A 57,671-nucleotide genomic window follows, 5' to 3' on the forward strand; every position below is an offset into this window, starting at 1 on the left:
TATGCGGCCTTTTTTTATGCACTGCGGCATGTTCTGGAACGTACAATGGAATCTCATCCTCGTCTTTGAAGCCTGCGCCAATGTCTGCCTCAGCTACAGCCTCAACCTCCACCTCTGCCTTGCCATCCAATTCAGCCCCGGTTCTGATCATCCACACGGGTGACCCCAACGACGATCTCAAGCAGTCCTACGGTAGCTATGCGGCGCAATTGCAGCATGCAGCGGGCTTGGCGGATCATGAAACCGAGATTGTGTCGGTGTTTCAGGGGCAGTATCTGCGGGAGCCTGACCAGTATCGCGCGGTGTTGATTACCGGGTCGCCGACCATGGTGACGGATCTGGTGGAGTGGAGCGAGCGCACCGCGGAGTGGTTGCGCCGTGCGGCACAACGGCAATTGCCCATGTTCGGCGTGTGCTATGGACATCAGCTGTTATCGCATGCCTTCGGCGGCAAGGTGGGCTTCAACCCGGCCGGACGCGTGGCGGGAACCATGACTGTCAACATGCACCCGGTTGCAGCGGATGAACATTTGCTGCATGAGGCGCCGGCGAGTTTTCCCGCGCACATGCTGCATTCCCAAGTCGTGCTGAAGCCGCCTCCGGGCGCCACGATTCTTGCCAGTTCGCCGATGGATCCGCACCATATGCTGCGTCTGGCGCCGAATATCTTTTCAGCGCAATTCCATCCTGAATTCAGTAGCGATTTCGTCAAGGCGCATCTGGCCTGGTATCGCGAGATCTACAGCAAGTGCGGCATCGACACTGATGTCATGGCCGAGCAGGTCAGCGACACGCCGCAGTCAGCGGCAATCTTGCGCCGCTTCCTGCATTTGCACGCCTGACATCGCTATTTCAGCAGCGGCTTGAGATAGGGCCAGACGTTGTCCAGCAGCGTGGCTTGGGCTTGTTCGTTAGGATGCATGCGATCCGCCTGAAACAGCGCCGGCTTGTCGGCGATATCCTTCATGAAGAACGGCACCAGCGCGGTCTTGTTCTGTTTGGCCGCAGCAGGGAACAATTGCGCGAATTTGCCCGCATAGTCCGCACCGTAATTCGGCGGAATCTGCATGCCGACCACCAATACTTTGGCCTTGGCCTGACGCGACATATCGATAATTGCCTGCAGATTGCTTTGCGTTGCGCTCAGTTGCAAGCCGCGCAGCGCATCGTTGGCGCCGAGTTCGACGATCACGATATCGGGTGTGTGTTTGCTTAGCAGAGCGGGCAGGCGGGTTTTGCCGCCGATGGTGGTTTCGCCACTGATGCTGGCGTTGACGATGGAGGCACCGATCTTTTCCTGTTGCAGGCGTTTATCCAGCAAGGCCACCCAGCCGCTTCCACGTGTGAGACCGTATTCAGCTGACAGGCTGTCGCCGAGCACAAGCAGGGTTTTTGGTGCAGAATAGGCGCTCGCCGCCAGCATCAGCAAGGGTATCGCCAGCAACGCAGTGAACAGACGACGCCATGACTTGCTTTGTATCGCCGTATTCGCCGTATTGCGGTTGCCGGTGTACTTCCTCAGCCACTGACCCATCCACTTGACGCCATCGTATTGCATGCCTGATTCCTCTGAATTTTCTGCTACCGGCGCTGCTGGTCCTACCACCACCGCCATCGAAGTTGTCCAACTATCCAAACGCGTCGCCGATGCAGCAGCTCCGGCGACTGCCGTGAGCAAAGCCGGTGAGCTGGCGATTTTGCGTGCCGTCAATTTTAACGTGCAGGCGGGAACGACGCTGGCCATTGTCGGTGCCTCCGGTTCCGGCAAGTCGACTTTGCTCGGTTTGCTGGCCGGATTGGACACGCCATCGGACGGCACCGTCAAGATCGACGGCGTCGATATCTTTGCTCTCGACGAAGACGGTCGCGCTGCGCTGCGCAAGCATAAACTCGGCTTTGTCTTCCAGTCTTTCCAGTTGCTGGGGCATCTGAATGCGGTAGAGAACGTCATGCTGCCGCTCGAATTGCGCGGTGACGCGCAGGCGCGTACGAAGGCCGAAAGCATGCTGGCGCGCGTTGGCCTTGCCAGTCGCCTCAAGCACTATCCCAAATATCTGTCCGGCGGCGAACAGCAACGCGTGGCGTTGGCGCGCGCTTTCGTCACCCAGCCACCATTGTTGCTGGCCGATGAGCCTACCGGCAGTCTCGATGCGACGACCGGTGAAGCGGTGATCCAGTTGATGTTTGAATTGAATCAGGAGCATGGTTCCACGCTGGTGCTGGTCACACATGACCCCTCCATCGCGGCGCGTTGCGCCCGTACGATCACGATCGCTGCGGGGCGTCTCGTTTAAATTCGTTTGAGGTATTTCAGGCCGGCTTCTGTATCGCCTTGCGCAGAGGATGCGTGCGGCGGTGTTCAACCCAGGCAATACCCATCCCGCTGGCACAGATGATCGCAACCCCAAGAATGGTGACAGCATCCGGAAACTGGCCGAACACCAGCCAGCCCATGGTGGTTGCCGAGATGATCTGAGTATAAGCGAAGGGCGTCAGCACGGAAGCTTCGGCATGTTTGTAGGCCGTGTTCATGAATAAATGGCCGATGGTGCTGGTGATGCCGGTAGATGCCAGAATCAGCCACTCGGTCGTGTCCGGCGTATGCGGTGACCAGAAAAACGGCACCATCAGCGTGCTCAGCACCATTCCTATCAATCCACCATAAAACAGAGTCACCATCGGATCATCCGCGCGGTTGGCTTTGCGATTGAGGATGGACACGGCGGCATAGGTCGCTGCCGACAACAGGCCCAGCACCACACCGTGCGCAGGGATGTCGCCACCGGGGCGGATCACGATCAGCATGCCTGTAAATCCGACCCCCACTGCGATCCAGCGCGAGATGTAGGTGGCTTCACCAAGAAGCCAGGGCGATACGGCGAGCACGATCAAGGGCGCGCAGAAATTCATCGCCGTCCCTTCGGCCAGCGGGACAATTTTCAATACCGAGAAAAACATCAGCGTCGACAGCAGCAGCGCCACGGCGCGGATGAACTGCAGGCGTGGATTGTTCGAGTGCAAGATGCTGCGGCCGTGACGACGTTTGTAAAGCGGCATCAGCGTCGCCGCCATGAAAATCGTATTGATGGTGTAGCGCATCCACGCAATCATCACCACGTGGTAACCGGCCATGCCGAGCAGCTTGCCCGCCGTGTCCAGCAAGGACAGTGTCCACAAACCAGAAATCAGAAAAAAAATGCCCAGCCAGAGTTGCGGATGTGTGGCGATGTTAGCGGGCATGGTCTCGGATGATTTGATTGAGAAGGGTGCGGATGGCAGGAATGACTTCGCTGGCGGTCAGACCGACCGGACCCACGCCGAGGTCCACCAGTTGATCGGCGGCCCTGCCGTGCATCCAGACTGCTGCCAGCGCTGCCTGTGTGGCAGGCCAGCCTTGCGCCAGCAATGCGCCGCACAGACCAGACAGGACGTCGCCGGTGCCGGCAGTGGAAAGCGCTGGATTACCGGTGGTGTTGATGACGATCTCTCCGTCCGGAAAAGCGATGACGGTACCCGCACCCTTCAGGATGGCGATACTTTTGAAATGTCGCGCCAGCAGTCGCGCAGCCTGCGGCCGGTCATGCTGAATCTCGGCGGTGGTGGCGTCGAGCAGCCGGGCAGCTTCCAATGGATGCGGCGTAATGATGCTGGTGTGCTGGGCACGGTCTTGCAGCTTGTGTTGCAAGCCGGGTTCAGCAGCAATCATATTAAGCGCGTCGGCATCAATCACGATGCGGCCTTGTGCATCCAAGGCGCGAGATAACACATCATGTGCGTGGCGCGAGGTGCCGAGGCCGGGGCCGACCACAATCGTGGCGGTGCTGAATTCGACGCGATCCGCCTGGCGCATCATCAGTTCGGGATGCACGCTATCGTATGCCGGGGCATCGTCGACAAAAGCGATAAACACGCGGCCGCTGCCGGCGTGGGCCGCCATACGTGCCGCCAGCACAGGCGCGCCGCCCATGCCGTGGGCACCGCCGACCACGATGACGTCGCCATAACTGCCCTTGTGGGTGTTGCCGGCCCGTGGCTTCAATGCGGAGCTGAATAGCGACAGCTCGTTGAGGCGGGCGTGCGGTGTTACAAAGCAGCTCTCTTCGATGTCGAGGGACTCCAGCAGGATGTCGCCGCTGAAGTCTTCGCCATCGCAGGTGTGCATGCCGGGCTTGTCGCCGATAAAGCTCAACGTATGCGTGGCGCGCACGGCAACGCAGCCGGCGCCGCCGATCACGCTGCCGGTATCGGCGTTCATGCCGCTGGCGATATCGATGGCCAACACCGGGCAGCGCAACGTATTGATGTAATCGACACAAGCTCGCAGTTTGCCCACGATAGGACGGGTCTGGCCGATGCCGAACAAGCCATCGACAACCAGCGTCCAGCGCTGCGAGGCCAGATGGCCGGGATCGGCGACGTCGAGAAACTCCACTTCAGACTCGCGTGCTCGTTGCAGTGCGTGGCGCGCGTCGTCAGGCTGTTTAGCTTCATCAGCGTGCAAGGCGACGGCGACATGCAGATCGAATTGGGAGAGGTAATGGGCCGCTTCCAGCGCATCGCCGCCGTTGTTGCCGGGACCGGCCAGGATCAGGACATGTATTTCGTCTTCGCCTGCTACCAGACTTAGCGCAAGCCGGGCACAGGCTTCGCCGGCACGTTGCATCAGGGTGTAGGAGGGCAGCCCAGCCTTGGCGGCATGTTCGATCTGGCGGATTTCAGCAATCGAATAAAGCGCACTCATGGTCAATGCGGCCCGGTAAGGTCAAAAGAATGGAACGAAGGGGGTGAAACGATGGTGCTGCCGTATTTATTCTAAGTCAATTGAAAAAAATCCGCAGACATGAAAAGAGACGGCTGCCAGTGTAAAAACTGAAGCCGTCTGCCGATCTTCCGATCAGGCAGCGTCTCTATTGACAATCAAGAGGCCAAGGCCGACAGCAACAAGCCATCGCTGTCGATCTCCGTTTCACGTCCCTCCATGGCATCGGCCAGCAGTTTGGCAGAACCGACCGCGGCTGCCCAGCCGTGTACGCCGTGTCCGGTGTTGACGAAGATGTTGCCGTGCGTTGTGGCGCCCGTCAGCGGCATGCCATTGGGTTGCAAGGCAAACGTGCTGCTCCAGAAACTGGCGGTATTGAAGTTGGCGGCGTTTGGATAATAATCGTTGGCGACTTTGAGCAAGCTGCTGATGGCTTTGACGTGCGGCTGGTCGGTCTTCGGCAAGAAGCCGAGCAGGCCTGACACGCGGATGCGGTTGCCCACGCGTGCAATGGCGACCTTGTAGGTTTCATCGAACAAGGCTGTGTTGGGCGCTTCGTCGAGATTCTTGACGGCAGCCATGGCGTTGTAGCTTTGAATCGGACACAGCGGCAGCGACATGCCCAGCGGTTTGAGCAATTGCATGTTCTGCATGCCGGCTGCCAGAACGACGCCATCAACCGTCAGCGTGCTATCGGCAACATCAATCGAGACACGGCCGCCGAATTCGGGACGGATTGCTTTGACGGATTGCGAAAAGTGAAACTGCACGCCAAGGGACTGGGCGATGGCGCGCAATTGCTTGACGAACAGGACACAATTGCCGGCGCCGTCTTTGGGGTAATACATCGCACCGGCGACTGGTGTCGCCGACTGGAATGCCGGTTCCACTTGCTGGATGGCTTCCAATCCTTTGATGCTGTGCCGTGTCAGTTCGAATTGTTTGAGGCTGTCCTGGATGCTGGCGCAACGATCTGCATCGGCTTGCTGGCGAAACAGATGCAGCAAGCCCTGGCTGTTTTCCTGATCCAGCCCGTATTGATCCTGAAGATGCTGGGTCAGCATCTGACCATACGCAGACAGACGCGTCAGACGTTGTTTGTTGAGCGAGAAATAGTCCTGATATTCGCGGCGCGACTTGCGCACCCAGCGCCATCGCGCAGGATTGAAGCCGGATTTGACCAGAATCGGTGGGTCGTTTTTGAACAGGTTGGACAAGGCGGTTCTCGTGATGCCCGGCAATACCAGCGGTTGCACCGCGCACGGCGCCAACAGGCCGGAATTGCCGAAAGTCGCTTCTTCGGCGACATTGGCGCGCCGCTCCAGCACGGCGACTTCAAAGCCGGCGCACGCCAGGAAATAAGCAGTGCTTACTCCCGACAGGCCGCCGCCGATAATGGCAATCTGTTTCAGTGTTTTATTTTGCGTCACTATTTATCGTCACTAATTCTATGAAACCGAAAAGGTCGCTTCCCCATGCAGACCCGTATTGGCGGCACTGTGGATGTCTGCCAGCGTTATCTCTGGCTGTTTGCCTCGGTAATGCGGCCTGAATGATACCAAATCGGCATACCCGCAGCGCGCTCAGTGGTTTTTTTTGTGAACGATGCATGGTAACGACGTTGATCGAGCCAGTGAATTGCCGAGTAGGCAATGAATCGTGTCGTAGTTTTTTGATTGTTATCAACAAAGAGGTGGATTTCAGCAAGCAGCAGGAACTTGAAAATCGCAAATTCCTCTCAAGAAGGCCTGTTATTCCACGGGGGAATTGGCTACAGTGCGGTGTGTCGCAATAACCGAACTTTTTGTTCCAGTTCGCTCCATGGCGGAACCGGCGTTCTACATCAATTCTTATAAAGGTGAACTTATGACAATGTCCAAACGTTTTGCTGCATTTTTCTTCGCTCTGTTCATGCTGGCACTGGCCGGTTGCTCATCGACTCCTCAGCAAGCCAGCACCGGGCAGATCATTGACGATTCCGTGATCACAACCAAAGTGAAGGCGGCGATTTTCGAAGAGCCGAATCTGAAGACGCTGCAAATCAGCGTGGAAACCTACAAAGGCATCGTGCAACTGAGCGGCTTCGTCAACTCCAGTGCGGTCTCGTTGAGGGCCGCCGAAGTGACGCGCAAGGTAGAAGGCGTCAAGGGTGTCAAGAACAGTCTTGTTGTGAAGTAAGTCTTCACATTGCAGCATCATCGGCCCGGATCGACCAACAGTTGATCCGGGCCGATCTTATTTCAGCCTGCCACTTTTCGACCTGACATTTTCATTTTCCAGCGCATCAAAGCGGGTGCGCAGAAAAACCAGCAAAGCACGTACCGTCGGCGATGCGCTATTGCGATGCGGATAAACAGCATTAAGCGGAATCTCTTCGCGGCAATAGTCATCCAGCACGGTCGCCAGCCGTCCGGCGCGGACATCCTCGCGCACATCAATCCACGATTTGTAGGCAATACCGGCACCGGCCACCGCCCATTGGCGCGCGATGGAGGCATCGTCGGTCATGCGATCACCTTGCACCTTGATATCGATGTGCTGTTTGCCGTTCTGAAAACGCCATTGATTGAACAGACCTTGCTTCAGGTAAAACAGCAGACAGTTGTGATCGTGCAAATCTTCCGGCTTGGAAGGTATGCCACGCCGGTCAAGGTAGTCAGGAGACGCAACAAGGACACGTCGACCGACGGCCAACTGTTGCGAGACCAATGTTGAATCGCTGAGCTTGCCCGAACGGATTGCGACATCCACTGCGTCGCGGAACAGATCCGCCACGCGATCCGAAAACTGCATCGTGAACTTGACGTCGGGATGCGCCGTCTGAAAGTCATTGAGCCAGGGAAGCAGGACATTACGCCCGATGTCTGATGGCATCGACAAGCGGATATGGCCCTGAATGGCGTCTTTGCTGCTGCTGAGCAGGGATTCGCCTTCCTGCAGCAGCGCCAGCGCATCGCGGCAATACTCCAGAAAAATCTCTCCCTCAGGCGTGAGCCGCATGCTGCGCGTGGAACGGGCGAACAGCCGGGTATTGAGCCGTTGCTCGACGCGTTTCAGGCTGGCGCTGGCAGTCGCCGGAAGGATGCCAAGAATGCGCGCCGCCTGCGACAGGCTGCCGGTATCGGCGGTGTGGATCAGCAGTTGCAGGTCGGTGATGGCGTACATGGCGGATGTGAAAAGCTTATTTTCAAATTTAATTTGTAAGTAATTCAATTTTAAGTCTATTTATCTGTTTTTGCGTGGCGGTGATAATGGCTCATCTCCCGGATAGTCCGGGTGCCGGAACTGAATCAAAGCTCATAGGAGAAAGACCATGAAAGCTGTAGCCATAAAGCGTTACCTGCCCATCGATAACCCAGAATCCCTGTTGGACGTGGAATTGCCGCGTCCAACCCCACAAGGCCGCGACTTGCTGGTGGCCGTCAAAGCGATCGCGGTGAACCCTGTCGACACCAAGGTGCGCGCGCCCAAAGATAAGGTCGAAGACACGCCGCGCGTGCTCGGCTGGGATGCTGCCGGCATCGTGGAGGCAGTCGGCTCAGAGGTGGCCGGATTCAAGGTCGGCGACAAAGTGTTCTATGCGGGGGATATCACCCGTCCGGGCAGCAACAGCGAATTTCAGTTGATCGACGAGCGCATCGTCGGCCATGCGCCGGCATCGCTGGCGATGGAAGAGGCTGCGGCCTTGCCGCTGACCGCGATCACTGCGTGGGAGGCCTTATTCGAACGCCTGCGGGTGCCGCGCAAAGCCGCTGCCGGCAAGGCGTCCAGCATTCTGATCATCGGCGGCGCCGGTGGTGTGGGTTCGATCGCAATCCAATTGGCAGCCAAGGTGGTCGGCTTGAACGTGATCGCCACTGCTTCGCGTCCGGAATCCGAAAAATGGGTGCGCGAGCTGGGGGCGCAGCAGGTCATCAACCACTTCGGCGATATGTCGGCGCAGTTGAAGGCTTTGGGCATCGAGAATGTGGAGCACGTGCTGATCCTCAATGACACCGACAAGCATTTCCCGGCGGCGGCGCAGATCGTCGCACCGCAAGGCACGATTGCCACGATTGTCGAAAACAGTGGTCCTCTCGATGTTTCCCTGCTGAAAGCCAAGAGTGCCGGTTTTGTGTGGGAATTCATGTTCACCCGTTCGATGTTCCAGACTCCTGACATGGCGGAGCAGGGCAAACTGCTTGACGAAATCGCCCATCTGATCGACCAGGGTGTTATCAAAACCACGGTCAGCAAGGTGTTGTCACCGATCAATGCAGCCAATCTGCGCCAGGCGCATGCCGATCTGGAAGGCGGGCGGGTCATTGGCAAGATCGTGTTGAAAGATTTCTAAGTTTTTGATGGCGTGATGCTGCCATTCCGGAGCGCTTTACAGCCGGAATGGCGGTTTTCATGGGCTGGATCAGGGTGGGCAAGGTATAATGCTGCTTTTCGTATTTCCCGTCGCAAACGCTGCGCGGCCGGATGTTCATGCATTCAAATACGAACCCGATTCCACCGCCAAATCCTGACTTTCTGCCATGCTGATTCTGCCGGGCTCCAATGCCCTTTCTGCCTTCCGCACTCAACGTCTCTTGTCCCAATTGCAATCTGTCGATGCCGCGATTACCGGCGTGACCGGGCGCTACATCCATTTCATCGACGCTGTCGGTGACGTGTCGCAGGACGACAAGGCGCGCCTCGATGGCTTGCTGACTTACGGCGAACCGTTCTCCGGAGCGGCTGAGGGCGATGAATTCGTCGTTATTCCACGTTTTGGCACGATCTCGCCATGGGCCAGCAAGGCCACCGATATCGCCCATAACTGCGGCATGACGCATATCCATCGCATTGAACGTGGCATCGTGTATCACGTGCAAGTCAAAACCGGTTTGCTCGGCGGCGCAAAGAAGCTGAACGAAGCCAGCCTGATGGCGGTCGCCGCGCTGTTGCACGATCGCATGACTGATATGGTTCTGCGTACCCCGCAGGAAGCGGCTGGGCTGTTCAGCGAGTTGCAAGCCAAACCACTGGAATTCATTGACCTGCTGACAGGCGGCAAAGCAGCACTGGAAAGCGCTAACACCGAACTCGGCCTGGCTCTGTCGGATGATGAGATCGACTATCTGGTCGACGCTTTCACCCGCGCGCAGCGCAATCCGACCGACGTCGAACTGATGATGTTCGCGCAGGCCAACAGCGAACACTGCCGTCACAAGATTTTCAACGCAGACTGGACTATCGACGGCGAGAAGCAAACCAAGTCGCTGTTCGGCATGATCCGCAATACGCACGAGCTGCATCCAGAAGGCACCGTGGTCGCTTACAGCGACAACTCTTCCGTCATCGAAGGCGCCAATATTTCGCGCTTCTATCAGCGCGGTGCGGCCAAGGGCAACGTCTACGAAGCATCGGACGAATTGACCCACATCCTGATGAAGGTCGAGACGCACAATCACCCGACCGCAATCTCGCCGTTTCCAGGTGCCTCGACTGGCGCCGGTGGTGAGATTCGCGATGAAGGCGCAACCGGCCGTGGCGCCAAGCCCAAGGCTGGCCTGACCGGCTTTACCGTCTCCAACCTGATGGTCACGCACGCCGTGCAACCATGGGAAAACGCCCGTGACGTAGCGCAAGCGCCAGCGCAGCGCGATGCATTGGCGCAAGCCGGCATCTACGGCAAGCCTGATCGCATCGCTTCGCCGCTGCAAATCATGATCGACGGTCCGCTCGGCGGCGCCGCGTTCAACAACGAATTCGGCCGTCCAAACCTGGGCGGTTATTTCCGCACTTACGAACAAAACGTCGGCGGCAACGTGCAGGGCTATCACAAGCCCATCATGATCGCCGGCGGTATCGGCAGTATCAACGCCAAGCACACCAAGAAAAACGATCTGCCGGTCGGCAGCCTGTTGATTCAATTGGGTGGTCCGGGCATGCGTATCGGCATGGGCGGCAGTGCTGCCTCGTCAATGGCGACCGGTGCTAATACCGCCGATCTGGACTTCGACTCCGTGCAACGCGGTAATCCGGAAATGGAACGTCGCGCGCAAGAAGTCATCAACGCCTGCTGGACCATGGGTGACGACAATCCGATTCTGTCGATCCATGACGTCGGTGCCGGCGGTCTGTCGAACGCCTTCCCGGAAATCACCAACGACGCCAAGCGTGGCGCGATTTTCGACCTGCGCAAGATCCCGCTGGAAGAGAGCGGTCTGGCGCCGAAGGAAATCTGGAGCAATGAATCACAAGAGCGCTATGTCCTGGCGATCGCGCCGGAGCAACTGCCGCTGTTCCGCTACCTGTGCGAACGTGAGCGCTGCCTGTTTGCCGTAGTTGGCACGGCAACCGAAGAGCGCCAGCTGAAGCTGGTCGATCCGGAGCAAAACAACAATCCGGTCGACATGCCGATGGACGTCTTGCTGGGCAAGCCGCCAAAGATGCATCGCGACGTCAAGCACGTTGCCGTCGAATTGCCGCCAGTTGACCTGACCGGTATGGATCTGGTCGAGGTATCGCACCGTGTGCTGCGTCTGCCTACTGTCGCCGACAAGTCTTTCCTGATCACCATCGGTGACCGTAGCGTCGGCGCGATGACCGTGCGTGACCAGATGGTCGGTCCATGGCAGGTGCCTGTCGCTGACTGCGCCGTGACCGCCATGAGCCTGGAAGGCTATCTGGGCGAGGCGATGGCCATGGGCGAGCGTACGCCGCTGGCCGTGATCAATGCCGCAGCCTCAGGTCGCATGGCGGTCGGCGAAGCAATCACCAACATCGCCGCTGCAGCGATTGAAAAAATCTCTGACATCAAGCTGTCGGCCAACTGGATGGCTGCCTGTGGTCAACCCGGTCAGGACGCAGCGCTGTTCGACACCGTCAAGGCCATCGGCATGGAACTGTGCCCGGCACTGGGTGTGTCCATCCCGGTCGGCAAGGACTCGCTGTCGATGCGTACAACGTGGAAAGACGACGGCGATGCCAAATCGGTCATGTCGCCAGTGTCGCTGATCGTTTCCTCATTTGCTCCCGTACAAGACGTGCGCCGCACATTGACTCCACAGATCCGCAAGGATCTGGGCGATACCGTGCTGATTGCCATCGACCTCGGTCGCGGCAAGAACCGCATGGGTGCATCGGCACTGACGCAAGTCATGCAGCAAATCGGCAACGAAACGCCGGACGTTGATAGCGCCGAAGATCTCAAGGGCTTCTTTGCGGCGATCCAGCAACTGAACAAGGAAGGCCAACTGCTGGCTTACCATGACCGTTCGGATGGCGGCTTGTTCGCTACGCTGACGGAAATGGCCTTTGCCGGCCGCAGCGGCTTGTCGATCAACCTCGACATCCTGACGATGGAAGGCGAGCATGCTTCCGACTGGGGTGATTCCAAGAACTGGGCATCGCAAGTCGGTGAGCGCCGCAACGAGATGACGCTGCGCGCGCTGTTCAATGAAGAACTCGGCGCAGTGATTCAAGTGCGCGCCGATCAAAAGTCCGAAGTCATGAATGTGTTGCGTACCTACAATCTGGGTGCCTGCAGCCACATCATCGGCAAGCCGAACAATCGCGACGTGATCGAATTCATGCGCGACGCCAAGAACATCTACAGCCAGCCACGCAGCGAGTTGCATCGCCTGTGGAGCGAGACCAGCTGGCGCATCGCGCGTCTGCGCGACAACCCGGCCTGCGCCGATGCCGAATACGAACGTCTGCTCGACGTCGCCGATCCCGGCATGACGCCGAAGCTGACCTTCGATCCGCAAGAAGACATCGCTGCACCGTTCATCAACACCGGTGCGCGTCCGCGTGTGGCGATCCTGCGTGAGCAGGGCGTCAATTCGCATATCGAAACCGCCTATGTCATGCACAAGTCCGGCTTCGAGTCGGTCGACGTACACATGAGCGACCTGATTGCCGGTCGCGCCAAGCTGGGTGACTTCACCGGTCTGATCGCCGTTGGTGGTTTTTCCTACGGCGACGTGCTGGGTGCTGGCGAGGGCTGGGCCAAGACGATTCTGTTCAATGCGCAACTGGCTGAGCAGTTCTCGCAGTTCTTCCAGCGTCAGGACACGTTCTCGCTGGGTATCTGCAACGGCTGCCAGATGATGAGCAACCTGAAGTCCATCATTCCGGGTGCGGAAGCCTGGCCGAAGTTCACACGCAACAAGTCGGAGCAATTCGAAGCGCGTTTCGCCATGGTCGAAGTGCAGGATTCTCCATCGATCTTCTTGCAAGGCATGGCCGGCACGCAAACACCGATCGCTGTCGCGCACGGTGAAGGCTTCGCCGACTTCTCGTTGACCGGCGACGTCAACAAGGCCTTGGTGGCAATGCGTTTCATCGACAACAAGGGCGAGGTCACAGAATCCTATCCGTACAATCCAAACGGCTCGCCGCAAGGGATCACGTCGGTGACGACGCCGGACGGCCGCTTCAATGTGCTGATGCCGCATGCCGAGCGCGTGTTCCGTACCGTGACGCAATCGTGGCATCCGGACGCTTGGGGTGAGGATTCGCCTTGGACGCGTATGTTCCGCAATGCACGTAAGTGGGTGGGATAGCCAGGCTGATTTATCTCCCGTCTGGTAACGAAAAAGGCACTCTTTGAGTGTAATGCCGTTCAGTTAAGCTCAATCAGGTTCAGTTTTTGAAGCTAAAAGAGCCGTAAAACCAAGAAAAACGCCGCTTCGAATTACTTCGCAGCGGCGTTTTTTGTCTTAACTGAACGGCATTACTCTTCTGAGTGCCTTTTTTTATTGCGCCAGTTTGATGATTGCTGATTCTGAGATTAACTGATCGGCAACGCCCGATTGCCGCGAACTCGACGCGTCAAAATCCACAGTCCATGAACCAAGGTGAATAGAATGCCCGCAATCATGAGCCAGACGCCGAGCGAAAATTCAGGAGGCATCTCAGCCGAGGTTGTATTGGTTAATTTGTCGCTGTAGAGCGCGATTGCCAGTCCTATCCAGATCAACGCTGAATACATGGCCCACAGCCATATCTTGGTTTTGCTGCGAAAGGTTTGCCAGGTGGCGAAAACACTCGAAAAGAGGAGCAGGCACAAGCAGGCGCCAATGCTGAACAGTTCGGTTGGAGGCAACTTGCTAAGAGTCATGAGGCATACCGGAAGTCATAAGGAAGAGTTGAGACTCCGGAAAGTGCATGCGGTTTCTCCGCTGTTACAAACGGAAGCAAAGCAGAAAAGGTTTCGAGATTTGTCTGAAAAACCTGAGGTTCTTCGGTTCTTTCTCCGATAGCGCTTGCTAAAAGAAAAAACGCAGACCCTTTCAGGAATCTGCGTTTTTAAGTCGCCCACCGCGATGGATTGCGATGAACGGGTTTAGCGAAATTGAGCTGAATGGCAGGTTTAGAAAATGTGACGAATACCAACCGACAGGCCGGTCACATTGCTCTTTCCGGCCAGTTCAACTTGTGCTGCGTCTTTGGCCTTGTTGTAGTCGACAGTCGTATAGACCTGTGTGCGCTTGGACAATGCGTACTCAGCAACGCCAACCAGTGCGTAGCGCTTACCGCTATCGCCGGCAACGCTGACGTTCTTGCTCTTGTCATAGTATGCGGCGCCGGTCAGTGCCCATGCAGGAGTCAACTGATAGGTCGTACCGAAGAAGTAACCGTCGTCCTTGCGTTCCAGGCCAACCACGCCACCGTTCTTGCTGGCAACGCTGTTTTCGAGAGCAAAGTAAGCGGAGGTCGTGCCTGTGCTGTCCTTGATCTTGTAATAACCGCCGTACAGCTTGGCGGCGCCAATCACATAGGAAACGCTCAGGTTGTAGGCCTTGTCCTTGTTGGCGTTGGTTGTCGCGTCAACAGTTTGTTGATAGCCACCGCCGAAAGACAGGTTGCCAGTAGTGTATTGCAGCGAAGAGCTGACCTGGCTGCCCTTGCGCACGGAGCCTGCTTGCTCACCCATGGCCCAGCTCAGACCCGCCGACAAGCCACCGAAGGTACCGTAGTACTTAATCATGTTCGAGTTACGAACCAATGTTGCACCGGCTGGCAACCAGGAGTTGGCAGCGTAGTTACCGACTGTCAACGGATCGAAATGATCGGCCATCAGATCGAACAAAGGGGTTTGCTGGCGACCCAGGCTAATCTGGCCGTAGCTATTGCTCAGGCCAACCCACGATTGACGGCTGAACAGCACGCCAGGCTGGGACATGCCACCGGTGTCCGAATTGAAGCCGTTTTCCAGACGGAAGTTGGCCTTCAGGCCGCCGCCCAGATCTTCTGTGCCCTTGAAGCCGATACGGCTGTTCGAGATCGCGCCGTTGTCCATCTTGACGTTGCTGTTGCCTGCAGCGTTATCGCTGCTGACATAGCGGATGCTGGTGTCGACGATACCGTAGACGGTGACGCTGGACTGAGCAAAGGCGCTGCTGCTGGCAAGGCCGGCGATGACGAGTGCCAAAGAAGTTTTTTTCATGCATTTCTCCAGAAACTTGCTGTTTTTTATGGTCCGTACAAAGACATGATCGCTATTGTGCAGCGCCTGTTTTTGCACCTTCATCGCCGCATGTGCTTTTGTATTTTTCGCTTGAATGCGGCGTTACCCGTATCGGGTAGGCGAGAGAATATCAGGAGATTTTTAGGGTGAAAAACGAATTAACTGACGAGTGTGCTATTTGTAGTTTTTCGGTAAAAGCGTAAATTATTTCGTCATTAATATTGACCTGGATGCGTGTTTCGCGCATGCGGGCGTAATTTTTTTATATTTTTACGCATCGATTATCTATTTTTGTACAAAACAAAAAAACAATCGTTTAAATTAAAAAAACGCCCAAAACCGAGGTCGGTGATGGGCGTTTTCTTTACTGACGAAACGCTAAAATCGCATTCCGCCGAGTAGCTTGGATAGTGCGGTTGTACTACCAGCTTGCTGAATTACTGAACCTTGGCTTTCTTGCGCAGTTCTTCCTGATACGCTTGCAGCTTCTTCTGTTGCAGCGCTTCAGCGATTTGCGGTTTCACTTCTTCCAGAGTCGGCACCTTGGCTGGACGTGTGTCTTCCAGCTTGATCACGTGGTAGCCGAATTGGGTCTTCACTGGTGTTTCAGTGATTTCACCCTTCTTCAGTGCAACCATGGCGTCGGAGAATGGCTTCACGAACGAAGCTGGTGTTGCCCAGTCCAGATCGCCACCGTTGGCTGCGGAACCAGTGTCCTTCGATTGCTTTGCCAGGTCTTCAAACTTGGTGCCGGCCTTCAGCTTGGCGATGATCGCCTTTGCGTCTTCTTCCTTGTCGACCAGGATATGGCGAGCGTGGTATTCCTTGTCGCCGGCTTGTGCCTTGAATTTGTCGTATTCAGCCTTGATGTCAGCGTCAGCAACCGGATGCTTCTTCAGGTAGTCGCCGATCAGTGCGCGGATGACGATGCCTTGACGAGCCAGTTCCAGTTGGTTCTTGACGTCAGGGTTGTTGCTCAGACCTTGCTTGTCGGCCTCTTGCATCAGGATTTCACGATTGATCAGCTCTTCCTTCACGGCGCCGCGCAGTTGCGGGCTGTCAGGCTGACCTTGTGCTGTCATTTGCTTGACCATTGCATCGGCGCGCGAGGATGGAATCGACTTGCCGTTAACCACGGCCAGATTTTGCGCCATGACTGGCAAAGCAGCAGTTGCAAACAGCAGTACCAGCAAACGAGCAGGTTTGAATGTCATTATTGAATCCTAAAAATGGAGGTAATAAATCGGGAAAATAAACAGAAATGAGAGATATAGAGGGGGGATAGTCTTGTTAGTTCGCTATTTCAGATGGTGCGATGGCGATGATCGCCAATGCGTGTATATCCTTGTGCATCATATCAGCCAGACAATCATACACCAGCCGATGGCGAATTAATCGATTTTTGCCCTCAAAAACGCTCGAAATCAGGCGCACCCGGTAGTGTCCGCCGCCTGATGCCGCGCCTGCATGGCCTGCATGCAAGGCCGACTCGTCCTCAACCAGACACTCGCTCGGGGAGAAAGTTGCGAGCAGGCGTTCGCGGATCAAGTCCTGACGTTCGCTCATTCCGCGTCTTTCATGTATTTAGACAGGAACAGGCTCTGCGCGATAATAAAGGCGAACATCAGTCCCATGGTGCCGAACATCTTGAAATTGACCCAGGTATCGATGGCGTAATTGAAAGCCACATAGAGATTGAGCAAGCCCATCACCACGAAGAAAATCGACCAGGCCAGATTCAGCTTGCCCCAGATCGGTTCAGGTAGCGAAACTTGTTTTTCCATCATTACGCGCACCAGGTTTTTCTTTACAAAAACCTGACTGATGATCAAGGCGGCGGCGAAGCACCAGTACAGAATGGTCGGCTTCCACTTGATGAAGGTATCGTCGCGGAAGTAGATCGTCGCGCCGCCAAATACCACGATGATTGCCAGCGACACCCACAGCATGCCGTCGACTTTCTTGCGGCGCGCCAGCAGATAGCCGATCTGCGCGAGCGAGGCGACGATGGCAACGGCCGTTGCTAGCAGGATAGGCGCCAGCGTCGGTGTCACGGCACCGCCGGACATGAAGCCCGACAGATACTGCGATACCAGACCCTGGGCGGCATCGGTATGACCTTCGCCCCATTTGAAAACGCCAAAAAAGAGGAGGACGGGAAAGAGGTCGAACAAAAACTTCATCGGTTAAGTCTTTTTAAAATTTTAAAAGATTGCGGACATTGTCAGGACAACTATTGTTCGGACAACATCGCGCAGACAATCAGGTTATCAGGTCGCCGGATCAAACCGCAACGAGGCGGAATTGATGCAGTATCGCAAGCCCGTCGGCGGCGGACCATCGGGGAACACGTGCCCCAGATGCGCATCGCAGACGTTGCAGACGATTTCGGTACGAATCATGCCATAACTTTTGTCCACGATCTCGCGGACATTCGCCGGATCAAGTGCTTTGAAATAGCTGGGCCAGCCGCAGCCGGAGTCAAATTTCGTGTCCGATGCAAACAGCGGGGTGTTGCAGCACACGCAGGTGTAGATGCCAGCTTCGTGATGATCCCAGAATTTACCCGTAAAGGCACGCTCGGTAGCCGCATGGCGGGTCACCTGATATTCCATCGCATCCAGTTGGGCACGCCATTCGGCGTCGGTTTTTTGGACTTTGGAAGTCATGCTGATGCTCCGTGGTAAGAGTGGAAAATAGAATGTAAAAAATCGTTTGATACAGACCGGCCGCACAGATTAGTCGTTCAGAGGCGCCCGATCTTACGTGTTGCGCTTATGAGGAGCAGCTCACCTCAAGATGGCTGGCCCAGTCTGGCGGCAGGTCGGCGTATTTATCGTGCTCCGGCTGCTCGTCAAAAGGCCTGCGCAAGATTTCTTGCAGTTTGGCGACTTCAGAGAAGTCCTTGTTCTGCGCCTTGTCGATAGCGACTTGCGCCAGATAATTCCGTAGCACGTATTTGGGGTTGCTTGCGTCCATTGCAAGTTTCCTCGGTGCATCCTGGCTGCTTTCCTGCCGCAGGCGGGCCCGGTATTGTTCGGCCCAGGCGTCGAAAGCAGGCCGTTCGATAAACAGATCGCGCAATGGCTCATCGCCGGCTTTACTGTCGGCTTGCAGATCGCTGAGACGGCGGAAGAACAGTGTGAAATCGACATGGCCGGCTTGCAGGATGGCAAACATGGATTCGAACAGTTTATCGTCGTCCGGCTGATGTGTCGTCAGTCCCAGTTTGGCATGCAGCAAGGCATCGTTTCTGGCGGCGAATTGCGCTTCGTATTGCGACAACGCGACTTCGGTATCTTCCACGCTGCCGATCAGCGGCAATAAGGCCTGTCCCAGCGCAAAGCAATTCCACTGTCCGATGCGCGGCTGCATTTGGTACGAATAGCGACCTTGCTGGTCGGTATGGTTGCAGATGTGGCGCGCGTCGAAGGCTTCCATGAAGCCGAACGGGCCGTAGTCCAGCGTTAGCCCGAGGATGGACATGTTGTCGGTATTCATCACGCCATGCATGAAGCCAACGGCTTGCCATTGCGCCATCAGGTGAGCGGTGCGGCGGGTGACTTCGGCCAGCAGTTCGCGATAAGGATTTTCGGCGCCGAGAAATTCAGGGTAAAAATTGGCGATGACCTTGTCCGCCAGCAGTTTCAGTTCATCGTGGCGCTTGTTGTAATACCAATGCTCAAAGGAACCGAAGCGGATGAAGCTGGGCGACATGCGCGTCACGACCGCTGTGGTTTCCATGGTCTCGCGGCGGACTTGCTGATCCGACCCCGTCACGGCGAGTGCGCGTGTGGTCGGGATGCCCAGAGCAGCCATCGCTTCGGAGCACAGAAATTCGCGGATCGACGAACGCAGCACGGCGCGGCCGTCACCCATGCGCGAATAAGGCGTCTGACCGGCGCCTTTGAGTTGCAATTCCATTCTGCCACCGTCACGCGCCGGCAGATCACCGAGCAGGATCGCGCGACCATCGCCAAGCTGACCCGCCCAGACACCAAACTGGTGGCCGGAATACACTGCCGCCAGCGGCTTGGAGTCGCGTGCAATGGTGTTGCCGGTAAAGACGTCAACGAAGCTGCTGCTGTTCGCCATCGCAGGATCAAGTCCGATCAACGCTGCCGCATCAGTGCTGATGCCAACCAGATAGGGCGCACGCAGAGGTGTCGGCTGCAAGTGCGTATAGAACGCCGGTGGCAGTTCTGCAAATGCATTGCCGAAGGGAAGCTGCGAAGCCGCATCACTGGTATCGACGGCAGATGGAAAGATTGGAGAGTTCATGAAGGAGGTACGCTTGACAGCTGAAAGCGCCATTTTGACAGAGAAGCGACGATCCCATAGGATCGCGCTGTTTTTGGCGCTACCATCCTTTTCTGTTCAGACAGACTTCATCACAATAAGGAATACATGAAAGCAGACAAGCAAGCGCACCGCGCGACAGGGTTAATCAGAGCAATGGCCAGCATGGCAATCGCCTTGACGGTGATTTGCGTGGCAGAGAACGCCCGCGCAACAGATGCCGTATCTGCCGCATCTGTTTCACCCGCCTATGCGCCGGTAAAGGCGCAAGTCTGCACCGACTGCAAGATCAACGTCCCAGCCGGGATGATTCCCCAGCGTGGCGTGGTTCTCTCCAATGGCAGTTTTGCTACGCCGGTCGGCTATTGGGAAATGGTCGACATCGATCAGCACAAGATGACGCGCTTCATCACTCAGCTCAATGCATCGACACACAAACTGGATGTGGTGCAAAGCCGCACTGTGCTCTTGAGCGATGGCGATGTCGCTGCGGTGATTGAACTGGCGAATGCGGTGTGGCGCTTTCCGCAGAAACTACCTGCAGAGCAGTCAACCGATGTCGTCTGGGGCGTCGATTTGTTCGATGGCGCAGTCGCCAGAAAGGAATTCGGCGTCGGGCAAGTGCAAGGAGACGGCGCTAACCTGAAAGCGGCGCTGGCTCAGATCTGGCAGCGTCTGGCGCGTTAAATCATTTCGCTGTTTTCTTTGTCTGCAGTCGAAGTTTGACCGAGCTTTTCGCTTAATACACCTCTGCCCTCGAACAGGGCAATCTTCTTCTCGTCATTGTCCGGTCATATGGTGACGTTACTTTGCTATGCAGGAAGGTTTGTAGGGCATCGCGTCGCAGGTTTCTGATCATCGGATGGTCTCGGATAGGAGATGTGTATGCAAAATGCTGTAGCGTTCGCTGACAACGACGTTGTCGTGATTGCCTGGAGTTATGGCCGCAAGCTTCCCGGTTGCATGGGTTTTGCGGTGTATCGTATCGATGCCAAAGGCAAGGAGACGGCGCTGCCATCGATGGCCGTGTTCCCCGGCACCAGGCGCCTGCCTGCGCAGACTACTGCCCAATTTCCGATTCAGAAGTTCTACTGGAAAGATCCCTACGCCCGCCTGATCGCCGGTAAAGAAAGTCGTACATTCCGCTACAAGATCGTGCCGCTGGAAGGCAAGCCGGGAAGCCTGACCCCCATGCGCGTCGGCTTTGCCATCTCCAATGAAGTCACGCTGAGTCCGCAGGTCGCACCGGATTTACAGGCCTACTTCAATCGCGGCCTGATTTCGACGCAACGCGTTTCACGCGCCATGGATGGCCATCCGGACAAGGAAAGTCTGCTCAACATGGTGGCACAGCCCGGCAACGCCATGCGCAAGAGCCTGGCGGGCGACATGATCGCCGCCTTGCTGGACTTTGTGGCGCGCGCAGGCAAGGGTAAGGGGGGCAAACTGTACGCGGCCTTGTACGAGCTGGGCGACGATGAGCTGATCAGCGCCCTGGAGAAAGCCGGTAAGAAACTGCACCTGATCCTTTCCAATCCCAAAGCCAGCGACCAGCAAAGCGCCAGCGGCATCACTGACGGCAACGACGCCTCGCGCAAGCGCTTGGGCAAGACCGCAGGCACCCTGATCGATCGCATGGTGGCGTCCAACCACATCGCGCATAACAAGTTTCTGGTCTATGCGGATGCCAAAGGCAAGCCGCAGGCTGTCTTGTTCGGCTCGACCAACTGGACGTCGACTGGTCTGTGCACGCAGACCAACAACACCATCGTCTCCGACGATACCGCGTTGGCAAAACGCTATCTCGACTATTGGAACCAGCTTGCGGCCGATACCGAAGCCGCAGGCGACAACGCCAAGGCCTTGCAGGGAGCTAAGCTGCGCGCCTGGGACGCCAAGCCGAAAGTGATCACGCAAGCCGACAGTTCTACCGTGACCAGCTGGTTTTCTCCGAATACGCCCAAAGCGCGTGGACGTTCACGAACCAACGAGGCGCGTCCGCCCGATATGGAAGAGCTTGCCGCACTGATCGCCGGCGCTCAGCATGCGGTACTGTTTCTCGCGTTTTATCCGGGTATGCCCAGCATCGTCAACTGGGTAGCTGAAGCCCAGAAGAGTAATAAGGAGCTCTTCGTACGCGGTTGCGTTACCAATCCATCCACAGCGGCAGGCTTCCTGTATGAGCTGCAGGGCGTGGAACAGCCCAAGCACAAGAAGGGCGACCCGCCGGGGAAGCAGGATCCACGAGTGATTTCCGCCAAGGCACTGACGTCTATGGTACCCAGCGGCTGGCAGAAGGAAATCCTCTCAGCCGGTTTCGCCGTTACGCATGACAAGATCGTGGTTATCGATCCGTTTTCCGACAACTGCGTCGTCGTGACGGGTAGCCACAATCTCGGCTACAAGGCTTCCTACGACAACGACGACAATCTAGCCATCTTCAAAGGACAGCAAGCGCTGGCGCAGGCTTATGCGACGCACGTTCTCGATATCTACGACCACTTCTCATGGCGCTGGATGGTCCAGGAAAAAGGACAGAAGGCCGCCGACACCATGCTGAGCGTCAAGCCCGATGAGTGGCAGAGCAAGTACTTCGGAGATAAAGGAGAAATCCGGTCGGCGCAGTTGCGGTTCTGGCTGGGAGCCGTGCCGGTGACGCGCCAGTAGGATGTGAGTGACGAGGCCATGCAGAGAAATTGCGCCCGGCTGAAGCACCGGGCGCAAGAGAACATTTTACTTATTGACCAGCTTGGCCGGTACCGCCAGCGTCAGCAACCCGCCTAGCAGCAGTGAGCCCGCCAGTACATACATGCCCATATTGGTGCTTTGGGTAGCGTCTTTCAACCAGCCAACCAGATACGGGCTGACAAAACCGGCCAGATTGCCCAGCGAGTTGATCAGCGCGATGCCGGCAGCCGCAGCCGTACCGCTCAGAAAAGCGGTAGGCAGGCTCCAGAACAGCGGCAGCGTGGTCAGAATACCCACCGCAGCCAAGGTCAGCGAGGCCATCGCCAGCAGTGTGTTGTGGTCATACACGGTGCTGAACAGCAGACCCACGCAACCCAGGAAAGCCGGGATCGCAACGTGCCAGCGACGCTCGCGTTGCTGGTCAGCGCTGCGGCCGATCATGATCATCGCAATGGCCGCGATGGCATAAGGAATCGCCGTCAGCAAACCGATATTGAGCGGATCGCTCACGCCGGTCGTCTTGATGATGGTCGGCAGCCAGAAGCTCACGCCATACAAGCCCATCACGAAGCAGAAATAGATGATCGCGCTCAGCCAGACCTTGCCGTCGGCGAACATCTGGCCCAGCGACACTTCAGTCTTGTCGGCTTGTTCTTGTGCGATTTGCGATTCCAGCAAGCGTTTTTCATCTTCGCTCAGCCAGTCCGCATCACGAACGCGATCTTTCAGATAAAAGATCACGACCACACCCAGCACCAGCGAAGGAATCGCTTCCAGGATGAACATCCATTGCCAGCCGGCCAGGCCGTGCACGCCTGGGAAGGCATGCATGATCCAACCCGACAGCGGGCCGCCGATCACACCCGAAATCGCGATGCCTGTCATGAACAAGGCCGTGATCTTGCCGCGGCGATGCGACGGATACCAGTAGGTCAGGTACAGAATCACGCCAGGGAAGAAGCCGGCTTCGGCGACACCCAGCAAGAAGCGCATGACGTAGAACATTTCAGGCGTCGTCACGAAAATCATCGCGCCGGAAATGATGCCCCACGTGATCATGATGCGGGCGATCCAGAGGCGTGCTCCGACCTTGTGCAAGATGATGTTGCTGGGAACTTCGAAAATGAAATAGCCGATAAAGAAAATACCGGCGCCGAGACCATAGATGGTTTCGCTGAACTTCAGGTCTTGCAGCATTTGCAGCTTGGCAAACCCGACGTTGACGCGGTCCAGATAGGACGCGACATAGCAAAGGAACAGCAGGGGAAGCAAACGCCATGTGACCTTGGAAAAGGTCGCTTCTTCAAACGATACATTGTTGCCGGGCGACGCGGCAATGCCTTGTGCTGGGGTATACGACATGTCTCACTCCATACGTATTAAAAATGGATCAGTCTTGTTGTTATGAAAATTCAGTCTCTTCGGACTGGATTTATTTAAGTACTGATTGCTTTACTGATAGTTCTTGTTTTTTATTGCAGCGTGATTATAAGCACAAATTTTGTGGATTTATCGTAAAGCGGCACATCACTGACAAAACGCTGACAGGGGAGCTGTCAGCGTTCTTACTTCTCGGTTCTTTGCGGGTTTTAACTTACACGCAACGACCGCCATCCACCTCCAGGCAAGTGCCGGTAATGAACGATGCCTCGTCCGAACCTAGATACAGGCAGGCGTTGGCAATGTCATCCGGCGTCGAGAAGCGGCCCAACGGAATCGTCGCGGTAAACTTTTTACGGTTTTCGGGGGTGTCCGGCACGCCCATGAACTCGGTCAGCAAGCCGGTTGCCGAGATCACCGGATTGACGCAGTTGACGCGGATGTTGTCCGGTCCGAGTTCTGCCGCCATCGATTTGCTGGTTGTGATAACCGCGCCCTTACTGCCGTTGTACCAGGTCAGGCCCGGACGCGGACGGATGCCCGCGGTCGATGCGATGTTGATGAAGGCACCGCCGCCGACCTTGCGGAAGTAGGGCACGAAGGTCTTCGCGCTCAGGAAGATACTTTTGACGTTGATTGCGTAGATGCGGTCGAACTCATCTTCTTCCACTTCCAGCATCGGGCGGTTGCGGTGTGTGGTGCCGGCGTTGTTGACGACGATATGCAAGCCGCCGAAAGCATCCAGCGTGGCCGCAAGCATGGCGGCCATGTCGGCGCTCTTGGACACGTCGGACTTGATGAAACGCGCCTGGCCACCGGCTGCAACGATCTCGTCGGCGACGCGTTTGCCGGCCGCTTCATTGATATCCGCCACCAGAACGCGGGCACCTTCGCGTGCATAGCTTTTGGCGATGCCTTCACCGAAACCTGAACCTGCACCGGTCACGATGGCTACTTTGTCTTTCAATCGCATGTCTTCTCCTTGTGGTGTTGAATGTTTTTTAATCGTGTTTGATGGCAATGGTCTTCAGGACCGTGAAGCCGTATAGCGCCTCGAAACCTTTTTCACGTCCATGGCCGCTGGCCTTGACGCCGCCGAACGGCAATTCCACACCGCCGCCCGCACCATAGTTGTTGATGAAAACCTGTCCGCTGCGGATCGCGCGCGCCAGACGCATCTGGCGTCCGCCATCGCGCGTCCATACACTGGCCACCAGACCGAAATCGGTGCCGTTGGCAAGGCGAATGGCATCGGCTTCATCTTCAAACGGCATGGCTGCCAACACGGGGCCAAACACTTCTTCCTGCGCCAGACGATGTTGAAACGGCACGTCGCGCAGCAAGGTCGGCGCCTGATAAAAACCACCGGCAGGCGCACCATCGGCGATGCGTCCTTGTGCGACCACCGGGATCTTGCTGTCGGCCGCTTCACGCAGGAAGCCGGCCACGCGCTCTTGCTGTGTCTTGCGAATTAACGGGCCGCAGTCGAGGTCCATGGCGGCAGAGCCGACACGCAGTTTGCCGAAGGCGGCGCCGACGCGTTCCAGTACTTGCTCATAGGCGCTGCGCTGCACCAGCAGGCGGCTACCGGCGGAGCAGGTTTGTCCCGAGTTCTGCACGATGGCGTTGACGATCACCGGCAGCATGGCATCGAAATCGGCGTCGGCGAACACCACCTGCGGCGACTTGCCGCCCAGTTCCAGCGTGACCGGCGTGTGATTTTCTGCGGCGGCGCGCACCACGATCTTGCCGACGTTGGGCGAGCCGGTGAACGACACATGATCGACGTCGCGATGTTTGACCAGCAGGTCGCCGGCTTCATGGCCGTAGCCGGTGACGATATTGAGCACGCCCTCGGGGAAGCCGACTTCCGCCGCCAGTTCCGCCACGCGCAACAACGACAGGCAGGCATCTTCCGCCGGCTTGACCACGCAGGTATTGCCTGCTGCCAGCGCACCGCCTACGCAGCGGCCGAAGATCTGCATCGGATAATTCCACGGCACGATGTGGGCGGTGACGCCGTGCGGCTCGCGCAGGGTCAGTACGGTATAACCGGTCTGATACGGAATGGTTTCGCCATGCAGCTTGTCGGCAGCACCGGCATAGAACTCGAAGTAGCGCACGATCGCGGCTGCATCGGCGCGCGCCTGCTTGAAGGGTTTGCCGCAGTCACGGGCTTCCAGTTGTGCCAGTTCTTCCTGATGCTCCGCCAGTTTTTGCGACAGCTTCATCATCAGGCGGCTGCGGTCAGCGGCGCTGGTGCGGCTCCAGACGTTGTCGTAAGCCTTGCGCGCGGCTTGCACGGCGGCGTCGATATCGGCGGCATTGCCGCGCGCCAGCGATTCAAACACCTGGCCATCGGACGGATCGGTGACGGGAATGCTGTCGCCGGACGATGGCGCGGTCCAACGGTTGTTGATGAAGTGCTGTTTCATGATTTCGGAGTCCCTTTATCTACATAGCAATCGACATGCCGCCATCTACGTACAGAACGTGACCATTGACGTAGGAGGCGGCGTTGGAAGCGAGAAAAACGGCAGCACCGGCAATTTCAGCGGGCTGCGCCCAGCGACCCAGCGGCGTGCGCGTGGCGAAGTGGGCGTTGATTTTGGGATCGGCGATCGAGGCGGCATTGGCTTGCGTCGCCACGCCGCCCGGTGCAATCGCGTTACTGGTGATGCCCAGCGGCCCGTACTCTGCTGCGAGGGCGCGCATCATGCCGGTCAGGCCTGCCTTGGCGCCGGTGTAGACGGCATCGCCCGAGCGCGCGATCTGGCCCGCAATCGAGGTGACGGTAATCAGACGGCCGCTCTTGTTGGGCACCATCAGGCGCGCCGCTTCACGCGACAACGTGTATCCCGCGATCAGGTTGGTTTCCAGCATGGTGTGGATTTCATCGTCGCTGAATTCCAGCAGGGGTTTGCGATTGCGCACGCCAGCATTGTTGACGAGGATATCGAGGCCGCCGTGTTGGGCTGCAATCTGCGCAAAGGCAGCCTTGACGGCGGCTTTGTCCGTCACGTCGAAGGCGAGGGCGCTGGCAGACAAGCCTTGCGCCATCAGGTTTTGCACCGCGCTGGCTAGCGTGTCGGCGTTGCGGCCATTGAGGATCACGTGCGCGCCGCTGCCTGCCAGTGCACGCGCAATTTCCAGTCCGATATCGCGGGCAGCGCCGGTGACGAGGGCAATCTTTCCGGCCAGAGAGAACTGCTGCAGATAGGACTGAGTATTCTGAGTATTCTGAGTATTCGGATTTTGCGGCTGATTCATGATTGGCTTCGATAAACAATGGACGGCAGAAGATATCACCGTCGCAGCCATCGGGCCGAACCGTTTGTCTCCTGTCGTTTTTGTTTTATGGACAATGGTCGGAAAGGCCGCCACCGTCTCGCTTGGCTTTCAATGTATGTTGCAGATCAAAAGATGTCAACTGATATTACTACTTATGCGGGTATCATATTTTGCCTGAAAGGGGCATAAGGCCTGCTTATGGCCGGGCTGGAAATCGGCTACCATGCGCAGTAATTCACGACAATTACAAAATTCGACAGGAGACATGCCATGCCGAAATCGCCAGGCAACCAGCAAGAAGCTAATCCAGACGCAAAAGTTGTCAGCATCCGGACACCAGCACTGCCACGCGCAGCCCAATTGTCCACCGATGCCTTGGCGCTTGCCGCTGCCGGCCTGGGACCGGTACGTCAGGAGCGTTTCGCTGAGCGTGTCTACGAAAACCTCTTCCACGCCATCGTCGAAGGCAAGATCGGCGTCGGCAGCCGCCTGCCTTCCGAGAACGATCTGGCGACCCTGTTCGACGTGTCGCGACCCATCGTGCGCCAGGCGCTGGATCGTCTGCGCGAAGACCAACTGGTCGAGTCGCGGCGCGGCTCCGGCACCTACGTCATGGACAAGCCCGAGCTGGCCGGCAAGCCCGCCAACGGGGAGCCGTCCGAACGCATCGGCCACATCATGAACGGCCTTGAGTTGCGCATGGTGATCGAGCCGGAGTGCGCCTACATGGCGGCCTTGCGCCGCAGTACGGCCGACCTGACGCGCATGGACGAGCTGCTGACGGGATTTGAAGAAGCCAATGCCGTTGGCGGCATTGCTCATCATTTCGACTTTGCCTTCCACGAGGCAATCGCCACAGCCACTGCCAATCTGCGCTTCGTGCAAGTGCTCAAGACCTTGGAATACGACGTCAGTCATGCCGTCAATATGCTGCGCCACCTGATGCACATCCAGCCCTGGAAGCGCACTCAGGATGCCATGGACGAGCACCGGAATATTTTTGAGCTGATCAAGCGGCAAGACGCCGAGGGCGCACGCCGCGCCATGCGCGGGCATATCGAGAACGCGCGTAGCCGCATGTTCAACAGCCGGCCGGGCTTGTAAATATCTTCCTGTAAATGAAAATAACAACTTAAGACTGCGAAACAAGCTACATGGAACTGCGTCAACTCAGATATTTCGTCGCCATCGTTGATCACGGATCGCTCTCCCGTGCCGCGCGCGTGCTCCATATAGCGCAGCCGGCGCTGACCCAGCAGATCCGTCAGCTGGAAGAAGAGCTGGAAGCGCAGTTGCTGCATCGTTCCGCACAAGGCGTGATTGCCACCGATGCCGGAAAAACCTTTTACGAACACGCGCAAGCCATCCTGAAGCAAGTCACCGACGCCAAGTCTGCGGTTGCACAATCCAACGACAAGCCTTCGGGAACGGTGGCATTGGGTATTCCGCAGAGCGTATCGGGCGCGCTCGCCTTGCCGCTGCTGACGGCTATTCGCGCAACTTATCCGGAAATCACCTTGCTGCTCACCGAAGAACTGACCGGCAACCTGATCGTCCAGCTCAAGTCGGGGCGAATCAATCTGGCGGTGCTGTTCGACGATGGTCAATTGTCGCCGTTTGCCTGCACGCCGATGGTGGAAGAAGAGATGATGTACATCACCCGCGCCGATTCGCAATACGGGCTGAAAGAAGGCAAAGGGAAGAATAAATCGGTCACGCTGTCCAAGGCCATCAAGGCACCGCTGATCCTGCCTGGCTTGCAGCACGGTGTACGGCCGCGTATCGAAAACATGGTGCGCGCACATGGCATGTCACTGGACAACGTGATCGAGATCAATTCGGTCGCAATTCTGAAGTCGGCAATCCTGGCTGACATCGGAGCGACCATCTTGCCGGTAGCGCCTTTGCTATCCGAGATCGAACGCGGCGACATGATCGCGTATCCGATCAGCGGCGAACGCATGGTGCGTACGCTGGCTTTGTGTGCGTCGAAGAATATTCCGCTGACGAATGCGGCCGCGGCGGTGGAGCGGCTGGTGCTGGATGTGACGGATGACTTGTGCCGCAAGGGCAAGTGGTTGCATGCAGAAGCGTTGGCGCGGGAGTAATTCGTCTCACAAAATTACGGTCGTCCCAGCGGATGCTGGGATCCAGTGTCGTGAACACGGTTGATGCGACACTGGATCCTGACTTTCGTCAGGACGACGGGGTCTTCAATTGCGATCAGCTTTAGGGCTCGTTGTGTCAGTTCTTGTCTACAGCAGGATCCGGCAATGCCGTGCCACCGACCAAAGCGTCGACAACGCGCTCACCCAAGCCCAAGCCCACGCTCATGCCGATACCGGTATGCATCAACACCACCGTGGTTTTATCATCGATCTTCGTTGCGGAGAACGGCCCCGGTCCCTTGCTGCCATACACGCCTTGCCAGCGTTCCAGCACATTCAGTTTGACGCCAAGCGTATCTTCCGCCAAGCCGACTAGCAGACTATCAATTTCTTCGTTGTTGAACGGTGGCGCATCGACGCCGTAGTAGTGCGAGTCGCCGATGATCAGTTCCTGATACGGCGTCGGGCTGACCAGCAGGTGAATGCCGTGGCGGTTCAGTACCGGATACTTGGCTTCGATTTCTGCATTCACGCCCGCTGCGCTCGGCAGATCGGAGAACGCGCCGTAATGCGTACACGACAAGCCGGTCAACACCGCATGTGTCAGCGGAAAACGTTCTTGCGGTGCCGCACGCAGCATTTGCAGGCGGCATACCTTGAGATTCATCTCACCGAGTTTGTCGGCAAACAGCGTCTGGTAATCATGGCCGGAACACACGATGGTGCGCTCGGCGCTAAACTCGCCTGCTGTCGTCGACAGATGGCCGTCACGGGCTTCCTTGACCAGCGTATTGAAATGGAAGTGCACCCCTTGCGATTGCAGATAGCAGACCAGCGCCGGTATCGCTTCGCGCGAATACAGTTGCAAATCCTGCGTGCCGTGCAGGGCAGAGCGATGATGGCGGAAACGGCCGCCATACAGCGTTTCGAGTTGCTGACCTTCCAGCATCGAGACGTCGTAGCCGTGCTGGCGAGCACGCACGATCATGAATTCTTCCAGCACTGCATGTTCGGCTGCGGACCGTGCGAACAGCAAGGTGCCGGCTTCACGCGCGCTGAAGTTGGCGCGTTGCGCCAGATGCAGCCACAACTCGCGGCTTTGCTTGGCCAGGCCTAGCATGATGCCGGGCGGCTGGCCGGTGACCAGGCCCATGCCGAAGTTACGGATTGACGCCCCGATCGGCGTCGAGCTGCGTTCGAATACGACGACACGCAGTCCTCGTTTTACTGCTGCGAAGGCATGTGCCAATCCGAGCATGCCCGCGCCGACGATGGCGACGTCAATATGACCCTTGTTGGTGTTGCCCATCTTGTGTCCTCAATACGCTTGCGGTGATGTGTCCGGTGTTCGGAGTCCGGTTTGTTTTCATGAACGATCTCATGCATAGACGCGCAGAAGATCGTTCATGGAAACAGAGGAGAGATGAAGCTGACTAGTGTACCGTCCTGCTTCATCTCTTTTGAATCGAATACTACAAGTTACTGTTGCTGATTACTTCTTTTCAGCTTTGCTTTCGTAGCGCTTGCTCCACTCGGTCAGGATGCGATCACGATTGGTGCTGGTCCAGACGAAGTCGTTCTTGGTCAGGCGCTTTTCGTAGTCGGCCGGCAGCAGTGGATCAGGCTTGGCGATGCCAGGAACGGCCAGAACGGCGAAGTTCTTTTCGTATTGCATCATGGCGTCCTTGCTGGCGGAGAAGTCAGCCAGGCGTTTGGCTGCGTCCAGATTCTTGGTGCCCTTGACGATGGCTGTCGCTTCCAGATCCCAACCCAGGCCTTCCGACGGCAGGATGATGTCGATAGGCGCGCCTTCTTTCTTGGTCTTGACTGCGCGGTATTCAAACGCGATGCCGATCGGGAATTCGCCGGTAGCAGCTTGTTTGCATGGCTTGGAGCCGGAGTGGGTGTACTGGCCGATGTTCTTATGCAGCGCGTCCATGTAAGCCCATGCCTTGTCTTCGCCCATCATCTGGATCCATGCAGTGACGTCCAGATAACCGGTGCCGGAAGAAGCCGGATGCGGCATCACGATCTTGCCGGCGTAGACCGGCTTGGTCAGGTCAGCCCACGACGTTGGCTTCGGCAGACCTTGCTTTTGCGCTTCGACAGTGTTGAAGCAGATTGCCGAACCCCAGACGTCCATGCCGACCCATGCTGGCGGGTTGGCAGGGCTGCGGTACTTGGCTTCGATGTTCGACAGATTCTTCGGCGCGTACGGTGTCAGCATGCCTTCCTTGTCCAGGATCGCCAGGCTGGAAGCAGCCAGACCCCAGATCACGTCTGCCTTTGGATTGGCCTTTTCAGCCAGCAGCTTGGCAGTAACGATACCGGTCGAATCGCGCACCCATTTGATTTCGATGTCCGGGTTGCTCTTTTCGAATTCGGCTTGGTAAGCCTTGATCTGATCGGCTTCCAGCGCCGTGTAGACAGTCAGTGTGGTCGCAGCATGCGCGGACAACAGAACGCCTGCACCCAGAACGGAAGCAAGCAGTTTAAGAATGTTTGTAGGTTTCATGGTTGCTTTCTTGTGGTTGAAAAGTAATACGACGAACGACAAATCAATGTTTTTTGCCCGCAGTGCGCCAGGCCTGTGCACGGCGCACCCAGTACCCGAGACCCCAGTGCATCAGCAGGGAAACAGCAATCGAGGTCAGCAGAATCAGCGTGGACATGGCGGCGGCAGGGCCGACATCGCCGGCGTCATCCATGTTCAGCACTGCAATCGCTGCCAGCACCGTATTCGGGCTGTACAGGAAGATCACAGCCGACACCGTCGTCATCGACGACACAAACAGGTAGCGGAAAATCTCCAGCACGGCCGGCAGGCAGAGCGGCACGGTGATGCGCAGGTAAGTGCGCAGCAGCGGCACCTTGAGCGAAGCCGAAGCGGCTTCAAACTCGGGATCGATCTGTTTCAGTGCCGTGACGGCGGTCAGGTGCGCGGTGGTGTAGAAGTGCATCACCGAGCACAGCACCAGGATCGTCATGCTGCCGTAGAGGAAATTGAGCGGATTGGCCGGATGATTGAAGAAGAACACGAAGCCCAGCCCCAGCACCAGCCCCGGCACCGCCATCGGCATGAAGGCCAGGAAGCGCAGCGAGGTATCGAGCATGCGGTTCGAACGCGTCTTCTCCATCAGCCAGGCGCCGGTGAAGATAACCGCTGTGCCGACAATGCTGGTGCCGACGGCCAGACGCAGACTGTTCCAATAGGCCAGCCAGCCGCCGCCGTCCATGTTGTCGAAGTCGTAGTGCATCAGCGTCAACTTGAGGTTGTACGGCCACAGCTTCACCAGCGAGGCGCCGATGGCAACGGCGATCATTAACAGCAGCGCGCCGCTGATCGTCATCAGGATCAAGGTATAGACGCTGTCGCGGCGCCATTGACGACGCGGCACCAAGACCTCTGCACGGCTGCTCATTTGTGCGCGCTGGCGCTTTTGCAGCCAGCCGTCAATGAAGAAAGTCAGCAACGCAGGAATCAGCAACAGCAAGCCGATCAGCGCACCGCGGTCGAACTGCTGCTGACCGACCACCGCTTTATAGGCTTCCACCGCCAGCACGCTGAACGCGCCACCGACGATTTTCGGTACGCCGAAGTCGGTGATGGTCAGCGTGAAGACCAGGCAGAACGCGCCGAATATGCCGTATCGTGTAGCCGGCAAGGTCACGGTACGGAAAGTCTTCCAGCTGTTGGCGCCCATAGCTGACGCGGCGTCATACAGACGCGCATCGGCCAGTGATAACGCCGACAACAGAATCATCAACGCGTGTGGGAATGTATAGAAGGCTTCGCCCAGCAATATGCCCCAGAAACCGTAGATGCTGCCGTTCATCCATTCCTTGAACAGCCCCTGATTGCCGAACAGGTAAATCAGCGCGATACCGGGCAGCAGCGACGGCGCCAGCAATGGCAGCAGGGCGATCGCACGCCACAAGCCTTTGAACGGCGCCAGCGTGCGCTGCAGGCCGTAAGCAAACAGGTAGGCCAGCGGCACGACCACCAAGGCCGTTGCAGCAGATACGCCGACGCTGCGTGCCACCATCGGGAAGAAGTTGGGATTGGCGACCAGCTTGCGCCATGGCGCCATACCGGCCCAGACGCCGCCCTGATCGAACAGCGCTTGACCCAGTACGGCCACCAGCGGCATTGCCAAAGCTAGCAGCAACAGCACCAGCAAAAAATACTTGAGACCGCCCGACATCAGTGCATCGAGATTGAGCGTCTTCAGCGGCTTTGTGTCGATACGGGATGCGGGTGTCTTTGCCATGGTCGATTCAGGCTGCACCGTTGTTTGAATGGAGGCAGTCATGCTGCTCAGGAAAACAGATGCAGGGCGCGTTGCGGCAGAGCGATCCACATTCTCTCTGCGGCGACATCCGGCAAGCGGGAGCGGACATCGTCGGCGACGTCAGCCATCAGGCGCTGGCCGGGTAGTTCGTCCAGCTCCAGCATCATGCGATAGCGATTGCCCAGATAGATCTGATCGACCACGCGTGCAGAGAAGCGGTTTGATGCGTCGGCCGCCGGTTGTACATCAATGGCTTCCGGACGGCAGAACAGGCGGCCCGCGCCGTTGTCCATGCTGACACCGGCATTTCCCTGGCGCGATGCTTCGTCAATGTTCAACGTCAATGCACCGACGCTGACCTGATGCGACGATAGCCGCTGGAAAGGCAGCCAGTTGGCCTGGCCGATGAAGTCGGCGACGAAGGGCGTAGCCGGATGGCGGTAGATGCGATCCGGTGTGTCAAATTGCTCGATGCGGCCGTGGTGCATGATGGCGATGCGGTCCGACATGACCATCGCTTCTTCCTGATCATGCGTAACCATCAGCGTGGTGATGTTGAACTGTTTTTGCAGACGGCGGATTTCCAGTTGCAGGTGTTCACGTACTTGTGCGTCCAGCGCCGACAAGGGTTCGTCGAGCAGCAGCAGCGACGGCGAGGGTGCCAGTGCGCGTGCCAGCGCTACGCGTTGCTGTTGGCCGCCGGATAGCTGGCCAGGGAATTTCTTTTCGCTGCCGGACAGGCCGATCATGTCCAGCATTTCGCTCACGCGCTGCTGCATCTGGGCGCGATTCATGCGGCGGCTGTTGAGACCGTAGGCGACGTTTTGCGCGACCGTCAGATTGGGGAACAGCGCATACGATTGAAACAGAATGCCGTAGTCACGCGACTGCGGCGGCAGATGAGAGATATCCTGGCCATGCGCGTGAATGCTGCCGCTGTCCTGTTTTTCCAGACCGGCGATGGTGCGCAGCAGGGTGGTTTTGCCGCAGCCGGACGGGCCAAGCAGGCAGACCATTTCACCTTGTTTGACGTCGAGCGAGACATGGTCCAGCGCGGTGAACGCGCCGAAGCGTTTTTGTATCGTACGGATCGACAGAAACGCATCGGAGGAAGAGCCTGCAGAGGCGCCTGCAACTGAGATATCGGCAGGGTGCGGTAACGAATTAGGCATCACATTCTTTCGTTGAGACTATGCCGGGTTCGGCCAGAAAGTGAGCGGATATTACGTAGCAAATATGACAGCTGGATGACACTTGCGATGTTATATATGGAGTGGATTCCTCCTATAGCATCAGGTTATGGATGAGGTCATTTTGCCAAGTACAGAGATATGTTTCGCCGGCAATATTGCACCGCAAACTGCAGGCAAGCGTCTCTTGCAAAAACGTTGGAACGAATTGCGTGTCCTGTATGGTCTAATACTCACGAGACGTAGCTTTTACCTATTCAACAGGCGGTCCATTTGAACAGAACAAGCAAAACCGGAATCAGGATTGCAACGGTGCTCGGAGCCGGGCTGGTTGCTGCCTGCACAGTGCAAAAGCCGGACACGCAAGCCAATCGCGACGCCACCGCGAAGGAAATCATCGAGCAGGTCAAGACCACGCCCGACGGCACGTCGACCGCCAATTCGCTGGACGATTACAAGGCCGACCTGGCCAGACGTATCTCGCAGGTCAATTCCACCAAGGTGCACATCGAAAGGCCGCAAGCCCTGCTGCGCTCGGTCATCGTCATCAAATATGTCGTCGACAAGGATGGCAATCTGGTGCGCAGCGAAGTCGTCCGCACCAACAAGGATAAGGTCACCGAAGCCACTGCACTGACCACCTTGCGCAATACCGCGCCTTTTCCCAAGCCGCCGATCGCCTTGCTGAGCAACGGCCGCATCGAGTTGTCCGAGACCTGGCTGTTCAATAACGACGGCCGTTTCCAGTTGCGAACCATCGCGCAGCCGCAAAAGAACGAATAAGTCTGAGTTTTTCCTGCTTTGACTACGATCTCCGGTATTGCCCGGGGGATCGTATTCCTTCTGAATACGTTGCTAACCTCCCACAATTACCAAAAGTAGCTAGTGTGTTTTCATTGCGCGCTGCAACATATTTCAATACCGGGTATCCTATCGCCGTCGCTCTGCGCCTGTTTTTGCGCGCATTCTTGCCTTGCGGCACTTGCAGATACCCCCATGGAAAAGATCATCGTCTACGTCATCCCGCTGTTTTTTGTACTCATTGGGGTGGAGTTCGTCTACGGCTATATTCGCCGGCGCAATACCTATCGCCTCAATGACGCCATCAGCAGCCTGAGCCAGGGGCTGATCAGCCAGTTGGTGGCGTTGGTAACCCAGTTGTTCCAGATCGGCATGTATTCGATCGTGTACCGTTTCGTCGCGATTTTTCCGCATGTCCGCTTCTGGCAGACTGCGCTCGGCTGGGTTGTCGCCGTGGTGCTGTTTGATTTCTTCGATTACTGGCTGCATCGCATGGGGCACGAAAGCGCCGTGATGTGGGCCGCGCATTCGGTCCATCATCAAAGCCAGGACTTCAACCTGTCCACCGCCTTGCGTCAGGAAAGTACCGTGGTCTTCATCGGCTGGCTGTTCTATCTGCCGATGGCGGTTCTGGGCGTGTCGCCGGAGCAGTTCGGCATTGCCGGCCTGATTGTGCTGATCTACCAGTTCTGGATTCACACTGAACACGTCGGCAAGCTCGGCTGGTTTGACCGCATCTTTTCTTCGCCCTCGAATCACCGCGTCCATCACGCCGTCAACGATCAGTACCTGGACAAGAACTACGGCGGCATGCTGGTGATCTGGGATCGCATGTTCGGTACCTTCGCGGAAGAAAAAGAGAAGTGCGTCTACGGCACGCGTACGCCATTGCAAAGCTGGGATCCGATCTGGGCCGTGGTTGGTGGCTACTGGCAACTGGCGAAGACTGCGGCGACGCTGCCGCATTGGCAAGACAAACTGCGTGTCTGGTTTAAAGCGCCGGGCTGGTTGCCGGATTATGCGCAGGCGAGCGGTCCGGCATTCGATCTGGAGCAGGCTGCGCGCCGTTACGATCCGCCGCTGCCGCTCAAGGCAAACATCTTCGCCGGTCTGCAGTTTCTGTTGCTATTGTTGGCGACTGCTGTCCTGTTGTGGGTCGCGGATGACGTTTCTTATCTGCGCCTGCTGGCGGTCTGCACTACATTCCTCATCGCGTTCTGGGCGCTTGGTCTCTTCCTCGAGAAACGCCTGTCCGGTCTTGCCTTGATTGCCATCGACGTCATTGCAGGCGCTCTCGCCTTCTACGTTCTCTGGTAAAAATTCTCTTTACTGTCGCCGAATAAGCCGTCGTCCTGACGAAAGTCAGGACCCGGCGTCTCATCGGCTGTTTTCAAGACACTGGGTCCCAGCGTTCGCTGGGATGACCGCGTTACAAACGACTGCTGTCCAGAAATTTCTCCGGTAAGACCCAAGAAATGCTGAGGTCAGGTCTCACGAAAGCTGGTTTGTTCTTGCTGTGCCGAATCAGTACACTGGCAGCCGCTCGACATGGCATGCACCTCTGAAGTGGTGCGGCCTATGTCTTGCTCAGAACATCAGCCAAAGGAAAATCATGTTTTACGTGATCGCAGCCGTCTTCGCCGTCGGCGCATCGCTTTTTGTCGCCGAGACGGAAGCCAAAACCATCTGCACCATCGTCGCCGACGCGTCACACATCAGTGATGCAGGTATCACCGCACCCATTCTTCAGCAAGGTAATTGCACCGAGCGCTTCACGCCGGCGTCCACTTTCAAGGTGGCGCTCAGCCTGATGGGTTTTGATGCGGGTTTTCTGAAAGATGAGCATGCGCCATCGATCCCGTTTCGCGAAGGCTATACCTACTGGGGCAATCCGGCCTGGCGTCAGCCGACCGATCCGGCGGCGTGGATGAAGTATTCGGTGGTCTGGTATTCGCAGCAGATCACACACGGTATCGGCGCTGCCAGCATGCAAAAATACGTGGATGCTTTCCGCTACGGCAATCGGGATTTCTCTGGCGATGCGGGCAAGAACAATGCCTTGGATCGCGCCTGGATCAGTTCGTCGCTGAAGATCTCGCCGCAGGAGCAGGCGCAATTCCTGGCGAAGATCGTCAACCGGAAACTGCCGGTGGATGCGCATGCCATCGACATGACCACCAGCATCATGAAACTCGGCCCACTGCCCGAGGGATCGGACGATGGCTGGCAAATTTACGGCAAGACCGGCGCAGCCGCGCCACAGCGTGCGGACGGCAGCTATGACAAGGCACATTTTTATGGCTGGTTCATCGGTTGGGTAAACAAGGGTGGTCGCACCCGTGTGTTCGTGCGTTTGATCCAAGAAGAGAAAGAAGAAAAAATCAGTGCCGGCATCCGCAACAGAGATGCCTTCCTTAAAGAGCTGCCGTCGCTGCTGGACAAGAACTAAACACGTCGAAGACCGGAGATCACTCCGGCTATTTCTTCATCGCCAGCCGAGATGCCGCGTACAGACGTTCAATCGCGATGCCGATCTCGTCCGGATTCATGGAGGCGAAGCCCAGCCGTACCGCATTTACCGCGCTATCTTGCGGCGAGAACTGGCGACCGCTGCGGATGAACAGCTTCTTGTCTGCAGCATGTTTGGCCAAGGCATCGACGCGAATGCGCTTGTCGAATTCCACCCAGAGCGCCAGTCCGCCTTCCGGATTGCGCACGCTGACCTCCTCTCCGAATGCAGCCTGCAAACCGTCCTGCAGCGCTTCCTTGCGCAGCCGGTAGAGTTTTGACGCGCGCCGCAGATGCTTGCGCAACTCACCGTCGCTGATCAGGTCGGCCAGCATTTTCTGCATGACGGCGTCGCTTTGCGTCGACATCAGCAGCAGATTGCGATTGAGCACTTCAATCAGATTCACCGGCGCCGCGATGAAACCACAACGGAAAGATGAGCCAAGCAACTTCGACAGCGAGCCGATGTAGATCACGTTGCGTTGCTGAGGATCGCTGGCCAGCGGCAGGTAAGGCCGCCCCTCGAAGTGATATTCGTGATCGTAATCTTCTTCTATCACGGTGAAGCGGTAGCGCGCCGCCAGCAGCAAGAGTTTTTGCCGGCGGTCGGCGCGTATGCTGACCGTGGTGGGAAACTGATGATGCGGCGTGACGTAGATCAGCCTTACCGAATGGAGCTTGCATAGCGCTTCGACATGATCGGTCTTGCAACCGTCCGGATCGATGTCGACGACTTCGATACGCGCTCCCAGCGCACGAAAAATCGCCCACGCCGGCGGATAACTCAAGCGCTCCACCAACACCACATCGCCCGGCCGGATCAGTGCGCTAGCCGCCAGATGCAAGGCCATCTGCGTGCCTTGCGTGAGGCAGATGCTGTCGCTGGTCACGGCCAGATTACGCGTAGTGCGCAGCATGTCGGCCAGGGCTGTGCGCAGCTTTTCTGCGGATTCCAGATTGCCGTATTTGACCCAGTTGGATTTGAAGGCGGTTTTCATCGCGTTACGGTAATAGCGATGCAATACCGCCTGCGGCAGCAGCCGGTGATCCGGCGCGCCGTTGTCGAAATACATGGACTCGCCATTCCTGCCGGCCCGTACCGATGGCAGATGCAGATCGTCGAAATAGGGCGGCAACGCAGGCGAGATGACTTCGGGAGCAAACGATGCCGTCTGTGCCGCTTTGCGTTTGGTTGATGTGGCTTGTGACGAGGCCTGTGGTGATTCCAGCAGAGCGTTGACGAAGGTGCCGCGCCGCGGCTCGCTCACCAGCCAGCCTTTGACGATGGCTTCTTCGTAGGCCAGCATCACCGTCTTGCGATTGACGTCGAGAATCTCCGCCAGCTCGCGCGTGCCGGGCAAGGCAGCACCAGGTTCAAGGCGACCGCTTTGGATGGCGCTCGCCAGACCATCAACGATCTTGCGGTAGGACGCCTTCATCGGTGACGCATCGAGATCGAGCAAGAGCCGCCATGTTCTCATCTGGACCATCTGGAATATTCAAATCTGGAGGTTTCAATGGTCCTATTCTAGCCTGACAATGCTGTTCACGGACGCACTCTCTGCGATTCAATGAACTCAGCTATCCAGATAAGAAAAGATACTTATGCTCAACACCTACACCATCGAATTGGCCAGCTCCGGCAAGAGCTTTGCGGCAGACGACAAGACATTGCTGCTGGACTCGGCACTGGCCGAAGGCATCTCGATACCGTTCTCTTGCCGCCGCGGCGAGTGCGGCTCATGCAAGGTGAAGGTGCTTAGCGGCGCGCACGAAAGCAACCCTTATGTCGCCGCCGGCACGCCTTACCCTTTGGCGCCGGACGAGATGCTGCTGTGCCAGAGCCATGCCTGCGGCGACATGTGCATCGACATCCCGGGATGGTCGCCGCACGTACAGGTGCTCCGGCTGGAAGCTGCGATTCTGACGAAGGAAGCCGTGGCTCCCGATGTGACGAAGCTGGTGCTCAAGCCGCAGGGCGAAGCCGGCATGCAAGCACAGGTAAGGGCCGGGCAGTACGTCAAATTCTTTCTCGATGATGGCAGCAGCCGCTGTTTTTCCGTCGCTAATCTACCTGCGGCAGACGATGGCGAATTGGTCTTTCATATCCGTCGCGTCAAAGGCGGCAAATTCTCGCAAGACATGCTGGGGCGGTTGGACACAGGTGACGTTGTCAGCATTGAAGGCCCGTTTGGCGCCTGCACCTGGCAGCCGGGCGGGCATGATGCGTTGATCTTGCTGGCGACCGGCACCGGTTACGCAGGTATCAAACCGATCCTGCTGGCAGCGTTGGCGGAGGCAGGCAATGTACCGGTGACGCTGTATTGGGGCGGCGCGAGCAGCAGTGACTTTTATGATCGCGCTTTTCTGGATGCTTTGACAGCGCAAGACAAACGTTTCCGCTGGTTCGGCGTCGAGCAGGCACATGTGCAGGATCTTGCGGCGACTCACGCTTACGATTGGAGCCGTACTTTGGCTTACGCGTGCGGCAATCCGAGGATGGTGCAGGACGCACGTCAGCGTTGCATCGCGCTTGGGCTGGAGGCGCATCACTTCATCGCCGAAGCCTTCGTGCCGTCCGGTGCCAGCGAAGTAGTGCTGGCGCGTGGCAGTTTCGATCCGGTGTGGGAACGCGTCGGGCCAAAGTATTCGCTCGACGGCATGCTGGCCGCACGTGAGCAATCGATACGCGCACTGGCGCAGATTGTCGGCAAGCTGCGCGTCGGCATGACCACCAGCGAAGCAGTCGAGATGGCCAACGAACACCTGCGTCAGATGGGTTCGTCGCATACCTGGCATCCGACCTATATTCGCTTCGGCGACGACACCGTGAGAACGCCACGCCAGGGCGTGGACAAGGAGCGCCGCCTGCAAGCGACCGATATCGCTGTGGTCGATCTGGGGCCGGTATGGGATGGGTATGAAGGCGACTTTGGCGACACCATCGTGTTCGGTCAGCATGCGCTCTATGCCGCATGTGCTCAGGCGGCGCGGGACGTCTTCAGCGCCAGCAAAGAAGCCTGGCTCACCGGACTGACCGGGCGTGAACTCTATGATCTCGCCGAGCGGGTCGCAGCGGAAGGCGGCTGGCTACTGGAGCGCAATCTGGCCGGCCATCGCGTCGCAGATTTTCCGCACGCCTTGTTTGGCCCGGCCAAGCTGGCGGAAATGGATATCGTGCCAAGCGACGCGGTCTGGGTGCTGGAGGTGCAGCTGCGCCATCCGACCGAACCTATCGGTGCGTTCTATGAAGATATTCTGATTGGCACGCCGTCAAAAACAAGCAAGCCGGCGACCGGAAATGCAGAGAGGAATCCGGTCGCGGCGTGAGGATAGCCGAAGACCTCAGTCGTCGGCAACGATGCAGTTACGGCCACGCTGTTTGGCCATGTACAAGCGCTTGTCGACCGACTCCATGAAGTTGATGCGGTGATCCTGTGCCGACGGGATGATGGTGTTCATGCCCAGACTGATGGTGACGACTTTTTCGACTTGCGATTTTTCGTGCGGGATTTTTTCTTTCAGTACCAGCTTGCGGCAACGCTGCGCCACTTTCAGTGCTGACGCGCGGTCGGTCTCCGGCAGGATCAGCACGAACTCTTCGCCGCCATAGCGCGCAAAGAAGTCGCGTGTACGCGTTGCGGCGCCGCTCAGTGCGGTGGCGATTTGCTTCAGGCAGGCGTCGCCACGGATGTGGCCGTAGTGATCGTTGAACTGCTTGAAGTAGTCGATATCGAGCATGATCACCGCCAGCGGCGTGCGATTCTTGACGGCATTGGCCCATTCCACTTCCAGTGCGGAGTCGAACATGCGGCGGTTGGCGACATTGGTCAGTGCATCGCAATAGGACAGCGCTTCCAGTTCTTTTTGCAGTTCGACCAGACGCGCTTCGGTTTTCTTGCGCTCGGTGATGTCGAACATGAAGCCGATCAGCGAATCGACTTCACCGTCCGGCTTGCGCACCACATGTACCACGTCGCGGATCCAGACGTGTTCGCCATCGCGCGTGATGGCACGGTAGTCGGCTTCATGATCGACGCCTGCCTTGGATTGCGACACGCAATAGTTCACCACGCCTTCGCGATCTTCCGCATGAATGCGTGTGGCCCAGTCTTCCACCGTGACCCAGCTCTCCGGCGTCCAACCTAACAATTCTTCGATTTGCGGGCCGACGTAAGCGAACTTCATGGTGCTCCAGTCGATCTTCCAGGGAATGGCTTTGGTGGATTCCAGCAGCGTCTTGTAGACGGCGCTGTCAGGTTCCATTTGTTTCTGAATCGGTTCGGTCATGGATGGCAATGGTGATTTGTAGAGGATGTGTCGATGCGCAATATCTTGTTGCTGGTAGTCTTATTTCCCTATGGAATCTAAAGCGAATTGCATCAAGAAATGATTGCGTAAGGATAACCCGAACAAGTTATCGCAGTGTGAAATGCAATGCGTGCCATGCATCGGTTCAACAGATGAGCGATAAACAAAAAAGCCGGTAACCATGGCGGTTACCGGCTTTGATGGGCTTCATATTGATGACGCTCAGAACGGGATGCGGCGACGTCGACGCACCGAGATGACGGCAACGATGATCAACAACAGCAGCACAACCGCAATTCCGATGGCCGGTGCGATGTATGGCTGCAGTTTTGCGAGTATCGGCTGTTCACCACCTTTGCGCGCCTGCGCCACATAGGCCTCGCTGACTTGCACTTCCGGATTGCCATATTGCTTCAACACGTAGTTGGCGATCATGGCAATTTGTTGGTCAGTCAGCGGATTGACGTAGGAGTGCGCATCAAAGCGCGGCATCATGATTTCCTTATCGCCGACCTTGCGCTCTACACCGTACAGAATCGCCGACACCAGATTGGCGGGATTGTGCGAACCGGTCGCGGTGTTGTTGAACAGCGAGGGATAATCCTGCCCATTGCTGCCGGCGCCCGATGCTGCGTGGCAGCTGGCGCAGTAGCCGCTGAACAGCACCGCGCCGCTATTGAGGCTGTTGTGCTCGTTCGGCCCACGTGTGCCGCGCAGCGCCGATTCGTCGCTCACGGCTTTACCGTAGCTGTAGGCAGGCTTGCTCTGCGTGGCGTCGCGTACCGGCGGCACCGTGCGCAAGTACGCCACGATGGCTGCAATGTCGTCGTCGCGCAAATGCTGGAAGCTGTTGGTGACCGCTTCCGCCATCGCGCCGCCGGCCTGGCCTTTGCCTTCAACGTGACCGGTCTTCAGATATTGCACCAGCTCGGCATCACTCCAGCCACCAATGCCGCTGACCTTGTCCGAGGTGATGTTGGGTGCATGCCATGGGCCTAGCGGCGCACCGGCGAGCGCCGAACCGCCTTTTTCACCCATCAGGAAATTACGCGGCGTGTGGCAAGTGCTGCAATGTGCGAGGCCATCGGCGAGGTATTTACCGCGATTGATCTGCTGCGACTTCGACGCATCCGGGACGAAGCGCTTGGTGTCGAGGAAGATCGCATTCCACGCCGTCATCGACATGCGCACGTTGAACGGGAAGGGCAGCTTGGTCTGGCTGCTGGCGGGTTCGTTGACCGGCGTGACCGCGTTCATGAAATAGCTGTACAGCTTGTGCACGTCGCTATCGGTCAGCATGGCGTAGCTGGTGTACGGCATGGCCGGGTACAAATGGCTGCCGTCGGCGCGGACGCCTTCACGCAAGGCGCGGGCGAACTGCGCTTCGCTATAATTGCCGATGCCCGCTGTTTTGGATGGCGTGATGTTGGTCGCGTAGATCATACCTAGTGGCGACTCAATGGCGTAGCCGCCGGCGTAAGGCTTGCCGGCCGGCGCGGTGTGGCAGGCCATGCAATCCGCCGCGATGGCGAGGTAGCGACCGCTTTCGATGTCTGCTTTGACGGGATCGGCCGGAGTTGCCGATGTTGCAGCAGCGGCAGGTGTGACCACAGCCCGCGGCGCAGGCGGCTTATCCAGTGATTGCTCCTGCGCGTGGACGCTGGCAATGCCTGTGGTGAACAGCAATGCGCTCAGCAAAATCACGGCACCGCGTTGGGAGAGAGGACGCGAAGGAAGAAGGGATGCGCGAGTCATGATCATCCCTTCGCCAGTGTTCTGCTGATGTCGTCGGCAGCGCGCAATCCGAGTGCCGCCATGCTCAGCGTGCTGTTGACGACACTGGCAGAAGGCATTGCACCGCCGCCCGGCAGCCACAGGTTGGCGTGATCGTGGGCGCGGCAGTTGCCGTCGACCACGGAATCCTTGGGATTGCTACCCATGATGACGCCGCCCATCACGTGGTTGTTGGCGTTGAGGCTGGTGGTGATGTTGAATTCCACCGCGCCGAACAACTGGCCGATATGCTCCAGTTGCTTGTGCGCTGCTTCCGCGCCTTTGCGCACGTACTCGCCGACGTCATAGTAAATGTCGGGGCAGGCCAGTCCGAGGGGATCCTTGCGGGTCTTGCTCAGGGTCAGGCGGTTGTTGGCTTCCGGCAGCGGTTCCAGGCTGATCGACAGATCAACGCCGAAGGCCGCGCGGCGACGGATTTCATCGTCGAGTTCCTGGCCCACAAGGCCCAGCTTCAACGCCTGCTGCGTGGCGGGGCCGACGCGTGTGATGTTGTTGAGGATCATCTTGTTGGAGGAATACTCGGAGCGGAACGCGCCATCGCGCGGGCCGACCAGGCAGCTGCTTTGCGCCGGGCCGCGACCGGTCCAGATCGGCTCGTTCGCGAGGAAGGTGCAGTGGAAACCGGAGTGATCCATCATGTTGCGGCCGACCTGATCCGACGAATTGGCGAGGCCGTTCGGGTTGGCGGCATTTGCGGCCAGCAACAGCAGGCGCGGTGTTTCGATACCGTTGCAGGCGAACACGAAAGCGCGCGCGGTCGCCTTGTGCGATTGCTTGCCGGCGTCGTACCAGTAGGCGGCAGTGATGCGGTTGTTTTGATCGGTGTCGACTTTGTAGACCACGGCCTCCGGCAAGACCTTGGCGCCTTTCATCTCGGCCCGCTGGACGTGATGGATGCCGTTGTACATCGCCCCGATCGGGCAGATCGGCTGGCAATTGTTATTGCCGCAGCAGGTTGGACGGCCTTGCCACGGACGTGTGCTGCGTCCCTGCGGAATCGGTACTGAGTTGTAGCCGTGGGCATTGACCACTTCGGCAAAACGCTTGTCGCCATAGCCCCACGGCACCATGTCCATCGGATACGGTTTACTGCGCTCGCTCGGCGATTGCATGCTCGCATCATTTGGTCCGGCCACGCCCATTTCCTCTTCGGCGCGGCAATAGTATGGCTCCAGCTCTTCATACGAAATCGGCCAGTCGCGGCCGACGCCATAGGTCGACTTCATCTTCAGGTCGACCGGCAGATGGCGCCAGCATGACGCCGCCCAGTGCCAGGTGGTGCCGCCGACCGTGCGCAGATAACCTTGCTGGAAGCCGTTGCCGTCGGGGCCGGACAGCGCGATGTAATTGTTCTTCGGAAAGTACAGCGGCGCCGGCGCATTGGGCGCCTGCGGATACAAGCCCTGGAAGTCGGAACCGACACGACTTTCAAAAGGCATGTTGCGCCAATTTTCAACTGCTTGTGCGCGCTCGATGCGCAAGCCGGCTTCCAGCATCAGGACGGAATAGCCTTGGCTCACGAGTTGATCCGCGATCATGGCGCCGACCACGCCGGAACCGACGATCACTACATCGGCCGTTGCATCGCCCTCGGAGGAAAAGATAGGGAGTTTCATAGTGTCTTTGCTTTAGGTTCGGGAGTGCCGGTGGTGGCAGGAGCAGGCACGGCAGCGGGAGCAGGCGCAGGCTCGACAGGGGCGGAGACACGGATCTCCGGCGGGGCCTTGGTCCACCAGAGCGGACCGTAATTGCAATACGTCGGTACGGTCTGGCCGTCGGCGACAGGCTGATACATCAAGGCCTCGGCATACGAGACGACAACCGCTTGTTGGCCTTTGCCGATGGTGCCCGTGTACCAGGCGGCGACAATCGCCAGCGTCAGGTCGCGCAGACCAGCATCGGTGGCGGCTGCCAGCAAAGCCTTCGGATCCTGCTCGTTCTGCAGCAACGCGGCCAGCTTCGGCGACTGCGCAGCAAAATCGGGATAGGTCTTGCGCATCGCAGCTTCCATCCGGCTGGCGGTATCGAGCTTGAGATCGGTATGGCCGGTGATGCGTTTGGAAAAGGTCAGGAAGGCGACGGCTTCGGGACTGGGTGGTGGTGGTGCAATGGGGGCCGGGGCAGTCTGGGCATTGCTGAACAGCGGGTTGCTCCAGAAGCCGGCTTCGGCGACCAGTGCGGCCAGCCCGATGAGCATGTGACGCCGGCTGATACCGCCTGTTAGTTTGAATCCCGGGACAGTCTTGGGAGTGGAAACGGGCGGCTTCATGAAGCGACCTTGATGCTGGGGTTGGTGACCTGGCGCATTGTGCAAACTCCTGCGGTTGCTTGTTGAAAGCGTGAGAGCGTCTGGCGGATCAGTAGTTCATGCAGATCAATACAAATGCATGATGACACGAGCCTGATCCGCCCGCGCTGAAAAACAGTCCTGATCATGCAAAAAACGTGATTATTTGCAGTGTCATCCTGCTGAGACAGATAAAAGTCAGGTAGCAGAAAGAACAAAAATCTGGGAACAACGAGCCTCAATGATAGCAATGTTAGCGCTAACACGCATGCGTTTTGCGAGAAGCGACATCCCGTCTTGAGGCGTGAAATGCGAGGCTTTGATGAGGCTCATGTCGCGGAAATGGTCGCATCATCCCGTGCGTAAGGAGTTGCGCTTGGCTGCTGCAATATGAGCTTTCGAAGGATTGTCTGCGTGAGTCAGCCTGCGACGTTGGACAGAAACGCAAGCGCGGCCAGGAGAAGTTGTGTGATGCCAGGTTCTTCGACGGGAAAGTGTCCGCAATTTTCCAACATGACCAAGGTCTTCTCGCCCTTGATCCGATCAAAGAACGGACGGCTCGAAGCGACGCCGGTCCAGCGATCATTCGCCGGATGCACCAGCAGCAGCGGACAGATGTCGAAATCCTCAGGCTCGACAAGCGGGCGCACTGTAAAGATCGACTGCATGAAGCGGACAGGAACGCGCGCGCCGCCGCCGAACGGATCATTGGCTACCAGCCGGTTCAACCCCGGATCGTTCGACATGGCGTGCATTTTGGTAAACCACTTCACCGGTAATCTGAGCTTGCCGAACAGAGCGGCACACAATGGCATCAGCGGCATCATCCCGTGCAGCACCAGCGCGTTGCGCGCAAACTGACGCCGCACCAGCGGCGATCGCGGATCTGCCAACGTCGTCGCCATGATGCCGGCGACCATCTCCTTGCCCATGCGCGCCGCGCACAGATAGGCCAGATAGCCACCAAGGCTTCCTCCGAAAAACACGACGCGGCGTCCGCGGCGGCGATATTCGTCGGCGGCAAGATCGCACAGGATATCGACCCACGTCGCATAGTCGATCATGGACGCATCTGCCTGCGTCAATCCATATCCGGGCAAGTCAGGAGCAAGGACGTCATAACCGGCTTCGTGCAACAACCGGCCCAGCGGCGCAAACATGCGCCCATAACCGCCACCGCCATGGACGACGATGATCGTCAGCGGCGATGAAGGCGATGAAAACCGATCAAGATGGATAGATGCACCACGCCAGGAAAACCATTCTTCTGCGGGAGCATTGTCCGCAGAGATGCGTGCATCTTCCGGGAAGAAAGGCTGGTACTGCTGCCAGTAGGTGGCGGTCTGGTAGGTTGCCTCAGGCATGCAGATATCGAGAGTGACGGTTCAACCGCGCCGTCTTTATTGATGATTGGGTAAAAGAGTCAGGTAGCAGGCAGACGAGGTGAGCGAGGCAATCGAGGCCCAATGCCTGTCATCAAGGCCGTGTTGCATAGGCTCGTTCCACCCGCGCAATGCGTACTTCGTAATGCTCATACCAGCGCGCTTTACCCGTCTCCTGCGCGATCCTGTGTTCCGCCACAGCCTTCCACGCTGAGATGGCTTCGAGACTGCTCCAATAGGAGACCGTAATGCCGAAGCCGTCCGCGCCTCGCACGCTTTCTACGCCGAGATAGCCGGGCTGCTCAGCGGCCAGCTCCACCATGCGATCAGCCATCTGGCCATAGCCGTTGTCACCCTCAGTGCGTTGCGAAGAAAAAATGACGGAGTAATAGGGCGGCTCCGGAAGCTTGGCAAATGGCGAGCTGGTCATGATTGTTCCGACGGGTACTGAAAGAAGGTCTGCCTCGGGGAAAATACTTATAGTCGGCTATACCCGGTCCATGCCAGCCGACACCACAAACGCCACGATGGCGGAAGTGATCGACCAGACGGCCAAGCGGTATTGCGGGATGAATTTGGTGATGAACGGCAGCAGGAAGTAGAGCACGACGCCGATGAGGATGCTGGTAATGACTCGTTTCATGACTTGATATTGTTGGAGTTGGGTGAAAACGCCGGCCGATTCAGCCATTTCAGCCATGCTGAACCACGCCGGGCGAACGCAGCGATCCTACCATTGATTGAGGGCAAGCTGCCACCGGCAGAGCGCGGTTCATGGCTGGAAGGTACAGGGGGTATATTTAAAACTTATACCATCATCGAAAAACGGTATTTCCTTCATCTTCTCCCAAAAGCATAGACTTCAGTCACAGCAGTTTCGGTGAACGGATTGTTGTGAAGACCGCTACCACGGTCATTTTGTCTGGCAGTAACGCATCGTACCCGGTGCAGTAATGGCAGGCGATATCTGAATAAACATTTTGGAGACAGACATGGAATCCCGTTCGGCAGCCGAGCTTGCTGGATTGTCGATCTTGCCAGACGTGGCAGGACAGACAGTCCAGGAGCTGGCAACTCATACTTCAGCAGCATCCTCTTCCGCATCTTCCGGCACTGCATTGGCTTCGGTCAGCCTGGACGACAAATATACGGCGACCTTCGGTTCCATCTTCCTCTCGGGCATCCAGGCGCTGGTGCGCTTGCCTTTATTGCAATATCTACGGGATCAGAAAGCCGGGCTCAATACGGCGGGTTTCATTTCCGGTTATCGCGGCTCGCCATTGGGCGGCCTCGACGAAGCCTTGTGGAAGGCCAAGCCGCATCTTGATGCGCACAAGGTCAGATTTCAGCCCGGCACCAATGAGGACATGGCGGCGACCGCCGTCTGGGGTACCCAGCAGGTCGATCTGATCGGCCCGGCCAAGGTCGATGGCGTATTCGCCATGTGGTACGGCAAAGGCCCGGGTGTGGATCGTTGCGGCGATGTGCTCAAGCACATGAACCATGCCGGCACGTCCGCCAAAGGCGGCGTGCTGCTGGTGGCCGGTGACGATCATGGCGCGTATTCATCGACGTTGCCGCATCAATCCGATCACATATTCTCGGCATCAATGATTCCGATGCTGTATCCCTGCAACGTGCAGGAATACCTTGACCTCGGCCTGCACGGCTGGGCGATGTCGCGTTTTTCCGGCTGTACGGTGGGCTTCAAGGCGCTGGCCGATACGGTGGAGTCGAGTGCCTCGGTGGATGCCAATCCTTTCCGCGTCGAGATCAACTATCCGGCCGACTTCGTCATGCCCGAAGGCGGTCTCAACGCCCGTTTGTCGACCGACACGCTGGGCGTGCAGGCGCGCAAGCAAGAAGCGCTGATGCAGGATTACAAGATCTACGCTGCGCTCGCTTACGCGCGCGCGAACAAGCTCAACCGCGTGATGATCGATAGCCCCAAGGCGCGGCTGGGCATCATCGCGTCAGGCAAGTCCTATCTCGACGTGCTGGAAGCGCTGAGCGAACTCGGTATTGACGAAGACTTCGCTGCCGAGATCGGCCTGCGCCTGTTCAAGGTGTCGATGCCGTGGCCGCTGGAGCCGGAAGGCGTGCGCGAATTCGCGCAAGGTCTGGACGAGATTCTGGTGGTCGAAGAAAAACGTCAGATGGTCGAGTACCAGCTCAAGGAACAACTCTACAACTGGCGCGACGACGTGCGTCCGCGCGTGATCGGCAAGTTCGATGAAAAAGGCGAATGGGTGGCGCCGCGCGGCGAATGGCTGCTGACCTCCAAGGCCGACTTTTCGGTAGCGCAGATTGCACGCGTGATTGCGGCACGCATTGCGCGTTTTCATACCAGCGACCTGATCAAGGCGCGTCTGGCCTTCCTCGACGCCAAGGATGCCGTTCTGAACAAGGCGGTCAGCACACCGCCGCGTCCTGCGTATTACTGCTCGGGTTGCCCGCACAACACCTCGACCAAGGTGCCGGATGGCAGCTTCGCGCTGGCAGGCATCGGCTGTCACGTGATGGCGACGGCAATCTATCCGGAATTCAATAAGCTCACCACGCACATGGGCGGCGAGGGTGGCCCTTGGATCGGACAGGCACCGTTCTCTAAGGTGCCGCACGTGTTCGCCAACCTTGGCGACGGTACTTATTTCCACTCGGGTTATCTGGCGATTCGCGCTGCGGTGGCAGCCAACGTCAACATGACCTACAAGATTCTCTACAACGATGCAGTGGCGATGACCGGCGGCCAGCCGGTTGACGGCACCACCTCGGTGCCGATGATCGCGCAGCAGATGGCGGCTGAAGGCATCAAGCGCATCGCGCTGGTGAGCGAAGATATCAGCCGCTACAGTGATCGCTCCAATCTGCCGGCCCTCGTCACCATCCACGACCGCAAGGACATGGACGCGGTGCAGCGAGACATGCGCGAGCTGCCGGGCGTGACCGTGATCATCTATGACCAGACCTGCGCCGCCGAGAAACGTCGTCGCCGCAAAAAAGGCGAATACCCCGACCCGGATCAGCGCCTGTTCATCAACGAAGCCGTCTGCGAAGGCTGTGGCGACTGCGGCGTGCAATCGAACTGCACGTCGATTTTGCCGTTGGAGACCGAGTTCGGCCGTAAGCGCGCCATCGATCAATCTTCGTGCAACAAGGATTATTCCTGCGTCAAAGGCTTCTGCCCGAGCTTCGTCACCGTCAATGGCGGCAAGCTCAAGAAATCTAAAACCGGCGTCATCAAGAAAGATTCTGCCGATGACTTCGGCGTGCTTCCAGAACCGGCGATCCCGTCCTGCGACACGCCGTTCAACATTCTCATCAACGGCATCGGCGGCACCGGCGTCATCACCATCGGTGCACTGATGGGCATGGCTGCGCATCTGGAAGGCAAGGGCGCATCGGTGCTGGACATGACCGGCATGTCGCAAAAGAACGGTTCGGTGACTTCACACGTGCGTATCGCGCGCACACCGCAAGCCATCCGCGCCCAGCGCATCGCCACCGGTGAAGCCGATCTGATCCTCGGTTGCGACATGCTGACTGCAGGCTCGCACGATGCGATTTCCAAGATGCGTCCGGGCCGTACCCGCGCCGTCGTCAACGTGCATCAGCAGCCACCGGGACAGTTCGCCAAGAATCCCGACTGGCAATTTCCATTTGAAGACGTCAAGGCGCTGATTCAGGAATCGGTTGATCAACAGGCTGATTTCATCGATGCAACACGTCTGGCAACGGCATTGATGGGCGATTCGATTGCAACCAACCTGTTCATGCTCGGCTATGCGTATCAACGCGGCGAGTTGCCGTTAAGCGAAGCCGCCTTGCTGCGCGCTATCGAAATGAACGGCGTCGCCATCGAATCCAACAAGACCAGTTTCCTGTGGGGCCGCCGCGCCGCCGTCGATCTGACCCGTGTTGAGCGTATTGCCGTACCGGCGCAACCGGTGGTGATCCGCATGCCGGAAACACTGGACAAGCTGATCAAGCGCCGCGTGGCTTTCCTGGCCGACTATCAGGATGCGGCGTACGCAGAATCGTTCGCACGCTTCGTTGAGCAGGTGCGTGAAAAAGAAGCCGCCCTGAACCTTGGCGACAAACTCAGCATGGCGGTCGCACGCAACTTGTCCAAGCTGATGGCCTATAAGGATGAGTACGAAGTCGCGCGCCTCTACACCGACGGCCGCTTCATGGAACAACTGAAGCAGCAGTTTGAAGGCGACTTCTCGCTGAGCTTCAACCTGGCGCCACCGATGTTTTCCAAGAAGGATGCGCAAGGCCGCCTGGTCAAGGCCAAATACGGTTCGTGGATGATGTCGGGGTTCAAGCTGCTGGCGAAATTCAAGGGCCTGCGTGGTGGCGCATTCGACGTCTTCGGTTATACCGAAGAGCGTAAAACCGAGCGTCGCCTGATTGCCGAGTATCGCGAAACAGTGACGTCGTTGCTGGATGGACTCACCGCCGACAAGCTGGTGCTGGCCGTCGAAATTGCCCAATTGCCCGAGCAGATCCGCGGTTATGGCCATGTCAAAGACAAGGCGCTCACACAGGCGCGTGGCAAGCAGGAAGAATTGCTTGGACGCTATCGTGCACCGGGCAATTTGATGCAAAAAGTCAATGTCGCGCAAGTAGCTGTGGCATGACATTCAACTTCATCCAATAAGCGCCGTCGTCCCAGCGAACGCTGGGACCTAGTGGCGTTAACGCGGTTACAGATATCGCCAAGTTTGCGGTATCTATGACGCCACTGGGTCCTGACTTCCGTCAGGACGACGCTATTATTCCTAACGTGGCAAGATAGACCGCAATTGTTGAGGGCAAGCAATGTCATCCCGGCGACACCTTCACGCACGCTTTTACGTTAGTCTTTTGCCAAACACAAAATAGACCTCAGGAGACAACATGGATTTTGAACTGAACGAAGACCAACTGGCCTTCCAGAGCAGCGCACGCGATTTCGCCGCCGGCGAGATGGCTCCCCACGCGGCAAAATGGGACGAAGAATCGCATTTCCCGGTTGACGTCATCGCCAAGGCAGGCGAACTCGGTTTCTGCGGCTTGTACACGCCGGAAGAGGTTGGCGGCCTCGGTCTGACGCGCCTTGATGCGACCGTCGTGTTTGAAGAACTGGCGCACGCCTGCCCCTCGACGGCGGCTTTCCTGACGATTCACAATATGGTGAGCTGGATGATTGCCTCCTGGGCCACGCCGGAGGTCAAGGCGACCTGGTGCGGCGACCTGGCCGTGGGCAAGAAGATCGGTTCCTACTGCCTGACCGAACCTGGTTCCGGTTCCGACGCCGCATCGCTCAAGACCACCGCCAAGCTGGTGGATGGTCATTACATCGTGAATGGTTCCAAGGCCTTTATCTCGGGCGCGGGCGCGACTGACGTGCTGGTCGTGATGGCGCGCACCGGTGGCGAGGGCGCCAAGGGTATTTCGGCGCTTGTCTTGCCCGCCAACACGCCTGGCATCAGCTATGGCAAGAAGGAAGTCAAGATGGGCTGGAACAGCCAGCCCACGCGCACCATCAGTTTTGACAATGTCAAGGTGCCGGCCAATCACTTGCTGGGGCAGGAAGGCGAAGGCTTCAAGTTCGCCATGAAGGGGCTCGACGGCGGTCGTATCAACATCGCCACCTGTTCCGTCGGTGCGGCGCAGGCAGCGCTGGATGCTGCACATGCCTACATGAAAGAGCGCAAGCAGTTCGGCCGTCCGATCGCCGACTTCCAGGCGCTGCAATTCAAGCTGGCCGATATGCAGACTGAACTGGTCGCAGCGCGCCAGATGGTGCGTCTGGCGGCGGTCAAGCTCGACTCCAAGTCACCCAACGCCACCACCTACTGCGCGATGGCAAAACGTTTCGCCACCGATCTCGGCTTCAAGATCTGTAATGAAGCGCTGCAAATCCACGGCGGCTATGGCTACATCCGTGAATATCCGTTGGAGCGCTATTTCCGCGACGTGCGCGTGCATCAGATTCTGGAAGGCACCAATGAAATCATGCGCGTGATCATCGCGCGCCATCTGCTCAACAACGAATCCAACGAGGATATTCGATGACCAGTTATACCAATTTGCGTCTTGACGTTGTCGGCCATACTGCCGTCGTCACGCTCGCCAATCCGCCTGCCAATACCTGGACGCGCGAAGGCCTGATCGATATCAAGCGCCTTGTCACCGATCTCAACAACGATCGCAATATCTACAGCATGGTGGTGACCGGCGAAGGCGAGAAGTTCTTTTCCGCCGGCGCCGACCTGAAACTGTTCGCCGATGGCGACAAGGCGCTCGCGCGTGAGATGGCGCGCCGTTTCGGCGAAGCATTCGAGACGTTGAGCCAGTTCCGCGGCGTATCGATTGCCGCCATCAACGGCTATGCCATGGGCGGCGGTCTGGAGTGCGCACTGGCTTGCGATATTCGTATCGCCGAGGCGCAAGCGCAGATGGCGTTGCCGGAGGCCTCAGTCGGTTTGCTGCCTTGTGCGGGAGGCACGCAGTTGCTGCCGTGGCTGGTCGGTGAAGGCTGGGCCAAGCGCATGATCCTGTGCGGCGAGCGCGTCAACGCCGAGACGGCATTGCGTATCGGCCTGGTGGAAGAAGTCGTGCCACAAGGCCAGGCGAAACAACGCGCGCTGGAGCTGGCAAAGCAAGTGGACAAGCAAAGCCCATCCAGCGTCACGGCCAGCAAGAAGCTGATCCAGGGCGCGCGCCAGAATCCTTTGGCAACGACCTTGCCGGTCGAGCGCGAACTGTTCATCGATCTGTTCGATACGCAGGATCAGAAAGAGGGCGTCAATGCCTTCCTGCAGAAACGTACAGCGGAATGGAAAAATGCCTGAGTACTGATAGCACGCCCTCAGATCAAGGGGCAAGCAAGAAACAAAGCCGGAAGCAAAAACTTCCGGCTTTTTTCTTGCCGTCGCAGTTTATCTGGCACGTTTCATTGGTTGTCAAAAAACCAAGCCGGGGAACTGTCGTCCCTCAATGGCGATCATCTTGTTTGTTACGCATATGCACAAACAGGAGTTGCCAATGGAGTTGCCATTTCTTAACGGCGTGGAGCCGGGGCCTTTGCAGTCAGGACTGATCGTTGCTGCTGCAGCCGTGGCGGCGGTGGTGATCGCCGTCATCCTGCATCGCATCGGCATTGTGCTGGTGCGCAAACTGGTGCGCAATCGTCCATACACGACCAATGTCACGCGCATAGCGTTTCGCGCCAGCCAGGTTTGCGTCGCCTTGTTCGCCATCCGTATCGTGCTGACGGCTGCGCCGGACGACATGCCGGGATTGCGATCTTTGTCCTATCTGTGCACGGTGGCCCTGATACTCGCGCTGACCTGGTTCGTGATGAGATGCATCGTGTCGGTCAGCGCCACGGTGATCCAGCTCAATCCCTACGATGTCGCCGACAACCTCAAGGCGCGTCGCATTCTGACGCAGACACGGGTGTTGACGCGCAGCGCGTATTTCATCGTCGGTTTGCTGGGGTTCTCGTTTGTGCTGCTGACCTTGCCGGGCGCACGCCAGTTTGGCGCGAGTTTGCTGGCATCGGCAGGTGTGGCCGGTTTGGTCGCCGGTATTGCGGCGCGGCCGGTACTCGGAAATTTCATTGCCGGTCTGCAGATCGCTTTCTCGCAGCCGATACGCCTCGACGATGTACTGATCGTCAATGGTGAATGGGGCCGGGTGGAAGAAATCACCGGCACCTTTGTCGTCGTGCGCATCTGGGATGAGCGGCGCATGATCGTGCCGCTACAGTGGTTCATTGAAAACCCGTTTGAAAACTGGACGCATACTTCGTCGACCATCCTCGGCACGGTTTTTCTGTGGCTGGATTTTTGCCTGCCGGTGGAAAAGCTGCGCGCCGAATTTGAACGTGTCTGCAAGCAGGCGCCGCAATGGGATGGCCGCGTCTGTGTTTTGCAGGTCACCGATGTCAGCGATCGCGCGATGCAGATCCGCATGCTGGTCAGCGCGCAAAACTCGGGCAATGCTTTCGATTTGCGCTGCGCCATTCGCGAATCGATGATTGCCTTCATCGCCAGGGATTATCCGGAAGCTTTGCCGCGATTGCGTTCTGCCATCGATCCGGTGGAGATCGGCGCATCGTCTGATCAAGGCCGAAATCTTGCCGATCGTCCCGATGAAATCATTGACGGCTCACCGCGTCAGGCGTGATTGATCACTCGGGTGGTGTTTCACGTCCGGCGGATACTTTGACCTTGTTCACGTCTTCTGATGCGATCAGCAAGGTGTAGGTCCCGACGGGGAGATGGAATTTCAAGGCCTTGTGAATCCCGGCGCAGCGCAGGCCGTGATTGAAGGTGGCCGGTTCCATCGCTTGCTTGCCATTCGTGTCGTCGATGACATCCATCCATGCCGGTGCGTCGGCGGCGACCCAGTAATCGCCTTCGGTCTCGATACGCCAGCTGTAGCGGTTGGTAAAGCGCATCGCCTTCTTCGACTTGATCGCCAGCTTGCCGTATTTGGTCTCGGCTTCATCCAATGGCAGCAGCATCAGCGTCACGGGCACGAAGCCATCAATGAAAGCCGCGGTGGTTTCGGTGCGTGCATTGTTCCACTGCGCCTGCATGGCGCCGATGACCGGATTGGCGCTGACGCAGGCTTCTTGCGCATAGGCGCAGGAGGCCAGCAGTGACAGTGCGAATAATAAGCTCAGTGACAAGCTCAGTGAGAAGCGGAGAATCAGCGTTTTCATCATGGCGACAAAGGAGGCCGCAACAGGGAGTAGAGGCGAACAATATAAGTCGCTGGTTTGCAGGATGCAATATCGTTTTATCCTGCGCGCAACAACGTGCGCACGTCTTTCAACGCCGCAGGAGTGCGCCGCCTCAGGTGAATCCGCCGCGAATCCCCTATACTTTGCGACTTCGTAAAATAATGCAAAGAACCTCCGCGTTCACAGTCCCATCTCGGGATAGGGCGCAAAGAAAGCCGTCAAGCAATGCAGCAACCGTCACCTGATCAATCCAGCCTATCCAGTCAGCAGCAGGGCTTTGTCCTGACCCGGCATTGGCGTGACACGCCTGCCGGGACTGAGGTCGAGTTCTGGCTGGCGACGGACGAGGGGCCGCGGTTGGTGCGATTGCCGATGCAAAAGTCGGTGGCGTTTATCCCGGCGGAGCAACGCGAGCAGGCCGAGAAGGTATTGCGCAACGAGCGCAATTACGAATTGCGCCCACTGGAACTGACCGACTTCCAGCGCCGTCCGGTACTGGGGTTGTATTGCCAGCAACACCGGCAACTGATGAAAATCGACAAGCTGCTCAAGGAATACGGCATCAGCGTCTATGAAGCTAACATCCGGCCGCCGGAACGCTATCTGATGGAACGCTTCATCACGGCGCCGGTGCAGTTCAGCGGGGAGCAGAGCGAAAAAGCGGGCAGCGCCAAAATGCCCTTGTTGAATGTCCAGCTTAAACCAGCACCGGATTACCGTCCGCAACTGAAACTGGTATCGCTGGATATCGAGACAACCATGCACGGCGATCTCTATTCGATCGCGCTGGAAGGCTGCGGGCAACGGCAGGTCTACATGCTCGGCCCGCCGAACGGCGACGCGTCCGGCATCGACTTCGACATGGAGTATTGCGACAGCCGCCAACTGATGCTGGCAAAGCTCAATCAATGGATGGCGCGGCACGATCCTGACGTCATCATCGGTTGGAATGTGGTGCAGTTTGATCTGCGCGTATTGCAGGAACATGCTGAGCGCTTCAAGACACCGTTGCGCTTCGGTCGCGACGGCAGCGAGCTGGAATGGCGTGAACACGGTTACAACGAGAATCACTATTTTGCGTCAGCGGCAGGCCGCCTGATCATCGACGGCATCGAATCATTGCGCGCAGCGACCTGGAATTTTCCCTCCTTCAGTCTGGAATCGGTTGCGCAGACGTTGCTGGGCGAGGGTAAAGCGATCGATAACGCCTATCAGCGCATGGACGAAATCGACCGGCGTTTTGCCGAAGACAAGCCGGCACTGGCCATCTACAACCTCAAGGATTGTGAGCTGGTGACGCGGATTTTCGCCAAGACGCAATTGCTGGATTTCATGCTGGAACGCGCTTCGGTAACCGGCTTGCCCGCGGATCGCACCGGTGGATCGGTGGC

47 protein-coding genes (1 of these 47 running past the window's edge) are annotated in these 57,671 nt (G+C 57.7%); 18 read left to right on the top strand and 29 right to left on the bottom strand.

Translation table 11 applies throughout. From position 1 onward, the window contains the following. The first annotated feature begins 80 nt into the window (after positions 1-80). Complete coding sequence (locus tag PQR63_RS15475; RefSeq protein WP_408168896.1) at positions 81-842, top strand: glutamine amidotransferase; 762 nt, start codon at positions 81-83, stop codon at positions 840-842. A 5-nt stretch (positions 843-847) separates the two neighbouring features. Here the strand turns inward: PQR63_RS15475 and PQR63_RS15480 are convergent, their stop codons facing one another. Continuing rightward, positions 848-1,423 (bottom strand): arylesterase, encoded by a 576-nt coding sequence (locus PQR63_RS15480; protein WP_408169097.1) that lies wholly within the window; start codon positions 1,421-1,423, stop codon positions 848-850. Positions 1,424-1,556: 133 nt separating this feature from the next. On the opposite strand from PQR63_RS15480, the gene PQR63_RS15485 reads away from it, so the two are divergent. Further along, positions 1,557-2,294 carry an ABC transporter ATP-binding protein gene (locus tag PQR63_RS15485; protein WP_408168897.1) on the top strand — a complete coding sequence of 246 codons (738 nt, stop codon included), beginning with the start codon at positions 1,557-1,559 and terminating at the stop codon, positions 2,292-2,294. A 16-nt stretch (positions 2,295-2,310) separates the two neighbouring features. Here the strand turns inward: PQR63_RS15485 and PQR63_RS15490 are convergent, their stop codons facing one another. From PQR63_RS15490 to PQR63_RS15500, 3 genes are all read right to left on the bottom strand, one after another. Next, positions 2,311-3,240: a DMT family transporter gene (locus tag PQR63_RS15490; RefSeq protein WP_408168898.1), complete on the bottom strand. Its 930-nt coding sequence runs from the start codon at positions 3,238-3,240 to the stop codon at positions 2,311-2,313. Then, entirely contained in the window at positions 3,230-4,741 is a 1,512-nt protein-coding gene (locus tag PQR63_RS15495) for an NAD(P)H-hydrate dehydratase (protein WP_408168899.1), read from the bottom strand. The genes PQR63_RS15490 and PQR63_RS15495 overlap by 11 nt, the downstream gene beginning before the upstream one ends. Before the next feature lie 176 nt (positions 4,742-4,917). Beyond that, positions 4,918-6,189, bottom strand: a complete 1,272-nt coding sequence (locus PQR63_RS15500; protein WP_408168900.1) for an FAD-dependent oxidoreductase — start codon at positions 6,187-6,189, stop codon at positions 4,918-4,920. Positions 6,190-6,625: 436 nt separating this feature from the next. On the opposite strand from PQR63_RS15500, the gene PQR63_RS15505 reads away from it, so the two are divergent. Beyond that, a complete protein-coding gene (locus PQR63_RS15505) occupies positions 6,626-6,937 on the top strand; it encodes a BON domain-containing protein (protein ID WP_408168901.1) in 312 nt (103 codons plus the stop codon). A 57-nt stretch (positions 6,938-6,994) separates the two neighbouring features. On the opposite strand, the gene PQR63_RS15510 is transcribed toward PQR63_RS15505, so the two are convergent. Continuing rightward, entirely contained in the window at positions 6,995-7,924 is a 930-nt protein-coding gene (locus PQR63_RS15510) for a LysR family transcriptional regulator (RefSeq protein WP_408168902.1), read from the bottom strand. A 148-nt stretch (positions 7,925-8,072) separates the two neighbouring features. Between PQR63_RS15510 and PQR63_RS15515 the strand changes: the two genes are divergently transcribed. Then, the gene (locus PQR63_RS15515) at positions 8,073-9,092 is read left to right on the top strand and encodes a zinc-binding alcohol dehydrogenase family protein (protein WP_408168903.1); all 1,020 of its coding nucleotides are present in this window, start codon (positions 8,073-8,075) and stop codon (positions 9,090-9,092) included. 187 nt (positions 9,093-9,279) lie between these two features. After that, positions 9,280-13,299, top strand: a complete 4,020-nt coding sequence (gene purL, locus PQR63_RS15520; protein WP_408168904.1) for a phosphoribosylformylglycinamidine synthase — start codon at positions 9,280-9,282, stop codon at positions 13,297-13,299. Between the two features lie 227 nt (positions 13,300-13,526). Here the strand turns inward: purL and PQR63_RS15525 are convergent, their stop codons facing one another. From PQR63_RS15525 to PQR63_RS15555, 7 genes are all read right to left on the bottom strand, one after another. After that, positions 13,527-13,856, bottom strand: a complete 330-nt coding sequence (locus PQR63_RS15525) for a hypothetical protein (RefSeq protein WP_408168905.1) — start codon at positions 13,854-13,856, stop codon at positions 13,527-13,529. A 252-nt stretch (positions 13,857-14,108) separates the two neighbouring features. Next, positions 14,109-15,185 (bottom strand): porin, encoded by a 1,077-nt coding sequence (locus PQR63_RS15530; RefSeq protein ID WP_408168906.1) that lies wholly within the window; start codon positions 15,183-15,185, stop codon positions 14,109-14,111. A 458-nt stretch (positions 15,186-15,643) separates the two neighbouring features. Next, positions 15,644-16,420 (bottom strand): peptidylprolyl isomerase, encoded by a 777-nt coding sequence (locus tag PQR63_RS15535; RefSeq protein ID WP_094563696.1) that lies wholly within the window; start codon positions 16,418-16,420, stop codon positions 15,644-15,646. Between the two features lie 76 nt (positions 16,421-16,496). Further along, complete coding sequence (locus tag PQR63_RS15540; protein WP_408168907.1) at positions 16,497-16,772, bottom strand: BolA family protein; 276 nt, start codon at positions 16,770-16,772, stop codon at positions 16,497-16,499. Next, complete coding sequence (locus PQR63_RS15545; RefSeq protein WP_094563697.1) at positions 16,769-17,389, bottom strand: septation protein A; 621 nt, start codon at positions 17,387-17,389, stop codon at positions 16,769-16,771. Before PQR63_RS15545 ends, PQR63_RS15540 begins: the two co-directional genes overlap by 4 nt. A gap of 87 nt (positions 17,390-17,476) precedes the next feature. Further along, positions 17,477-17,875 (bottom strand): peptide-methionine (R)-S-oxide reductase MsrB, encoded by a 399-nt coding sequence (msrB, locus tag PQR63_RS15550; RefSeq protein ID WP_408168908.1) that lies wholly within the window; start codon positions 17,873-17,875, stop codon positions 17,477-17,479. Between the two features lie 106 nt (positions 17,876-17,981). Then, positions 17,982-19,487: a protein adenylyltransferase SelO gene (locus tag PQR63_RS15555; protein WP_408168909.1), complete on the bottom strand. Its 1,506-nt coding sequence runs from the start codon at positions 19,485-19,487 to the stop codon at positions 17,982-17,984. Between the two features lie 183 nt (positions 19,488-19,670). Between PQR63_RS15555 and PQR63_RS15560 the strand changes: the two genes are divergently transcribed. Together PQR63_RS15560 and PQR63_RS15565 are read left to right on the top strand one after the other, a co-directional pair. Next, complete coding sequence (locus PQR63_RS15560) at positions 19,671-20,192, top strand: hypothetical protein (RefSeq protein ID WP_408168910.1); 522 nt, start codon at positions 19,671-19,673, stop codon at positions 20,190-20,192. Between the two features lie 198 nt (positions 20,193-20,390). Next, on the top strand, positions 20,391-22,172 hold the full coding sequence (locus tag PQR63_RS15565) for a phospholipase D-like domain-containing protein (protein ID WP_408168911.1): 1,782 nt from the start codon (positions 20,391-20,393) through the stop codon (positions 22,170-22,172). 66 nt (positions 22,173-22,238) lie between these two features. Here PQR63_RS15565 and PQR63_RS15570 read toward each other — a convergent pair whose 3' ends face one another. From PQR63_RS15570 to PQR63_RS15585, 4 genes are all read right to left on the bottom strand, one after another. Next, positions 22,239-23,555 carry an MFS transporter gene (locus PQR63_RS15570; RefSeq protein WP_094563701.1) on the bottom strand — a complete coding sequence of 439 codons (1,317 nt, stop codon included), beginning with the start codon at positions 23,553-23,555 and terminating at the stop codon, positions 22,239-22,241. A gap of 232 nt (positions 23,556-23,787) precedes the next feature. After that, positions 23,788-24,546, bottom strand: coding sequence for an SDR family oxidoreductase (locus tag PQR63_RS15575; protein ID WP_408168912.1), 759 nt, complete (start codon positions 24,544-24,546; stop codon positions 23,788-23,790). A 28-nt stretch (positions 24,547-24,574) separates the two neighbouring features. Then, entirely contained in the window at positions 24,575-26,008 is a 1,434-nt protein-coding gene (locus PQR63_RS15580; RefSeq protein WP_408168913.1) for an aldehyde dehydrogenase family protein, read from the bottom strand. A gap of 19 nt (positions 26,009-26,027) precedes the next feature. Further along, positions 26,028-26,843 (bottom strand): SDR family oxidoreductase, encoded by an 816-nt coding sequence (locus tag PQR63_RS15585; protein WP_408168914.1) that lies wholly within the window; start codon positions 26,841-26,843, stop codon positions 26,028-26,030. 291 nt (positions 26,844-27,134) lie between these two features. Between PQR63_RS15585 and PQR63_RS15590 the strand changes: the two genes are divergently transcribed. Next, positions 27,135-27,968: a FadR/GntR family transcriptional regulator gene (locus PQR63_RS15590; protein WP_408168915.1), complete on the top strand. Its 834-nt coding sequence runs from the start codon at positions 27,135-27,137 to the stop codon at positions 27,966-27,968. 50 nt (positions 27,969-28,018) lie between these two features. Further along, positions 28,019-28,972, top strand: a complete 954-nt coding sequence (locus tag PQR63_RS15595; RefSeq protein WP_408168916.1) for a LysR substrate-binding domain-containing protein — start codon at positions 28,019-28,021, stop codon at positions 28,970-28,972. 136 nt (positions 28,973-29,108) lie between these two features. Here PQR63_RS15595 and PQR63_RS15600 read toward each other — a convergent pair whose 3' ends face one another. From PQR63_RS15600 to PQR63_RS15615, 4 genes are all read right to left on the bottom strand, one after another. Further along, the gene (locus PQR63_RS15600; RefSeq protein WP_408168917.1) at positions 29,109-30,281 is read right to left on the bottom strand and encodes a TIGR03364 family FAD-dependent oxidoreductase; all 1,173 of its coding nucleotides are present in this window, start codon (positions 30,279-30,281) and stop codon (positions 29,109-29,111) included. Positions 30,282-30,464: 183 nt separating this feature from the next. Continuing rightward, on the bottom strand, positions 30,465-31,487 hold the full coding sequence (locus tag PQR63_RS15605) for a putative 2-aminoethylphosphonate ABC transporter substrate-binding protein (RefSeq protein ID WP_408168918.1): 1,023 nt from the start codon (positions 31,485-31,487) through the stop codon (positions 30,465-30,467). Between the two features lie 43 nt (positions 31,488-31,530). After that, positions 31,531-33,285, bottom strand: a complete 1,755-nt coding sequence (locus PQR63_RS15610; RefSeq protein ID WP_408168919.1) for a putative 2-aminoethylphosphonate ABC transporter permease subunit — start codon at positions 33,283-33,285, stop codon at positions 31,531-31,533. Between the two features lie 5 nt (positions 33,286-33,290). Further along, a complete protein-coding gene (locus PQR63_RS15615) occupies positions 33,291-34,436 on the bottom strand; it encodes a putative 2-aminoethylphosphonate ABC transporter ATP-binding protein (RefSeq protein WP_408168920.1) in 1,146 nt (381 codons plus the stop codon). A 321-nt stretch (positions 34,437-34,757) separates the two neighbouring features. Here PQR63_RS15615 and PQR63_RS15620 point away from each other — a divergent pair, with 321 nt between their 5' ends. The 3 genes from PQR63_RS15620 (at position 34,758) to blaOXA (ending at position 37,704) form a co-directional block, all read left to right on the top strand. After that, a complete protein-coding gene (locus PQR63_RS15620) occupies positions 34,758-35,237 on the top strand; it encodes an energy transducer TonB family protein (RefSeq protein WP_408169098.1) in 480 nt (159 codons plus the stop codon). Positions 35,238-35,450: 213 nt separating this feature from the next. After that, on the top strand, positions 35,451-36,572 hold the full coding sequence (locus PQR63_RS15625; protein ID WP_408168921.1) for a sterol desaturase family protein: 1,122 nt from the start codon (positions 35,451-35,453) through the stop codon (positions 36,570-36,572). A gap of 295 nt (positions 36,573-36,867) precedes the next feature. After that, on the top strand, positions 36,868-37,704 hold the full coding sequence (blaOXA, locus tag PQR63_RS15630; RefSeq protein WP_408168922.1) for a class D beta-lactamase: 837 nt from the start codon (positions 36,868-36,870) through the stop codon (positions 37,702-37,704). Positions 37,705-37,732: 28 nt separating this feature from the next. Here the strand turns inward: blaOXA and pdxR are convergent, their stop codons facing one another. Next, positions 37,733-39,244, bottom strand: a complete 1,512-nt coding sequence (pdxR, locus tag PQR63_RS15635) for a MocR-like pyridoxine biosynthesis transcription factor PdxR (RefSeq protein WP_408168923.1) — start codon at positions 39,242-39,244, stop codon at positions 37,733-37,735. 124 nt (positions 39,245-39,368) lie between these two features. On the opposite strand from pdxR, the gene PQR63_RS15640 reads away from it, so the two are divergent. Beyond that, entirely contained in the window at positions 39,369-41,093 is a 1,725-nt protein-coding gene (locus tag PQR63_RS15640) for a M24 family metallopeptidase (protein ID WP_408168924.1), read from the top strand. A 15-nt stretch (positions 41,094-41,108) separates the two neighbouring features. On the opposite strand, the gene PQR63_RS15645 is transcribed toward PQR63_RS15640, so the two are convergent. The 7 genes from PQR63_RS15645 to PQR63_RS15675 form a co-directional block, all read right to left on the bottom strand. Next, a complete protein-coding gene (locus PQR63_RS15645) occupies positions 41,109-42,053 on the bottom strand; it encodes a sensor domain-containing diguanylate cyclase (protein ID WP_408168925.1) in 945 nt (314 codons plus the stop codon). A gap of 243 nt (positions 42,054-42,296) precedes the next feature. After that, positions 42,297-43,829 (bottom strand): c-type cytochrome, encoded by a 1,533-nt coding sequence (locus PQR63_RS15650; protein ID WP_408168926.1) that lies wholly within the window; start codon positions 43,827-43,829, stop codon positions 42,297-42,299. Positions 43,830-43,831: 2 nt separating this feature from the next. Continuing rightward, entirely contained in the window at positions 43,832-45,484 is a 1,653-nt protein-coding gene (locus PQR63_RS15655) for a GMC family oxidoreductase (RefSeq protein ID WP_408168927.1), read from the bottom strand. Next, a complete protein-coding gene (locus tag PQR63_RS15660) occupies positions 45,481-46,137 on the bottom strand; it encodes a sugar dehydrogenase complex small subunit (RefSeq protein ID WP_408168928.1) in 657 nt (218 codons plus the stop codon). Before PQR63_RS15660 ends, PQR63_RS15655 begins: the two co-directional genes overlap by 4 nt. 437 nt (positions 46,138-46,574) lie before the next feature. Then, entirely contained in the window at positions 46,575-47,519 is a 945-nt protein-coding gene (locus PQR63_RS15665) for an alpha/beta hydrolase (protein WP_408168929.1), read from the bottom strand. A gap of 112 nt (positions 47,520-47,631) precedes the next feature. Then, positions 47,632-47,967: an antibiotic biosynthesis monooxygenase family protein gene (locus tag PQR63_RS15670; RefSeq protein ID WP_408168930.1), complete on the bottom strand. Its 336-nt coding sequence runs from the start codon at positions 47,965-47,967 to the stop codon at positions 47,632-47,634. A gap of 57 nt (positions 47,968-48,024) precedes the next feature. Then, complete coding sequence (locus PQR63_RS15675; RefSeq protein ID WP_198361823.1) at positions 48,025-48,180, bottom strand: hypothetical protein; 156 nt, start codon at positions 48,178-48,180, stop codon at positions 48,025-48,027. A 349-nt stretch (positions 48,181-48,529) separates the two neighbouring features. Here PQR63_RS15675 and PQR63_RS15680 point away from each other — a divergent pair, with 349 nt between their 5' ends. The 4 genes from PQR63_RS15680 (at position 48,530) to PQR63_RS15695 (ending at position 55,718) form a co-directional block, all read left to right on the top strand. After that, positions 48,530-52,180 (top strand): indolepyruvate ferredoxin oxidoreductase family protein, encoded by a 3,651-nt coding sequence (locus PQR63_RS15680; protein ID WP_408168931.1) that lies wholly within the window; start codon positions 48,530-48,532, stop codon positions 52,178-52,180. Positions 52,181-52,439: 259 nt separating this feature from the next. Continuing rightward, positions 52,440-53,600, top strand: coding sequence for an acyl-CoA dehydrogenase family protein (locus PQR63_RS15685; protein ID WP_408168932.1), 1,161 nt, complete (start codon positions 52,440-52,442; stop codon positions 53,598-53,600). Beyond that, complete coding sequence (locus PQR63_RS15690; protein WP_408168933.1) at positions 53,597-54,379, top strand: enoyl-CoA hydratase; 783 nt, start codon at positions 53,597-53,599, stop codon at positions 54,377-54,379. The genes PQR63_RS15685 and PQR63_RS15690 overlap by 4 nt, the downstream gene beginning before the upstream one ends. 193 nt (positions 54,380-54,572) lie before the next feature. After that, positions 54,573-55,718, top strand: coding sequence for a mechanosensitive ion channel family protein (locus PQR63_RS15695; RefSeq protein ID WP_408168934.1), 1,146 nt, complete (start codon positions 54,573-54,575; stop codon positions 55,716-55,718). 4 nt (positions 55,719-55,722) lie between these two features. Here the strand turns inward: PQR63_RS15695 and PQR63_RS15700 are convergent, their stop codons facing one another. Beyond that, positions 55,723-56,226: a hypothetical protein gene (locus PQR63_RS15700; protein ID WP_408168935.1), complete on the bottom strand. Its 504-nt coding sequence runs from the start codon at positions 56,224-56,226 to the stop codon at positions 55,723-55,725. A gap of 279 nt (positions 56,227-56,505) precedes the next feature. Here PQR63_RS15700 and PQR63_RS15705 point away from each other — a divergent pair, with 279 nt between their 5' ends. Next, positions 56,506-57,671, top strand: partial view of a DNA polymerase II gene (locus tag PQR63_RS15705; RefSeq protein ID WP_408168936.1) — the beginning only. 1,255 nt of this gene lie beyond the right edge of the window; 1,166 of the gene's 2,421 nt are visible here — the first part of the coding sequence; the start codon lies at positions 56,506-56,508; its stop codon lies beyond the right edge, outside the window.

Source organism: Herbaspirillum rhizosphaerae (assembly GCF_046025915.1).
Classification (GTDB): domain Bacteria; phylum Pseudomonadota; class Gammaproteobacteria; order Burkholderiales; family Burkholderiaceae_D; genus Herbaspirillum; species Herbaspirillum rhizosphaerae_A.

Excerpts from the sequence above, each read along its gene's own strand:
- PQR63_RS15475 (WP_408168896.1), top strand. The coding sequence starts at position 81 with ATGTCTGCCTCAGCTACAGCCTCAACCTCCACCTCTGCCTTGCCATCC.
- PQR63_RS15480 (WP_408169097.1), bottom strand. The coding sequence starts at position 1,423 with ATGCTGGCGGCGAGCGCCTATTCTGCACCAAAAACCCTGCTTGTGCTC.
- PQR63_RS15485 (WP_408168897.1), top strand. The coding sequence starts at position 1,557 with ATGCCTGATTCCTCTGAATTTTCTGCTACCGGCGCTGCTGGTCCTACC.
- PQR63_RS15490 (WP_408168898.1), bottom strand. The coding sequence starts at position 3,240 with ATGCCCGCTAACATCGCCACACATCCGCAACTCTGGCTGGGCATTTTT.
- PQR63_RS15495 (WP_408168899.1), bottom strand. The coding sequence starts at position 4,741 with ATGAGTGCGCTTTATTCGATTGCTGAAATCCGCCAGATCGAACATGCC.
- PQR63_RS15505 (WP_408168901.1), top strand. The coding sequence starts at position 6,626 with ATGACAATGTCCAAACGTTTTGCTGCATTTTTCTTCGCTCTGTTCATG.
- PQR63_RS15510 (WP_408168902.1), bottom strand. The coding sequence starts at position 7,924 with ATGTACGCCATCACCGACCTGCAACTGCTGATCCACACCGCCGATACC.
- PQR63_RS15515 (WP_408168903.1), top strand. The coding sequence starts at position 8,073 with ATGAAAGCTGTAGCCATAAAGCGTTACCTGCCCATCGATAACCCAGAA.
- purL (WP_408168904.1), top strand. The coding sequence starts at position 9,280 with ATGCTGATTCTGCCGGGCTCCAATGCCCTTTCTGCCTTCCGCACTCAA.
- PQR63_RS15525 (WP_408168905.1), bottom strand. The coding sequence starts at position 13,856 with ATGACTCTTAGCAAGTTGCCTCCAACCGAACTGTTCAGCATTGGCGCC.
- PQR63_RS15530 (WP_408168906.1), bottom strand. The coding sequence starts at position 15,185 with ATGAAAAAAACTTCTTTGGCACTCGTCATCGCCGGCCTTGCCAGCAGC.
- PQR63_RS15535 (WP_094563696.1), bottom strand. The coding sequence starts at position 16,420 with ATGACATTCAAACCTGCTCGTTTGCTGGTACTGCTGTTTGCAACTGCT.
- PQR63_RS15540 (WP_408168907.1), bottom strand. The coding sequence starts at position 16,772 with ATGAGCGAACGTCAGGACTTGATCCGCGAACGCCTGCTCGCAACTTTC.
- PQR63_RS15545 (WP_094563697.1), bottom strand. The coding sequence starts at position 17,389 with ATGAAGTTTTTGTTCGACCTCTTTCCCGTCCTCCTCTTTTTTGGCGTT.
- msrB (WP_408168908.1), bottom strand. The coding sequence starts at position 17,875 with ATGACTTCCAAAGTCCAAAAAACCGACGCCGAATGGCGTGCCCAACTG.
- PQR63_RS15555 (WP_408168909.1), bottom strand. The coding sequence starts at position 19,487 with ATGAACTCTCCAATCTTTCCATCTGCCGTCGATACCAGTGATGCGGCT.
- PQR63_RS15560 (WP_408168910.1), top strand. The coding sequence starts at position 19,671 with ATGGCAATCGCCTTGACGGTGATTTGCGTGGCAGAGAACGCCCGCGCA.
- PQR63_RS15565 (WP_408168911.1), top strand. The coding sequence starts at position 20,391 with ATGCAAAATGCTGTAGCGTTCGCTGACAACGACGTTGTCGTGATTGCC.
- PQR63_RS15570 (WP_094563701.1), bottom strand. The coding sequence starts at position 23,555 with ATGTCGTATACCCCAGCACAAGGCATTGCCGCGTCGCCCGGCAACAAT.
- PQR63_RS15575 (WP_408168912.1), bottom strand. The coding sequence starts at position 24,546 with ATGCGATTGAAAGACAAAGTAGCCATCGTGACCGGTGCAGGTTCAGGT.
- PQR63_RS15580 (WP_408168913.1), bottom strand. The coding sequence starts at position 26,008 with ATGAAACAGCACTTCATCAACAACCGTTGGACCGCGCCATCGTCCGGC.
- PQR63_RS15585 (WP_408168914.1), bottom strand. The coding sequence starts at position 26,843 with ATGAATCAGCCGCAAAATCCGAATACTCAGAATACTCAGAATACTCAG.
- PQR63_RS15590 (WP_408168915.1), top strand. The coding sequence starts at position 27,135 with ATGCCGAAATCGCCAGGCAACCAGCAAGAAGCTAATCCAGACGCAAAA.
- PQR63_RS15595 (WP_408168916.1), top strand. The coding sequence starts at position 28,019 with ATGGAACTGCGTCAACTCAGATATTTCGTCGCCATCGTTGATCACGGA.
- PQR63_RS15600 (WP_408168917.1), bottom strand. The coding sequence starts at position 30,281 with ATGGGCAACACCAACAAGGGTCATATTGACGTCGCCATCGTCGGCGCG.
- PQR63_RS15605 (WP_408168918.1), bottom strand. The coding sequence starts at position 31,487 with ATGAAACCTACAAACATTCTTAAACTGCTTGCTTCCGTTCTGGGTGCA.
- PQR63_RS15610 (WP_408168919.1), bottom strand. The coding sequence starts at position 33,285 with ATGACTGCCTCCATTCAAACAACGGTGCAGCCTGAATCGACCATGGCA.
- PQR63_RS15615 (WP_408168920.1), bottom strand. The coding sequence starts at position 34,436 with ATGCCTAATTCGTTACCGCACCCTGCCGATATCTCAGTTGCAGGCGCC.
- PQR63_RS15625 (WP_408168921.1), top strand. The coding sequence starts at position 35,451 with ATGGAAAAGATCATCGTCTACGTCATCCCGCTGTTTTTTGTACTCATT.
- blaOXA (WP_408168922.1), top strand. The coding sequence starts at position 36,868 with ATGTTTTACGTGATCGCAGCCGTCTTCGCCGTCGGCGCATCGCTTTTT.
- pdxR (WP_408168923.1), bottom strand. The coding sequence starts at position 39,244 with ATGAGAACATGGCGGCTCTTGCTCGATCTCGATGCGTCACCGATGAAG.
- PQR63_RS15640 (WP_408168924.1), top strand. The coding sequence starts at position 39,369 with ATGCTCAACACCTACACCATCGAATTGGCCAGCTCCGGCAAGAGCTTT.
- PQR63_RS15645 (WP_408168925.1), bottom strand. The coding sequence starts at position 42,053 with ATGACCGAACCGATTCAGAAACAAATGGAACCTGACAGCGCCGTCTAC.
- PQR63_RS15650 (WP_408168926.1), bottom strand. The coding sequence starts at position 43,829 with ATGACTCGCGCATCCCTTCTTCCTTCGCGTCCTCTCTCCCAACGCGGT.
- PQR63_RS15655 (WP_408168927.1), bottom strand. The coding sequence starts at position 45,484 with ATGAAACTCCCTATCTTTTCCTCCGAGGGCGATGCAACGGCCGATGTA.
- PQR63_RS15660 (WP_408168928.1), bottom strand. The coding sequence starts at position 46,137 with ATGAAGCCGCCCGTTTCCACTCCCAAGACTGTCCCGGGATTCAAACTA.
- PQR63_RS15665 (WP_408168929.1), bottom strand. The coding sequence starts at position 47,519 with ATGCCTGAGGCAACCTACCAGACCGCCACCTACTGGCAGCAGTACCAG.
- PQR63_RS15670 (WP_408168930.1), bottom strand. The coding sequence starts at position 47,967 with ATGACCAGCTCGCCATTTGCCAAGCTTCCGGAGCCGCCCTATTACTCC.
- PQR63_RS15675 (WP_198361823.1), bottom strand. The coding sequence starts at position 48,180 with ATGAAACGAGTCATTACCAGCATCCTCATCGGCGTCGTGCTCTACTTC.
- PQR63_RS15680 (WP_408168931.1), top strand. The coding sequence starts at position 48,530 with ATGGAATCCCGTTCGGCAGCCGAGCTTGCTGGATTGTCGATCTTGCCA.
- PQR63_RS15685 (WP_408168932.1), top strand. The coding sequence starts at position 52,440 with ATGGATTTTGAACTGAACGAAGACCAACTGGCCTTCCAGAGCAGCGCA.
- PQR63_RS15690 (WP_408168933.1), top strand. The coding sequence starts at position 53,597 with ATGACCAGTTATACCAATTTGCGTCTTGACGTTGTCGGCCATACTGCC.
- PQR63_RS15695 (WP_408168934.1), top strand. The coding sequence starts at position 54,573 with ATGGAGTTGCCATTTCTTAACGGCGTGGAGCCGGGGCCTTTGCAGTCA.